Consider the following 48,195-nt stretch of genomic DNA (forward strand, 5'->3'; position numbering starts at 1 on the left):
CGTGACGCCAGCGCATCGACCCGCGCGCGGTCCACTGGCACCCCGGGCGCCCAGGCGGCGGCCTCGACCGGCGCCGTCGGCTCCGCGCGGAAGGCGAAGGCGCGCGCCAGCGGCACTGCCGGCAGGCGCCGCGCCGTCATCAAGCTGGTTTCGGCCGGCCCCATGAAAAGCACGCCGTCGCGGCGCGCGAAACGCCTAAGGATCGTGACCGCGCGTTCCTGCGTGGCGCTGTCGAAATAGATCAGCAAATTGCGGCAGAACACGAAATCGTAGGGCTGGACGTTGGGCAGCAACTGGGCATCGAACAGATTGCCGGCCAGAAACCGCACCCGCGCCTTGACCCCATCGGCCAGTTGATGGCCCTCGGCAGTCTCGGTGAAATAGCGGTCGCGGTACGCCAGGTTCTCGCCCCGGAACGAATTGCGGCCGTAGCGGGCACGCCGCGCGAATTCGACCATGCGCTCGCTGATGTCGACCGCATCGACCTGGAAGCGCGCCGCCGGCACACCGGCATCCAGCAACGCCATGGCGATGGAGTACGGCTCCTCGCCGCTCGAACAGGGCACGCTCAGCACGCGCAGCACGTGGGCATCGGCGCCCGGCGCGAACAGGCGTTCGCGCGCCAGCCTCGCCATCGCGGCCAGAGATTCCGGATAACGGAAGAACCAGGTTTCCGGCACGATCACCGCCTCGATCAACTGCTGCATCTCGGCCGGCGAGGTCTGCACCCGCATCAGGTAATCCTGCTCGTCGTCGACGCCCACCGCCTGCATGCGATGGCGCACCGCCCGCTCGACCGCGGCCGCGCCGATGGAACCGCTGTCCAGGCCCATCTTGCGCTTGAGCACCGCGCTGAAGTCGTCCACCATCATCATGGCCGGGCGCCTCCCGCGGCGGCCGGCTCGGCCGCGAACAGCAGCGCGCGCACCGGCTCGGGCAACAGGTCGGCCACCTTCACCGCCTGCACCATGCCGCGCGCATCGCTCAGCACCGGCCCGAGATAGCGGGCCTGCGGCGTATCCAGTCCCGCCGGTTGGAAAGCCGCCGGATCATAGTGCGCGGTCTCGGTGGCCTGCTCCAGCACCAGGCCCAGCTGGCGCTCGCGGTGCTCCTGCGCCGGTCGGTAACGCACCAGCGCCAGGCGCGTGCTGGTCACCCGGGCCGCCGCGCCGGCGCCAGCCAGCGCGCTCAGGTCGATGACCGGCACGGCCGCGCCCCGGCAATCGAACATGCCCGCCACCCAGGGCGGCGTGCCCGGCACCTGCTTGAACGCGCGCATGCCCAGCACTTCGATCACGTCACCGGCATCCAGCGCATAGCGGTCCGCGCCGATGCGGAACAGCAGATACAACCGGCGCCGGCCGGTGCCGCCGGACGCCGCCAGCGCAAGCGGGGCAAGATCGGTCATGGCGGGTCAGACCTTGAAGCGCGACACACCGCTGCGCAGGTCGTTGGCCACCAGCGTCAGATCCTCTATCGCCGCGCTCGACTGACGCAACGATTCCACCGTCTGCTGGGCCGCGTCGCTGAGCTGCTGCAGCGCCTGGTTGATCTGCTCGGCGCCGGTGGCCTGCGCCTGCATGCCTTCGTTGACCATCTGCACGCGCGGCGCCAACGTCTGCACCTGCTGGATGATCTGCGACAGCTGGTCGCCCACCTGCTGCATGTCGGCCATGCCGCGCCGCACCTCTTCCGAGAACTTGTCCATGCCCATGACGCCGGCCGACACCGACGACTGGATCTCGCGCACCATCTGCTCGATGTCGTAGGTGGCGACAGCGGTCTGGTCGGCCAGGCGGCGGATTTCGGTCGCCACCACCACGAAGCCGCGGCCATACTCGCCGGCCTTCTCGGCTTCGATGGCCGCGTTCAGCGACAGCAGGTTGGTCTGGTCGGCCACCTTGGTAATGGTGGTGACCACTTGCGTGATGTTGCCGGCCTTCTCGTTCAGGATGGCGAGCTTGGCGTTGACCGAGCCGGCCGCGCCCACCACATTGCGCATCGTGTCTTCCATGCGCGCCAGGCCGACCTGGCCGTTGCCGGCCAGCGATGCGGTCTGCTCGGCCGCGCCCGACACTTCCGTCATGGTGCGCACCAGTTCGCGCGAGGTCGCCGAGATCTCGCGCGAGGTCGCGCCGATCTCGGTGGTGGTGGCCGCCACTTCCGACGCGGTGGCCTGCTGCTGCTTGGAAGTGGCCGCGATTTCGGTCACCGAGGTCGCCACCTGCACCGCCGAGCGCTGGGTCTTGGCGACCAGGCCGGTCAGCTCGTCGACCATGCCGTTGAAGCCGGTCTCGATGGCATTGAACTCGTCCTTGCGCGCCAGCGTCAGGCGGCGCGACAGGTCGCCGCCGCCAGTGGCTTCCAGCGTCTTCACAATGCTGCTCATGGGATTGACGATGGCGCGCATCAGCAGCACGCCGCAGATGATCGCCGCCACGATCGCCAGCCCCAGCGACACCAGCATGGCGACCTCGGCCTTGTCGACCGCCTTCTGGATATCGATGGCCGACTCGTCGGCCAACTGTTTGTTGGCTGCCACCATGTCGGCCAGCACGTCGCGCCCGGCATAGAAAGCCGGCCGCAGCTCGGACTTGATCTTGGCCTGGACCCGCAGCGGATCGGACAGCATCGCCGGATCCAGAATCTCGGCACGGATATGCATGTACGCCTGCAGCGTCTTCTCGAATTCCGCGAACATGCGCTGGTCTTCGGGGCGCACGATGGTGCGGCGATATTGCTCGATGTCGTCCATCAGGCGCTGATCGTTCTTGGGCAGCGCCGCCAGGCCGGCCTGGCGCTCCTGCTCGGAGTCACTGTGAAACGCGTCCTGCACCACGACGAAGCCGGCAAACCAGGAACCGCGGATCGCCGTGCTGTAGTAGATACCTGGCACCGCGTCGGTATTGATTGCCTTGGCTTCGGCCTCGACCTGCAGCAGCCGCTGGTAATCGACCACCACCATCAGGGCCATGATGGCCAGGATCACCAGAAAACTGGCGATGATGCGCTCACGTAGTGTCAGATTCTTCATACCGGGGCCCTTGTGCAGTATCGGCTCGCCAACGCCCTTGCCAGCGCCGTTGACGTTTTCGGCGGCCGTCCCGGGCCGCCCGTCGCCCATCGTTGACAGAATGTGGGAATAGTCAGCGATTATTGCAAAGGCGCGCCCGCTCAGCTACGGAAAATCAGGGAAACCCTCCCCTTTCCGGCCGCTTCCGTCGGAAAAACGCAAAGCCTACTTACAAGAAACTTGTCTTTTGGTGTGACAACGCGTACGAAAGCCCGCAAGCCTGCGGGCATTTCCTGGCGGCGGCGGACGGCGCCACGCCGGCGCCGGCAAGCCGGACACGAAAACCGCTGCGCCTGGAGGCCTGTCGACGCAGGCAGGAGCCGGTCACCCCCCTTGCTGGCGCCACAACCCTTGCGGCGGCCGGGCTTGCACCCAGTCGCGTATCCGCTCGTGCGCGTGCGCCAATTGCAGCACCGCCAGATCGCCCCGCGGCGGGCCGATCAACTGCATGCCCATCGGCAGGCCGGCCGCGCCAAACCCCACCGGCACGCTGACCACCGGGCAGCCGGCCAGGGTCCAGGGCGTCACGGTTTCCATCCAGCGGTGGTAAGTGTCCATGGGCCGTCCGGCAATCTCCTTGGGCCAGTCCAGCCGGGCATCGAACGGAAACACCTGCGCCGACGGCACCGCCAGGTAATCGACCTCCTCGAACATGCGCAACACGGTCTGGTACCAGGCGCTGCGCTCCTCGGCGGCCTGATAGACCTGGCGCGCCGTCATGCCGTCCAGCCCCTCGACCTCCCAGATCAGTGCCGGCTTGACCAATTTTCGGGTCTCGGGATCGCGCACCAGATCGTGATATTGGCCGCCCACCATCAAGTGGCGGTGGGCCAGCCAGATGCGCCACAGCCGCTCGCCCGCGAACGGCACGCGGTAATCGTCGACCCGGCAACCCGCCGCCTGCAGGTCCGCCAGCGCCTGCGCGCACAGCTCCAGGATGCCCGGCTCCATCGGCAGATAGCCATTCCAGTCGCCCAGCCAGCCAATGCGCTTGCCGCGCAGGTCCGCATCCAGCGGCTGCGCGAAAACGGCCGGATCATCGCCCAGCGACAGCGGCGCGCGCGCATCGTGCCCGGCGATGACCGACAGCATGCACGCCATGTCGCGCGGCGAACGGCCCATCGGGCCTTCGTACGACAGTTGCTTGAGGAACACCTCGCTGGACGGCCCGCTGGGCACCCGTCCGGCCGACGGCCGCATGCCATAGACGTTGCAGAACGCCGCCGGATTGCGCAGCGAACCGCCGAAGTCGCTGCCGTCGGCCACCGGCAGCATGCGCGCCGCCAGGGCAGCGGCCGCGCCGCCGCTGCTGCCGCCCGCGCTCTTGGACGCATCGTAGGGATTGACGGTGGTGCCGTAGACCGGGTTGTAGGTATGCGATCCGAGACCGAACTCGGGCACGTTGCTGCGCCCGACAAAAATCGCGCCGGCCGCCCGCATCCGCTCGACCAGGATGGAATCCTGCGGACTCACGTAGTCCTTGTACACCAGCGATCCCATCGACGTGACCATGCCGCGCACGGCAGTCAGATCCTTGGGCGCCTGCGGCATGCCGTGCAGCCAGCCCAGCCATTGCCCGGCCGCCAACTGCGCATCGCGCTCATCGGCCTCGCGCAGCAGTTCATCCCGCTCACGCCGCGCCACCAGCGCATTGAGCGCCGGGTTGACCGCGTCGATCTGGTCCAGGTAGGCCGTCATGACCTCGCGGCATGACAGCCGCCGCTGGCGGATCGCGTCCGACAGCGCATGCGCGGGCATGGCGACGATATCGTTCAGGCGGCCGGTGGCCGCCGGCGTGGCTGCATTCATGGTGTTGTCTCCGCTTTTTTCCTGGCAGGCCGACGATACTACGCCAATGCCGCACCCGCCGCGCGGTCCGGCCCGAAGCGGTCGGGCCGGGCAAGCCATCGGGCCGCCCCGCCCCCTACGCCCCGCCCGCTTTCAGGCCGGCGGACGCGCGAACACCAACAGGGTCGATGTGGCCGACGCCAGCAGGCGGCCCTGGGCATCGGTCAGCTTGGCCTCGGCATACGCCACCCGCTGCCCGAACGACAACACCCGGCCCTCGGCGCGCAACCGGCCGCTGTGGCGCGTGATGGCCTTGTGATAGGCCACCTTCAATTCCAGCGTGGTGTAGGCCTGCTCGGCCGACAGCCGCGAATGCACCGCACAACCGCAGGCTGAATCGAGCAACGTCGCGGCGTAACCACCGTGCACGGTGCCGATGGGGTTGTAGGCATGCGGGCCCGGCGTGCCCGCGAACACCGCCAGGCCCTCCTCGGCCTCGACGAAATCGAAATCCAGCGACACCAGGATGCCCGGCTTGCGCCCCGAGGCCAGCAGCGCGCGCAATTGCGCCAGGCCATCGAGACCGGCGCCGGTCTGGTCGACCAGGCTGGGTTCGCGTTGCGGGGCAGCGGCGGCGCCACCCGCCAGGGTCGAATCGGAAGTCATGCGGGAAGCTCCGGGATGGGGGAATGACGATGCTTGAATATGACGATTATCATATATCAATCCCTCCCCCACGGTTTCAACGCGCCGGCGCGCCCGCGCCGATCAGGTCGATCAGGCCATCGGACAGCGTGCCGCGCCAGCTCAGGTAGTCGTGCCCCCCTGCCACCTCCCGATGGGTGACGACATAGCCTTTGGCCTGCAAGACATCGCGCAGATGGCGGTTGGTCTCGAAGATGCCCGGCTGGCCGGCGCGCCCCGTCTCGAACTGGCCCGCCACCAGATAAAAGCGGATCGGCAGCCTGCGCACTGCCGCGTATTGGCGCGTCAGCCACTGGTCTTCGCCGCTTGGCTGGCCCCACCAATACGAGCCCGACTGGCTCAGCACATTGCCGAACACTTCCGGGTGGCGCAGCGCCGCATACGACGACGCCAGCCCGCCATAGCTGGAACCACCGATCACGGTGCGCGCGGCGGGCGCCGCGATGCCCTGACGCGCGGCCCAGGGCATCAATTCGCGCGCCAGGAAGTCGGCGAAATCCGGATTCGGCGGCAGCTCGAGGCCACGCGATTCGGCGGTGGGATTGGAGATCAGCAGCGCCGCCGTGGGGGGAATCACGCCGGCCGCGATCATGTTGTCCAGGATGATGGGCGTCGGCACCCGGTTAAGGTACGGGCCGGCATCGAACAACACCAGCACATGATTGTCGGCCCCACCCGGCCGCCAACCGGCCGGGCGATACAGCTGGATGTCACGGGTATTGCCGAGAATGGCGCTGGTGATCGGGCGCGTCTCGACCGTGCCCGGTGTCACGCCCGCGCGCGGCGCCACCCACGGCTCTGGCGGCGCATCGGCCAGTTCCAGCACCGAGGCGTACTGGAAGGCGTCCACCCCGCGTGCCGGATAGGGCTTGGGATTGAGCGGATCGGCCTGCGCCGTCGCCAAAATGGCGCGCCGCCGCGCCACGTCCGGGCCGGGCAACTCGGGCACGTCGGGCGCCAGCTTGTACGACAGGCGTGTCGAGCGCGGCAGCACGAAGCTCGCGTACCAGACATCGGACGCGCCCAGCCGCATCAGCATCGTATGGTCATGCCCGGGCCCGCCGAACAGCCGCACGTTGCGCTCGGCCCCGCGCCAGAGGAAGGTGACCCGGTCGTGCGTGGCGTCAACAGGTTCGACCAGCGGCGTGCCCCGTGCCGCCATGTCGCGCCAGAATGCCTCGGTATTGCCACCCTGTGTCAGTTCATGCGCCAGCGCCGCCAGGCGCGGACTGTCGATGGCGGGCGCCGGCGCGTGCTGCGCCTCCAGCGGCACGCGTTGGCTAAGCGTCCAGCGGTAGGCGCCCTGTCCGCTCGCGCGCACGGTATAGCGGCCGTCGGCGGGCGCCACCAGCATCAGCCCGCCGGCGGGCCGTTCGGCATCGCTCAGGCGCCGCAGGTGGCGTCCGTCGGCGTCCAGCAGGTCTATCGCCACGCCCGGCGCGGCTTCCCACTGGCCGGCCACGAACTCGCCCCTGGACAGGGCCAGCGCCGTGTCCACCGGCACGCCGGGCGCTACCCGGCCTTGCGCGCTTTGAGCCAGCACGGCGCCCGGCCCCGCGGCCAGCGCCAGGGCGAGCCAGCGGGCGCGCCACAGATTGTTTCTCTTGGAATGCATCTTGTTGTTCCCCACCCGCGGCCGCCCTGCGACGCGCGAGCGCCGGCGCGCGGACACGAATCGGTATGAGGGTTGCCAAAAACGAAATAAGTATCATTATTGCCCGAAAACAGACCGATCCGGTCGAGCCACCCCGCCAAGGACGCGGGAATGGCCGCGCCGCCCACGCGTCACCCCAACGTGTGCCGCGCCAGGTGGTCCACGAACACCCGCAGCTTGGGCGACGGGTGGCGGCTGGCCGGCCACAGCGCCCACATGGTGGCGTTGCCGCGCGTGCGTTCGTCCATCACCGTCACCAGCCGACCCGCGGCCAGCTCTTCCTTGATGGTGAAGTCCGGCAGGCAGACGATGCCCAGCCCGCCCAGCGCCAGGAAGATGCGGGTCTCGACGCTGTTGCAGACCAGCGTCAGCGGCAGTTCGGGCGCCGGTGCGCCAGCGGCGGTCTTCAAAGGCCACTGCTCCAGCTTGCCGGTGCTGGGATAGCGGTAATGCAGGCAGCAATGGCGCAACAGGTCGCTGGCGCGGCGCGGCGTGCCATGCCGCGCCAAGTAGTCGGGCGTGGCCGCCAGGATGCGGCGGAACTGTCCCAGGCGCCGGCGCTTCAGTCCGGAGTCCTGCATCTCGCCTGAACGCACCACCGCGTCGTACCCCTCGCCGATCACGTCGACCATCCGGTCGGTGAAATCCAGGTCCAGCCGCACCTGCGGATACTGCTGCATGAACGTGGCGATGGCCGGTTCGAACAGGCGGCTGTAGCGCGGCAGGCTGACGCGCAGCCGGCCGCTGGGCGTGCCGGCTGCCTCGGACAGTTCCAGCTCGGCGGCTTCCACTTCGCACAGGATGCGGCGACACCGTTCCAGGAATTTCTCGCCTTCCGGCGTCAAGGTGATGTGGCGCGTGCTGCGGTGAAACAACCGCACTTTCAGGTGCGCTTCCATCCGCGCCACGCTCTTGCCGACCGCCGACGGCGACACACCCAGCATCCGCCCCGCTTCCGCGAAGCTGCGGGTGTCCGCCACCAGCACGAAAACACCGATACCGCTGAGGCTGTCCATCGCCAAGCTTCCTTCAATGCGGACTTTCATGTCCGGAATATTCGGAATCCTAGCCTATTTTTCTTTTATTGATGGCTGCCTATTCTGCCGGCACTGCGTTCCCGGACGCTCGACGCGCGCCGACGCCATTGCCTTGTTTGCCGGGCCGAGCCGGCCACAGCCTCGTTTCACGTTATCGACATCGCTATCGACATGACCTCCCTGCCTGCTTCCCCCGCCCCCAACCGCTGGCTGCAACTGCTGGCCGCCTGTCTCACCGCCGTGCTCATTCCCCTGTGCTTCACGGGCCCCGCCGTGGTGCTGCCTGCGATCAGCCAAGCGCTGGGCGGCACGCCGGTGCAACTGAACTGGATCCTCAATGGCTACATCCTGGCCTACGGCAGCGTCATCATGGTGTCGGGCAGCCTCACCGATCTGTACGGCCCGCGCCGCGTCTGGCTGGGCGGACTGGCCTGGTTCTGCGTCTTCACCTTTCCCATCGCCTGGGCGCCGTCGGCCGGCTGGATCGACTTCCTGCGGCTGATGCAGGGCGTGGGCGGCGCGGCGGCCTTTGCCGCGGCCATGTCGTCGCTGGCGCCGCTGTTCCATGGCGCGGCCCGGGCCCGCGCCTTCAGTCTGCTGGGCACCACCTTCGGCATCGGCCTGTCGTTCGGGCCGCTGATTTCCGGCTGGCTGGTGCAGACGGCCGGCTGGCGCTGGGTCTTCCACGGCACCGGCCTGGTCGGCCTGCTCGGCCTGGCACTGGTGGCCGCCAGCGTTCGCGCCTCGACGGGCGCGGCCGGCGGCCGTTTCGACTGGCGCGGCGCGCTCAGCTTCACCGGCGCGCTGGGGCTGTTCACCTACGGCATGTTGCTGGCGCCCGAGAACGGCTGGCGCGACGCCGCCGTGGCCGGCTCGCTACTGGCGTCCGTGCTGCTGGGCGGTGCCTTCATCATCACCGAGACGCGCGCCTCGCATCCGATGCTGGACCTGTCGCTGTTTCGCAGCCCGCGCTTTGTCGGCGTGCAGGCCCTCGCCGCCTCGCCGGCCTTTCTCTTCATCGCGCTGATCGCCATCCTGCCCGGCCGCTTCATCGGCATCGACGGCCACAGCGCGCTGCGCGCCGGCCAACTGATGATGGGCCTGGCCACGCCGCTACTGGGGGTGCCGTTCCTGGCGGCGCTGCTGACGCGCCGCTTCAGCCCCGCCACGCTGTCCAGCACCGGACTGGTACTGGCCGCCGCCGGCCTGGCCTGGCTGGCGCACGACCTGGGCAGCGACGCCGACGGGCTGTGGCTGCCGATGAGCCTCATCGGTATCGGCATCGGCTTGCCCTGGGGTCTGATGGACGCGATGGCGGTCAGCGTGGCGCCGCCCGAGCGCGTCGGCATGGCCACCGGCATCTTCAACACCGTGCGCGTGTCGGCCGATGGCGTCGCCATCGCGACCATCAGCGCCCTGCTGGCCACACTGATCCACGCCCAGGTCGCGCTCGCCCTGCCGGACGCCGGCGCCCAGGCCCTGTTGCAGGCCGCCAACCGTGCGGCGCTGGGCCAGTTGGACGAGGCCGGCGCGCTGCTGCCCGGCGCCAACGGCCTGCTGCACCAGGCCTACGATGCGGCCTTCGGGCAGGTGCTGTACGCCCTGGCCGGATTCGCGTTGTTGCTGGCCTTGCTGGTCCATGCCTTGCTGGCCAGGCCCGAGATGGCCCCGATGGCGCGAGCGCGGCCCCAGCCGCATTGAATGGCCGCCAAGCGGGAGCCGGCGCCCGCGCGCATGGAGCGGCGGCAGTTTGCGCCAGATCAATCCGTCCTGCCGCCGTCGCGCCCTACTATTCGCGCTGCCGTGACATGCCGCCAGGAGATTTTTTTGTCCGAACCCGACATCTGCACCGAAACCGAGATCCGCGACCTGGTGCATGCGTTCTACGCCAAGGCGCGCGCCGACAATGCGCTGGGGCCGGTGTTCGCGTCCCAGGTACACGATTGGGACCAACACCTGGCGACCCTGTCGGACTTCTGGTCCGCGGTGCTGCTAGGCACCCGCCGTTTCACCGGCATGCCGATGCCCAAGCACGTGGCCATGCCGCACTTGAGCGCCGCGCTGTTCGAACGCTGGCTGGCGCTTTGGGGCGAGACCCTGGCGGCGCTACCCAATCGCGCCTTGGCCGATGCCGCCGGCGAAATGGCCAAGCGCATGGCGCGCAGCCTGTGGTATGGCTACCAGCTCAGCCGCGACCCGGCACAACAGCCGACCGAATTGCGCCCCACGACCTTCTAGGGCCAGGGCCTGCCCCGCGGGCGCCCGGCGGCGGCCCTAATCCACCCGCCACCAACTGGGCAGCAGGTTGCGCACCTTGGCGCGGCGGTAGCGGTCATCGATGAGATGCACCGTGCCCACGTCCTGCTCGGTGCGGATCACGCGGCCGGCGGCCTGCACCACCTTCTGCATGCCGGGATAGAGATAGGTGTAGTCGTAGCCCTGCGCCTCGCCATAGCGCCGCGCCATGGCGCGTTTGATGTTCTCGTTGATGGCATTGACCTGCGGCAATCCCAGGGTGGCGATGAAGGCGCCGATCAGGCGCTTGCCAGGCAGGTCCACCCCCTCAGAAAACGCACCGCCCAGCACCGCGAAGCCGACCCCCTGGCCGCTTTCGGTGAACCGCGCCAGGAACGCGGCGCGGCCGGGCTCGTCCATGCCCGGCGTCTGCAGCCAGATCGGCACTTGCGGATGGCGCAGCCGCATCAGCTCGGCGACCTGCCGCAGGTAGTCGAAGCTGCTCAGGAAGCCCAGGTAATTGCCCGGCCGGCGCGCGTATTCGGCCGCGATCAGGTCGGTGATGGGCGCCAGCGAACGCTCACGGTCGCGATAGCGGGTGGACACGTGGCCCACCACCCTCACTGCCAGTTGCTCGGCCTGGAACGGCGCGGCCACGTCGATCCAGGCCGTGTCCTGCGGCAGGCCCAGGGTGTCGCGGTAGAACTGCTGCGGGCTCAGCGTGCCGGAAAACAGCACCGTGGCATGGGCCGCCGCATGGCGCGCCGCCAGGTACGGGGCCGGCACCACATTGCGCACGCAGAGCGTGGAAGGCGGCGTCTTGGCCCCATGCCCCGCGCCCGCGGCCCGGGTCACGTCGAACAGCGCATGCGGGCCGAACTGCTCGGCCAGCCGCAGGAAATGCAGCGCTTCGAAGTAGAACGCCAGCACCGGATCGTCCTGGGCCAGCGGCGACTCGCCCAGGTAGTCGGTGATGGCGGCCACCGCCTTCTGCACCGCCGCCAGCACGCCGGCCGGCGCCTCGTCGTAGGCCTGGTAGGCCTCGGCCTGCTTCTTGTTGAGCGCCGTCCAGGAACGCTGCAGGCCGTCCAGCGGCTTTTTCAGCGGCTTGGGCGCGGCCTGCCGCGCCGCCGCCAGGCCCAGCGGGTTCAATTCGCCCGTATACATGCGACGGGCGCGATCAACCAGGTTGTGCGCCTCGTCCACCAGCACCGCCACCTTCCACTGGTGGGCCTGCGCCAGCGCGTGCAACATGGCGGTGGCGTCGTAGTAGTAGTTGTAGTCGCCTACCACCACATCGCTCCAGCGGATCAGCTCCTGCGAGAGGTAATACGGGCATACCTGGTGGGCCCGGGCCGTGGCGCGCACCGCCGGCGCGTCCAGCCGCGCCTGCGCCAGCGCCGCTTCGCGCGCTGCCGGCAAGCGGTCGTAGAAGCCCTGCGCCAACGGGCAGGAGTCGCCGTGGCAGGCTTTGTCCGGATGCTCGCAGGTCTTGTCGCGCGCCTGCAGGTCGAGCACCCGCAGGCGGGGCTGCGCGGGCTGGGCGTTCAGGCTGTCCAGCGCCGCCAGCGCCAGGCCCCGGCCCGAGCCCTTGGCGGCCAGGAAGAAGACCTTGTCCAGCCCGGTGCCCGGCGCCGCCTTGAGCAGCGGGAACAACGTGCCCAGCGTCTTGCCGATGCCGGTGGGCGCCTGCGCCATCAGGCAGCGGCCATCGCGCGCCGCGCGGTACACGGACACCGCCAGCTCGCGCTGCCCGCTGCGGAACTCCCCATGCGGGAACGCCAGCCGTTCCAGTGCCGCGTCGCGCGCCTGGCGATGCGCCAGCTCCGTGCGGGACCAGTCCAGAAAACGCGCGCATTGTTCCCGGAAAAAGGCCGCCAGCCAGGCGGCGTCGCGCGTTTCGGCCAGCACGGTTTCTTCTTCGGTGGCCACGTTGAAGTACACCAGCGCCACACGAATCTGCGACAGCCCGCGCGCCAGGCACAGCAGGTGCGCATAGACCCGCGCCTGGGCCCAGTGCGCGGCGCGGTGATTGTCGCGCACGCTGTCGAAGCGGCCGCGATAGGTCTTGATTTCCTCGAGCTGGTTGGCCACCGGGTCATAGCCGTCGGCGCGTCCCCGCACCAGCAGGTTGTCGTGCTGGCCGGTCAGCGCCACCTCGGTTTCATAGGCCGGGCCACGCCGGCCCGTCACGGCGGCGTGGCCGGCCATGCCCTCCAGGCCGCTGGGGGCGGGCGTGAAGCGCAGGTCCAGGTCGCCTTCGCGGGCCGTGAACTCGCACAGCGCCCGTACCGCCACCGTGTACGTCATACTCCTGGCCCCCGCCACCTGACATGGCAGACCCGCACCGGCATGCCATGCTCGGCGCAATAGTCCAGCCAGCGGATCTGGTTGTCCTGCAGCTTGTCGCCCGGCCCCTTGATCTCGATGAGTTCATAGCCGGGCGCCTGCGCCTGGAAGCGGATCAGATCGGGCAGACCCGAGCGGTTGGCCTTGACGTCGCGCAGCAGCCGCAAGAAGAACCGCTTCAGGTGCTGCGGCGGCAGATGAGCGAGCGCCTGTTCCAGCAGCGCTTCGTCCAGCGCCCCCCAGAAAACGAAAGGCGATTGCACGCCCTGCTTGTCGGCATAGCGGCGGCGGATGGTGTCGCGGTACTCGCCCGTGTCGAGTTGCGCCAGGCAGGCAGCGAACAGCGCCTCGCGGCGGGCATGGAAGTCGGGCGCGTCCAGGTCGGCCGGGCCGCGCTGGAACGGGTGAAAAAACGCGCCTGGCAAGGGCGCGAACACCGCCGGCCAGCACAACAGGCCGAACAGGGAATTGATCAGCGCGTTCTCGACGTAATGCACGGGCGCATCGTCGCAATGGAGATGGTCGCGGGCGGCCAATTCCACCGGCCTGGGCGGCTCGGGGCGATCCAGTTCCAGGTCGAACCGCAGCACCCGCGGCGGCGCCGGACGCGGCGCCGCCTGACCCGCCTTGCGGCGCAGGCGCGGCAGCATGCGCGCCAGCCGTTGGGATTCTTCCTCGCTTTCCGGCTCGGCTTCGGCCTGCAAGGCCAGCGCCAGCGCCTGATCGAAGCGCGCCATGCGCTCATACACCCGGATACGCCGATGACGCGCCCCGGGATACGCGCACAGGCCGTACACCTGTTCGGCCGCCTGCCAATCCTGCGCGCGTTCGCAGGCCTGACCCAGGCGCAGCAATACCTTGGCGCGACGCTTCTCCAGCCAGGCGTTGTCGCTGGCGCATTCGGCCACCGCGCGCAGCTGGGCCTCCACATCCAGGCCCTGGTCCAGTGCCTGCCGGCAGGCGTGCAGCGCCAGATAACGGTCGACATCGCCGCGCGCCTGGAAAGCCCGCGACGATGGCTCGAACGGCACGGCTTCATACTGGAAGACTCCCAGATCGGCCAGCACGAACGCTGACCAGTCCTGGTGCAGGTTTCCGAAGAACATCAGCCGGAACCGTTCGCATAGATCGGCGATCGCCACCCGCCATGCCGGGTCGGCGGGTACGCCGGCCGCCGCGCCCGATACCCAGCAGGCATGAGGCCGGGCCTCGGGATGGCGGGCGCGCAGCGCTTCGAGCAGATCCGCCTTGCGTCCCGCCCCCTTGGCCGCGGGGATGGCGAACAGCCGGTCCAGTTCGGGCCGCGTATGCAAGGCGAACAGCTCGTCCAGCGTCATCGGGGCATCGGCGTCCAGCCAACCCAGCGCCAGCAATGGCGCGGCGGCCTCGGCCGTGCCGGGGATTTCCTCGTACACCAGACGGCTGGCGCGGAACCAGGGCCCGCGCCGCATCAGCATGCGCACCAGCAACGCCCGCGATGCCTGCGGCAGGCCGGTGAAATCCGCCATGAAGCGGCGTTCACGATCGTCCAGCAGATCGGCATAGCGGTCGCCGACCCACGCCAGGGCGCGCTGGAAATTGTGCAGGTAGTAGTAGCGGTGCGCGGGCAACATCGACCGGAAAATGACTGGATATTTATCCAGCAATCATAGCAGGCCGCCGCACCATCCCGAACCCTCGGCTTACCCCTGCCCGTAGCGCACGATCTCGAACCCCTCGTCGTCCTGCGGTGCCACGAAATACGCCGTGATGGCGTCGTACTGCGCCTCGCTGGTGGTGAACGGATGCGTGCCGGATTGATTGCGGGCCCGCAACCGCGCCTTGCAGACCGCGTCGGGCAGATCCAGGAAATGCAGTTGGTGGCGGCACCCCGCCGCGTCGACCACCTGGCGCAGCCACGCCCGGCTGGCACGCGTGTTGGCGGGAAAATCCAGCACCACCGACAACCCCGCCCGGACCAGCGCGGCGACATGGCCGCCCATCGCCTGGCGCAGGCGGCCGGCACAGCGCGCATAATCCGCCACCTCGCGGATCTCGCCGGGGTACAGGGCCGCCAGCCAGGCATCCTCGCTGATCAGCACGGTGCGCGGTAGCGATGCCAGCCGCACCGCCAGGGTCGATTTGCCAGCGCCGATCTTGCCGCACAGCAAGTGCAGCACGGCGGCTGGGGACGATTCGGAATGTGATTGCATGGCATGCCTCGGAAAAAAACCAATCGGCGAGCCAACAAAAAACCCGCCGCTGGCGGGTTGATGTCGCGATGATCCGACGCGCGCTAACCCACCCTGTTGCCAATGGGGGGAATAATCGCGGCGGACGGACGCGGCAGGCGCTTCATGCGATGATAATGCCCGCCGCCCGCGCCGCCGTCAAACCGGCCGCCTTCCGCGTTGCCGATTTCCCGTGCCACCCCACCCAGGAACCCATGCCCGCCGCTCCCGTCACCCTGCGCCAGGCGACCGCCCGCGACGCCGACACCATCGCCGCCATGCACGCCGCCAGTTGGGCCGCCACTTATCGCGGCCTGCTGCCCGATGGCTTCCTTGACGCCGGCCTGGCCGACAATCGCCGGGTGCACTGGCAGGAGCAACTGCGCGGGAGCGATGCCGACGCGCAGGCGGTATTCATCGCCGAACAGGCCGGACAGCCGATCGGTTTCGTCTGCGCCAAGCAGGAACGCGACCATCCTGACGACGTCCTGCTGGACAACCTGCACGTACTGGCGCCGCATCAGGGCGCTGGCGCCGGCAAGCTGATGGTGGCGCGCGCCACCGACTGGGCCCGCGCCCGCGGCGCATCGCGGCTGTACCTGTACGCCCTGGAAGGCAACAACCGCGCCATCGCGTTCTACGAACGCCAGGGCTGGCGGCACACCGGCACCGAAAGTGACCAGATCGGCGGCATCGCCGTGCAGGCGCGTCGCTACGAGCGGCCGGTGTAGCGACACGCGCCCCGGATTGCGAGTAAGGTATGCCTGAGAGGCCTTCATCGTCCGGCACGCCGGCCCGTGCCACCTGCAGGAACCGCGCATCATGACTACCCTTCACCCGGCACTGCGCCCCCTCCTGGCCGCGATTGCCTGTGCATCGCTCGCCAGCTGCGCCAACCCGCCGGCCCGCGGCACGGATCTGGACTATCGCAGCCGCCCGCCCTCGGCCACGCAGGGCGCGACCAGCGCCCCGGGCCAACGCCTGAACATCCAGACCGGCGAGGGTGAACGCCTGAATCTGCCCTGGTTCATCCAGGACACGCAGAACCTGATCAATCGCCAGTGAGCCTGGCGGGGCGCATCAGCGCGCCGCGGGCCGGGCGGCCCGCGGCGGGCGATTACCGCGCCGGCGCCTTGGCCGCGCCCACTTCCTTGCGCACCTTGGCCACGTCCGAGGCGCTGACCGCCGCGCCCTGGTTACCCCAGCTGGCGCGCACGAAACTCACCACGTCGGCGACCTCTTTGTCCGTCAAGCGCCAGTCGAAGCCCGGCATCGCATACGCCGTGGGCGCCGCCGAGGTCCCCGGCATCTGCGCACCCTTGAGCACGATGTGGATCAACGACGCGGGATCGGCCGAGTTGACGGTCGAACTCAGCGCCAACTGCGGGAAGGTCTCCGCATAGCCCTTGCCGGTGCTGCGGTGGCAGGCCGCGCAGTTGTTCAGGAACGTCATCGCGCCATCGCTCGTATCCTTGCCGGTGCGCAGGGCCTGCGCCACGGTGTCGTTGTAGGCGAGCGCCTTGGTGGCGTCCTTGTTCACCGGCGGCAGGCTCTTCAGGTATACCGCGATGGCATTGACGTCGGCGTCGGTCAAATGCTGGGTGCTGTCCTGCACCACCTGCGCCATGCCGCCGAACGCGGCCGAGTGGCCGTTGCGCCCGGACTTCAGGAAGGCTGCAATGTCCTCCTTGCTCCAGGCGCCCAGGCCGTCCACCATGTCGCCGCGCAGGTTCTTGGCGACCCAGCCATCGACCACGCCACCGGACAGGAAGGCCGAACCGTCGGCGGCGGTCAACGCCTTTTCCTGCAGGGCGAAGCCGCGCGGGGTGTGGCAGGTGCTGCAATGGCCCAGGCCCTCGACCAGGTACTGGCCGCGCAGCAGCGCCTGCTTGTCGGCGTCGTTGGCGGCAGTGGCGGTGACCGGCGCGGTGGCGACGTCGGGCGCGAACATCCAGCGCCACACGCCCAGCGGCCAGCGCATCGACAGCGGCCAGGTGATGTCGGTGTCCTTGTTGGCCTGCTTGACCGGCGCGACGCCGTGCATGAAGTAGGCATACAGGGCCTTGACGTCCTCCGGCGAGACCTTGGCGTAGGACGTGTACGGCATCGCCGGATAGAGCGAATGACCGTCCTTGGCCACGCCATGGCGCACAGCGCGGTCGAAATCCTCCAACGTGTAGTTGCCGATGCCCGTGTCCTTGTCGGGCGTGATGTTGGTGGAATAGATGGTGCCCAGCGGCGAATCGATGCCCAGGCCGCCGGCAAAGGGCTTGCCGTCCTTGGCCGTATGGCAGGCGATGCAGTCGCCGGCGCGCGACAGATATTCGCCCTGCTTGATCAGCTGCGCATCGGCGCTGGCGGGCGTGCCGTCGGCGGCCCAGGCGGCGCCAGCGGCCAGGACGGAAAGCGCGGCAACAATGCTCTTCATCATCATTGTCGGCTCCTTATGCCTGCACCAGCGGGCCGGGGTTCTTCAGGTATTGCTCGCGGATCGCTTGCGCGGCCCAGTACGCCAGGGCTCCCACCAGGCCGGTCGGGTTGTAGCCCATGTTCTGGGGGAACACGCAGGCGCCCATCACGAACACGTTGGGCACGTCCCAGCTCTGCAGATACTTGTTGACCACGCTTTCCCTGGGGTTGGCGCCCATGATGGCGCCGCCGGTGTTGTGCGTGCTCTGGTAGACCCGCGTGTCGTAGTGCGAGCCCTTCTTGCGCACGGCCACGAAGTGCTTCTCGGGCTTCATGGCCTTGGCCACATCCTCCATGCGCTTGCCCATGTAGCCGAGCATATCGAATTCGTTGTCGTGCCAATCGAAGGTCATGCGCAACAGCGGCTGGCCGAAGCTGTCCTTGTAGGTCGGATCGAGCGACAGGTAGGCATCGCGGTACGACATGACCGAACCGGACATGCCGATCGTCATGTAGCGCTGATAGGCGTCCTGCACGCCGGCCTTCCAGGCCGTTCCCCAACTGGGCGTCCCCGGCGTGGTGGGCGTCTGCTTGATGGGACGGCCGCCGTAGCGCACGTGGCGGATGCTGGCGCCGCCGATGAACCCCAGCGGGCCATGATCGAACTGGTCGCCGTTCAGGTCGTCCATGCTCACGCCGCCGGCTCCCGTTCCCACGAACGGATTGAGCTGCGTGCCCTTGGGCAGCAGCACATTGATGGCGCCGTTCATCTGATAGGCGTAGTTCTTGCCGACCACTCCTTCATTGGTCTTGGGATCGTACGGCTTGCCGATGCCCGACAGCAGCAGCAGGCGCACATTGTGCATCTGATAGGCCGACAGGATCACCAGGTCGGCGGGCTGCTCGATCTCGCGGCCCTGGGCGTCGATATACGTCACGCCGACGGCCTTCTTGCCGGTCGAATCGAGGTTGACCTTGATCACGTGCGAATGGGTGCGCAGCTCGAAGTTGGGCTTTTTCAGCAGCACCGGCAGGATGGTGGTCTGCGGCGAAGCCTTCGAATACATGTAGCAGCCGTAGTTCTCGCAGAAGCCACAGAAATTACAGGGGCCCAGGCGCACGCCGTACGGGTTGGTGTACGGGCCGGAGGCATTGGCCGCGGGCGCCGGATACGGATGGAAGCCCACTTCACGCGCAGCCTTCTCGAACAATTGCGCGCCGTAGGTGGTGGTCAGCGGCGCCAGCGGATATTCCTTGCTGCGCTTGCCTTCCAGCGGGTTGCCGCCCTCGACGATCTGGCCGTTGAGGTTGCCGGCCTTGCCCGAAGTGCCGCATACGTATTCGAACTTGGTGAAAAAGGGCTCCAGTTCATCGTAGGTGACGCCGAAGTCCTGGATCGTCATGCCTTCGGGGATGAAACTCTTGCCGTAGCGCGTTTCGTAGCGGGTGCGCAGTTCCAGTTCCTCGGGCAGCACGCGGTAGTGCATGCCGTTCCAGTGAAAGCCCGCGCCCCCGACGCCCGTCCCCAGCAGGAACGAGCCATTCTGGCGATACGGCACGGCCACGTCGTCCACGCCGTGCCGTATCGTCACGGTCTCCTTGGACAGATCCTGGAACAGCTTGCCGCGCACCGAGTACGCCAGCTCATCCAGCACCTTGGGGTATTCCGCTTCCTTGGGGGTGTCCTGCATGGCGCCGCGCTCCAGCGCCAGCACCTGCAGCCCGGCCTCGGTCAACTCCTGGCCCAGGATCGCCCCGGTCCAGCCGAAGCCCACCAGCACCGCGTCGACTTTGTCTTTCTTGATCGCCATGGCTTATCCCCTTTCCCCGGAAATCGACACAGGTCCATAGGGATACTTGACGTTGGGCTGGTCGGCCCAGTCCATGAAGTCGCCGCGCGCGCCCGGGAATCCCACCATCTTCCAGCCCACCATGTTCTTGTTGCCGCCGTACATGGGATCGGCGAAGAAGCCTTCCTTGGTATTGCTGAGCAGGAAACTGAAGAAGGTCTTGGCGGGCACGGTATCGAATTCGATCTTGCCGGCCTGCAGATCCTTCAGGATCTGTTCCTGCAAGGGCTTATCCAACTCAGCGTAGAGCTTGCCATGGGTTTTCTTGCACCAGGCATCACAGGCCTGGATGCCGTGGCGGTAAACCTCGCGCGGGTTCTGGTTGATCTGGTAGCCCAGCTCGGGCGCCACGTCGGGATGGAACGGCCCCTGCATGTACCAGAGCTTGCCGTGGCCATACGGCGTTTCCATCTGGCGGTCGATGAACTCGGGCACGCCGGCCTCGATGGCGCCGGGGCCGTACTGGTCAGCGGGGATCAGGTGATCGACCGCAGCCACGATGAAGTTCCATTCGGGCGGGGTGAAGTAAGTGGGTTCGTAGGGTTTGGCGCCGCGCGCCGAACCGGTGTCGGCGGCGTTGGTACAGCCGGTGGCCGCTACGCCCACCGCCAGCGTCGACGCGGGCACGATGGCCAACGCCTGCAGAAACCGCCTGCGCGGCTTTGCATCTTCTGTCATAGACATCTCCGTGAAAGTTCCAAGTCGTCCTAGCGCACAGCCGAACATGCACCCCTGGAAACACGAACTGCCGGGCCGCGCCCTGGTGACAACGCGCTCTTCTTCGTTACAGAAAAACGGACCGATCCTTGAAAAGGGACACAAGGAAAGGTGGCCCCCATTATGCGCTTTTCAGACCAACTGATCTGCTCTACCGACCGGATCAGATCGATTTTCTTGACTTGGGATTTACTTTTGCATTAAGGACATTGTCAGAAGGAGCCATGCCCAGGTCGGGCCGGTATAGTGCGCAGGCGCGCTTGCGCCCGCCGCCGGCCCTCGCCGCCCTCGATAACAAACGTTACTCATGGAAACCATTCAATGACGGAACAAAGCAAGACCTGGCGCGCCACCACCCGCACTTGGTCGGTATCGAGTGACACGCCCGAAGCGCGCGACGCCGGCACCGGTCAGTTGATCGGCGTCAGCGAGCAGTGGCGCTACGAAAGCAGCGACGATGACGGCGATGGCCCTTTCTCGGTCGAGATCAATAACGGCGCGGTCACGGTGAACGGCCGCCACTACGGCAGCCTGGACGCAGTGCCGCGCGCCGAGCGCGAGCGCATCGAGGCGGTGCGCGACAGCCTGTCCGGCGACGGCCTGCTGAGCCTGTTGCGGCAGGCCGGCGTGGACACCCGCGTCCTGGGCGCAGCGGCCGTCCGCGACAACCCGGCCAAGCCCGACTTCGTCATCGAGACAGATATCCCCGACGTACGCGCAGCGGCCACGCCCGGCCAGTTGGCGCCGCCGCCCACGCCGGTGGATGCCGGCAGCGCCGCGCCGGGCGCCGTGCCGCAAAGCGGCGGCCTGCGCCGCATCGTGCTGATCGCCGTGGCGCTGGGCCTGGCCTGGGCGGCCTTGCGGCTGACCGGCGTGGTCTGAGCCGTCACCGGCGTGCGCGGGCACGCCGCGCCTGTTGCGTCATACCGCGCGGCCGGCGCCGCGGTTTCGCCACGCGATGACGAATCCGCCCGCGCCCAACACCGCGGCCACGGCGAACGTCAGCGTCATGCCTCGCGCCACCGCAGCGGGCGCGGCCATCGCCAGATCCGTCGCCCCCGCCCCGTGGGCGAACAGCGCGCCCAGGACCGACGCCCCGGTCACCAGCCCGAGATTGCGCGACAGGTTGAGCATGCCCGCCACCAGGCCACGCTGCTCGGCGCCGATACTGGCCATGACGCCGGTGTTGTTGGCGGCCTGGAACGAGGCATAGCCGACCGTCAGCAGCGCGATCGGCCCCACATAACCGGCTACGCCCAGCGTGGCGGGCGCGGCCGCCAACAGCCCCGCGCCCGCCGCTACGGCGGCCAATCCGGCGCGGCTGACGCGGCCCGCGCCGAGGCGGTCCACCAACCGCCCCGCCGGCACACCGCACAGCGCGCTGACCACCGGTCCCACCGACATCACCAGCCCGACCGCCGCCGCCCCCAGCCCCAACGCCTGTGTCAGATAGAACGGGCCGACCACGAAAGTGGCCATGATGACCGTCGACACCAGCGCATTGGTGGCCAATCCGGTGCGCAGGTCCGGGCGCCGCAGCAAGGCCGGACGCAGCAGCGGCGCCGTAGCCCGCGCCTCGACCCGCAGGAACAGCCAGCCCCCGGCGACCGCGGCCAGCAGCAGGCCGGCATTGAGCGCGCCGAAGCTTCCACGACCCAGCGTCATGGCCAGCGCATACGCCACCAGCGCCGCCGCCAGCATCACCGTGCCAACGACATCGAACGAGGCCGGCCGCGCCGCCCGCGGCCGATCGGCCGGCAGGTATCGGTACGCCAAGCCCATCGCCACCAGACCCAGCGGCAGGTTCAACAGAAAAATGGCGCGCCAGCCCGGCCCGGCGATCAAGGCTCCGCCCAGCGTCGGCCCGAGCGCCGTCCCCACCGCCGACATCGTGCCCAGCAATCCCATGGCGCTGCCGGCCCTGTCCTTGGGCAGCAGATCGCCAACGAAAGCCATCGTCAAGGCCATCATCACCGCCGCGCCCATCCCCTGCGCGACCCGCGCCGCCACCAGTTGCGTCAGCGTGGCGGCCATGCCGCAGGCGACCGACGCCAGCGTGAACACGGCGATCCCGGCCAGCAGCAGGCGCCGCCGACCCGCCATATCGCCCAGGCGCCCCGCCCCGACCACGCAGGAAGTGATCGCCAGCAGATACGCCAGCACGATCCATTGCACCTGCGAAAACGGCGCATGCAGCGCTTGCGCCAGGGTCGGCAGGCCGACATTGGCGCTGCTGGTGCCCAGCGAAGACAGCAGCATGGACAAGGCCAGGCCGGCCAACGCCCAGGCAGTATGGCGGCCGGCCAAGGCGGCAGGCGCGGGATTGCGTGGCGCTTGAGAAGCCGGCGCGGCATTCGGCGAGGATTGAGACATGATGATCCGTGATGAAGGGAAACAGGAGACAGCCGGCCGGCGATACGCGCCGGACCCGGACACCGGGCCGTTCAAGCCCGCAGCAATGCCAGCGTACGTCCGTCCCCGCCATGGCGGAAGACGCATGGTTTGCACTTTATTCGTGCATATGACGCCATCTCAGGCGGCCGCCGTGATAAGGTCGGCCGATGTCCCGCCCCGATCTGAACCTGCTGCTCACGCTCGACGTCCTGCTGACCGAAGGCAACGTCGCCCGCGCCGCGCGCCGGCTGCACTTGAGCCCGTCGGCCATGAGCCGGGCGCTGGCGCGCCTGCGTGAAACCACTGGCGACCCCCTGCTGGTGCGCGCCGGCCGTGGCCTGGTGCCCACGCCGCGCGCCCTGGAACTGCGCGAACAGGTCAGCCGCCTGGTGCAGGAAGCCCAGGACGTGCTGCGCCCGGCCGAACTGCTCGACCCCTCGCGCCTGACGCGCGGCTTCACGCTGCGCGCCAGCGATGGCTTCGTTGAATACTTCGGCCCGGCGCTGATCGCCCTCGTCCGCGATGAGGCGCCGGGCGTGCGGCTGCGCTTTATGCAAAAGCCCGATAAAGACAGCAAGCCGCTGCGCGAGGGCAGCGTTGACCTGGAAATCGGCGTGGTCGGCGCCGCCAGCAGCCCGGAGATCCGCACCCGCGCCCTGTTTCGCGACCGCTTCATCGGCGTCGTGCGCGCCGGCCATCCCCTGGCCAAGGGCCGGATGAGCGCGGCGCGCTACGCCGCCGGCCAGCACGCGCTGGTCTCGCGCCGTGGCCTGGACAAGGGCCCCATTGACGATGCGCTGCAAGCGCTCGGCCTGACACGCCAGATCGCCGTCATCGTCGCCGGCTTTTCCGACGCGATCGCCCTGGCGCGCGGTTCCGACCTGATCGCCAGCGTGCCCGAGCGCCATACCGCCAACCTGCGTGCCGGCATGCACAGCTTCACACTGCCGGTGCCGGTGCCCCTCGTCACTGTCTCGATGCTGTGGCATCCGCGCATGGATGCCGACCCGGCGCACCGCTGGCTGCGCGATTGCGTATGGCGGATATGCGCGCCAGGAACCGCTACCATAGGGGTTTAACTGTCATCACCGCACGCTGCCGTTTCACCATGCCTGCCTTGAAATTCCGTTCCCCCACCCCCGCCGACACCGACCGCTGCTTCGACATCGAAAGCACCGCCTACGAGGGCGACGAAGCCGCCACCCACGCCAAGATCGCCACCCGCATCGCCGACTATCCGCAAGGTTTCCTGTTGCTGGAAGAAGACGGCGCCATCGTCGGCTTCATCAACAGCGGCTGCGCCCACGAAGTGGTCATGGCGGACGAAGCCTTCAAGGAACTGGTGGGCCATGACCCGGCCGCGCCCAACGTGGTGATCATGTCGGTGGTGGTCGATCCGGCCCACCAGGGCAAGGGCCATGCCGCGCGGCTGATGCGCCGCTTCGTCGACGACTGCCGCCGCCAGGGCAAGCAGACCATCCACCTGATGTGCAAGGAACGCCACGTCGCGCTGTACGGCAAGCTCGGCTATCGTTACGTGCGGCCGTCGCCGTCCGACCATGGCGGCATGGCCTGGCATGAGATGGTGATGGATCTGTAGAGCAGGAAGAGCGGCCGGGCCAGGCCGCATCCGGCTTCGCGCCGCGCCTAGTCGATCTTGCCGAACACGCGCGCCAGCACGCGCTGCGCATCGGGGACGCCATCCGGGCCATCGGGCTGCGTCTGCACGTCGCGCATCAACGCCAGCAGTTGCTTCTTGCCGTGCAACAGCCGGCTCTCCAGCGATTCGATCTCGCTCACCTTGCGCCGCAGCGCCCGCAGCAGCGCATCGCGGTCCCATATCTTGCCATCGTCGGGCAGCAGCACCCGGATTTCATCCAGACTGAAGCCGACCTGCTGCGCGGTCGTGATCAGTTCCAGTGCCGAGATGGTCTCGGGCGGATAGGTGCGGTAGCCGTTGGGCCGCCGTGCCACGGCCCTCAACAATCCGGCGCTCTCGTAGAAGCGGATACGCGACGCGGTCAGCCCGGTGCGTTTGGCCAATTCGCCGATATTCACATTCTTGTCCTCTTCATCACATCACCGGCAGGAGCCGCGGCCCCAGGCCCGAGCGGACCGGACACCCGCGCCCGCGAGCGGCCGGGCCGCCGGACAGGGCCTTGCAGGTCTCGCCGGCCCGGTCCGCTGCCGTTACCGCCGCGGGCTTACTTGGCGGGCGTGGCGGCCGGCGGCAGCTTGTTGGGCGGCAGCGCCGGGCCGGCAGGCAGCGGCGCCGCGCCGTCCGGCTTCACGAATGTCAGCGTCGACACGTAGCCGATGCCGTCGTACGACTCGGGGCCGTTGGCGCCCTGGCGCTCGCCCGGCGTGCGGTCGATGTGCATGGCGCGCAGCACGTATTGACCCTTCCAGGGCAGGTCGAACGAGGCCTTGCCCTGCGCATCCGTGTAGGCCACTTTTTCCCAACCCGACTGCACCATGGCGACCAGCTTGGCCTTGGCCAGCGGCTGCCCCTTGAGCACCACCTGGAATTCGGCGGACTTGCCGGTGGGCACGATGTCCATGGTGAGCTTGGGTTGCGCCGCGACGCTTGCGTCGGCGACATAGCGCGCGCTCATCTGGAACCAGGCGTTGATGGGCTCGCCGCCGCCATGCTTGAACTTGCGCAGCGGCAGCGCCTTTTCTTCCGCCAGCAGGCTTTCGTTGTGCGCCGCCTTGGCCGACAACGTGAAGCCATCGGCCACCTTGGCCACCGTCAGCGGCGATTCCCCCTTGGGGGAAACCAGTCGGGCCGACAGCTTGGTGAACGTGTCGAGATAGCCCGGCGACGCTTCGCGCAGATTCTCGGCGAATTCGCCGAACCGGATGATGGCGGACTTGCCGGCCGGCTGCTCGATCCAGACCTGGTGCGCCTGCGCGGTGGCGGAAAGGCACAGCGCGGCGATCGCGATGGACAGGGTCTTCTTCATTGAATGCTCCAGAGGGTGAAAGACGGGGAAGAACAGGCCCCGCCGGAAGGCGCGAGCCCTCCCTGGCTGGAAAACCGGCGGCGCGCCCTGATGATCAAAGACGCTTGCGCATGTACGGCCAAAAATCCTGGCATTCGAAGACAACCCAAAATAACAACGAGAATCGCTCTGGATTATGTGGATGGCCCCGCCGATGTCAAGAATGCGGCCGGTCACGTCCGGCGCGTCTGGCCCGCTTGCGGGGCGCCGCGCGGCATGCCGTTTTCACTGTGCCGACAGCGTCTGACGGGGCGCTCCAAACGCGCGCGCGCCGGCCTGGAATGCCGCCGCAAAATCGGACTGCGCCTCAGCGGCCGGTTCTCAATGCCGCCGTTCGCGCTTGCAACCCATGCGGGGACGAAAATGCAAGGTTTCGGGAAAACCATTTGCGCAACGCCGGCTTCCTCACGCTCGCGGGCCCGGCGATCAGGGCGGCGCGCCGGCTGTCGGCGTTGCCGCGCCACGGGCGGCCTCCTCCTCTTCCAGTTGCCGCAACACGTGTTGCGCCGTCGCCTGTGCCGTTCCGCCCGCGTCCACCGACTGCCAGGACGACGCCACCGGCGAGCGCGCCAACTGCCGCTGCACGACGTCTTCATCGGCATCGGATGGGTCATTCACGCGGGCCTTGACGCGCGCCATCAAGGTCGCGGCTGGCGCTTGCAGCCAGAAGCCGGCAAAGCCCGCCCGCGCCTGCGTGGCGGCCTGCGCGATGCGCTCGCGGTCGGCCGGGCGGTCAAACACCGCGTCGGCAATCACACAACAACCCGCGGCCAGCAATTCGCGGGCGCGTCCGGCCTGCGCCGCATAGACCTGTTCGGACACCTCCAGGCCGTAGGCCCGGGCCGGCAGCCGCGCCTGCGCCTCGACGCCATGCAGCGCCTTGCGGATGCGGTCGCTGGACAATACCCGGGCGCCCGGCGGCGCGCCGACCGCCGACGCGATCGCCGCGGCCAGCACCGACTTGCCCGAACCGCTCAGGCCGCCCACCGCGACCAGCCGCGCCGCGCGCGGCGCCAGGCACGCCAGCCCGGTGTCCAGGTAGCGCAGGGCCTGCGCTTGCAGCCGCGCGCGCGCCGGCGCCGTCGTGGCGGCGGTGGCCTGAGTGGCGATGACGTGGGCGCGGATTGCCGCGCGCAGCGCCATGAAGGCCGGCATCAGCGGCAGGCCGTCTTCGTCGTCGCGCCGGTCCAGGTAATGGTTGAGCACCCGGTTGGCCTGCGGCGCCAGCCCGCGGCACCACAGGTCCATCAGCAGGAAAGCCAGGTCGTACAGCACATCGATAGTGGCCAGCGCCGTGTCGAACTCCAGGCAGTCGAACAAGGTGGGTTCGCCGTCAATCAGGCAGATATTGGCCAGGTGCAGGTCACCGTGGCAATGGCGCACTTTGCCGGCCTGTGCCCGTGCCTGCAACAACGGCGCGTGACGCGCCAGTTCGCGCCGCAGCGCCGCCTCCAGCGCGGCGGTCTTGGCGGGGGGCAGCGCTGGCAGCCCGGCGAACACCTGCGCATTGGTGGCGATCACGCCCGCCAGCCGCGCCCCGCTATCCACCGCCCGCGCCACCTGCGCGCGGTCATGGAAATCGGCGATCACGCACGCCAGGCGCTCGGCCAGTTGCGGTGACAGGCCGTCGCGGGTCACCACTGTGTCCAATAGCGCATCGTCGGCGAAGCGCCGCATTTCCACCACCGCGTCAACCAGCTCGCCCGGTCCATCGAACGACAATTCACCATCTTCCTGGCGGGTGATGCGCCGCACCGCCAGGTACAGCGCGGGCGCGGTGCGGCGGTTCAAGGCCAGCTCGCGTTCGCAGGCCTGCAGGCGGAGCGCCGGGGTGGACAGATCGATATAGGGCAACCGGATCGCGCGCTTGAGCTTGCAGGCGCGCGATCCGGCCAGCACGATGGTCGACAGATGCGTGCGCACCGTGGCGATGTCGGCCGCCGGCACGCCCTGGACTCGCGGGCAGGTCAGGAAAGCCAGTGTGGCGGACTGGTTGTCGGCGGTCATGCGTTCTCCCGGCAGTGAGAAAAACCTTGGCCCCGTGATTATCCCGCGGATGGCCGGCGGGCCCACCATTTCTCCAGCTCCGCCGCCCACACCACGACCGACGCCAGCGCCAGCAGCGTCGTCCACTCGGCCAATGACACGGGGCCCAATTGCAGGAGGCCGCCGAGTCCGGGCATGTACATCGCCGCGATATGCAGGCCCTGGGCCGCGGCGATGCCGACCAGCAGCAGCGGATTGGACCAGAATCCCGCACGAAACAGCGAGCGGCGCTCGGAGCGGCAGTTCAGCACCTGAAAGTTCTCGAACAGCACAAACAGCAACAGCAGGAGATTACGGGCGTGTTGCTCGGTGTAGCCCTGGGCGAGCAGCCAATAGAACGTCAAGAAGCCGCCGCCGCCCATGACCACGACGGCGAACCAGACCTTGCGCATCACGGCCCGGTCGAAGATCGGCTCGGCCGGCTTTCTCGGCGGTCGCGCCAATTCGTCGCCATCACCGCGCTCGGCCGCCAGCGCCACGTCCTGGATGCCATTTGTCACCAGGTTCAGCCACAACAACTGGGTCGGCAGCAGCGGCATGGGCAGGCCGAGCGGAATGGCCAGCAGGAACAGCGCAACCTCGGCCGCGCCGGTCGAGACCAGCATGATGACCACCTTGCGGATGTTGCCGTAGGCGATCCTGCCTTCCTTGATGCCACGGACGATCGACGCGAAATTATCATCGGTAATGACGATGTCGGCGCTTTCCTTGGCCAGTTCAGTGCCTTTGCCACCCATGGCCACACCCACGTGAGCGTGCTTGAGCGCCGGCGCATCGTTGACGCCGTCTCCGGTGACGGCCACAAAGTGGCCCAGCCGCGCCAACGCCAGAACGATCGCCAGCTTCTGCACGGGCTTCACCCGGGCATAGATACGGGCAAGACGGACCAGGCGGTCCAATTCACCCACGCCGGCGGCCTCGGCGCGGCGCACCTGGTCGCCGGTCACCACCTGTTCCGGGGCGAATAGCATCCCCGCCTGCCGGCCGATCGCCGTCGCGGTGACCGGATCGTCGCCGGTCACCACGCAGACCTCGATGCCGGCCTGGTAACACTGTTGGATGGCCGCGGGCACCTCGGCCCGCAGGGGGTCCTTCATGCCCGCGAAGCCCAGGAACGTCAACGCCGACAGCGATGCGTGGTCGTACTTCCCATCGCTTCGCCGGGCGACGGTGCCGCTCGCGAACGCCAGGACGCGCAGGCCCTGCGCGGCCAGCGCGTCCTTCATGCGCAACAGGGCAGCGCGGTCCAGCGCCCCCGCCGCCAGCGGGTCCTGGCTGCGCGAACACATTGCGAGCAGCGCATCCGCGGCGCCCTTCACGAATACATGGATGGCACCCTCGTGCTCATGAAAGGACGCCGCATACGCGCGGTCCGGCTCGTACGGAACCCGCGCCATCAGGGGATAGGCCTGCGACAGACCGTCGCCCGTCACGCCCAGTTCGCGCGCCATGCGCAACAGCGCGAGATCCACGCTATCGCCACTACCCTCCCATTGGCCCCGCACCACGGCCAAGCGCGCCTCATTGGGCAGGACGGCGGCCGCGAGCAGGGCCTGGAGCCATCCGTCGCCAGGCTGCGCGGCGGCGTCCCACCGACCGCAATCGCAGGTCAGTGTCGAACCCTCGGCAAGCGCAAGCGTCGTGACCACCAGTTCGTTGCGTGTCAAGGTACCGGTCTTGTCGGTCGCGATCACGGTGCACGACCCCAACGCTTCCACCGCCGGCATGCGCCGCACGATGACGTGGGATCGGGCCATGCGGCGCATGCCAATCGCCAGCGTCACGGAGATCGCCACCGGCAGTCCCTCCGGAATCGCGCTGACGGCCAGGCCGACGGCCATCATGAACAGCGCCTCGGCGGGCATGCCGCGCACGGCGCCCACCACCGCCAGCAGCGCCACCGCGCCGACGATCGCAATGGCGATACGGCCCGAGAATTGCTCCATGCGGATGACCAAGGGCGGCTGCGTCACCGACTTGCCGCGCAATTGGTCGGCGATCGCGCCCAATTCGGTGGCAACGCCGGTCGCGGTGACCACCCCGCGCCCGCGTCCGCGCACCACCAGCGTGCCGGCGAACAAGCGCGAAGCGGCCTCGCTCGCGCCTGCCTGCGCTCCCGCGACGACATGCTTGCCGACAGGCAGCGACTCGCCCGTCAACAGGGACTCATCGCATTGCAGATCGGCCGAGCCGGCCAGCGCCAGGTCGGCCGGCACCCGCGCGCCGGCTTCCAGCAGCACGACATCCCCCGGCACCAGCTCCACCGCCGGGATTTCCTGCTGCCGGTCATCGCGGATCACGACGGCCTTGGGCTCCTCCAGCCTGCGCAGCGCCGCCGAAGCCTGGTTGGCGGAATGTTCCTGCAACGTGCCGATGATGCCATTGGCCAACAGCACGAGGCCGATGAAACCGGCATCGCTGAGATCGCCCAGCGCGACCGCCGTCAACGCCGCGGCCAGCAGCATGTAGATGAGCGGGCTGCGGAATTGCCGCAGGAACACCATCATCACGCCCGGCACCGGCATGCCGGGCAGCGCATTGGGTCCGTAGTGGTCCAGGCGCCTGCGGGCCTCGGCGGTCGTCAGGCCCGCCACGCCGGGACCATCAGGCCGGACACCGCCCTGGGGCGATGCGTCGTCCCGGGCGGTCGAAACCCGCATCGTCCGCAAGCCGCTTCAATTGCCGGCGGCCGGGGCGCCCGCGCGGCCGCCCTGCATCATCTGATGCCACATGAACTGCTGCATCAGCGACTGCTGCATGCCCATGTACTGGTCCATCATGTATTGGTGTTCCTTCAACTGGCGGTCGGTCATGCCAGAATAAAAACGCCGCATGTTCCCCCGGTTCTCCGGTCCGCCATTGCGCATGCCACTACCGGGACCATTGCCCGGGCCACTACCCGGGCCATTGCCCATCATCGGGCCGCCACGGCGCGGTCCGTACAAGCAACAGCCGCCCTCTTCCGCGCCGCGGATCGACTGCATCAGCTGCATCGTGCCTTGCATGGTTTCCCAGTGCTCCTGCAGCAAGCGCTGGCGCGCTTCGGGGTCCTGGGTCTTGCGCAGCGCGTCCATCTGATCCTGCATTTTCCGCATATTGGCTTCGGCCGCGCTCATCTGCTTGTCGAACTCAGCGACGTTATCCTTATTCTGGCTTGCGCGCGCCGGCGGCGAATCCGGGCCTGGCTTGGCCGGCTGGGCCCACAGCGGACCGGCGTTCAACGCCAGGGCGGCCAGCGCCGCTGCGATCGTGATTTTTTTCATGGTGATTCTTCCAGGGAGCATGACGGGGAATAACCCGCAACGCCACGCGGCCGAAGGTGAATCGTCGGTTCAGCATCGGCCACGCGAGCGGCGCGGCACCGTATTCACTCTACCCCCCGGGTCAATGCGCTTATTGACTAAACGCAATGTCGAGGCGACACGCCCAGTAGCCCCCCCCAACGCCGCTGCCGCATCCGCGGGCGGCCCCGACGACAACGCACAGCCTTGACTCAGATCAACTGCGGGCGACCCTGCCCATGTTCGAATCAATTGCATTAAGCGCCGAGCCGCACGTTACATCCCAATCGTAACGGATACAGGAAAGCAGGCATGTTGAAACCGATCGAACCTCTTCCGCCAAGCATGGGGCAGGTCTCTCGCGATACCCCGCTCGCGGGACAGTTGACAGCGGTCCACGGCTCGATCATCGACATCCGGTTCGCCCCGCAGGCGCTGCCGGCCATCAACGAAGGCATCGTCATTGAACACGATGACGGGCAGCCGCTACTTGCGGAAGTGCATCAGCACCTGGACGGCGCGACCGTGCGCGCGGTCGTGTTGGGTAACAGCACCGGCCTGCGCCGCGGCGCCACCGCGCGGGCGCTGGGCTCCCCGATCCGGGTACCGGTCGGCGATGCCGTGCTCGGGCGTTTGCTGAACGCCGTCGGCGAGCCCGCCGATCGCGCCCAGCCGCTGCCCGACGATACCCCCTACCGCCCCATACATGCGTCGGCGCCGGCACTGGATCGGGTCGGTCCGGCCCAGGAGATCTTCCATACCGGCATCAAGGTCATCGACCTGCTCGCCCCGCTCACCAAGGGCGGGAAAGCCGCCATGTTCGGCGGCGCCGGGGTCGGCAAGACGGTGCTCATCATGGAATTGATCCGCACCACGGTCCAGCGTCACGCCGGCATCTCGGTGTTCGCCGGTATCGGCGAACGCTCCCGCGAAGGGCATGAACTGCTGCTGGAACTGAAAGCCTCGGGCGTCCTGGCGCGCACCGCCCTCGTGTTCGGGCAGATGAACGAACCGCCGGGGCCGCGTTGGCGCGCCGGGCTGACGGCGCTGACCATTGCCGAGCATTTTCGAGACGAAAAGCACGAAAACGTGTTGCTGCTGATCGACAACGTCTACCGCCTGGTACAGGCCGGCGGCGAGGTTTCCGGACTGCTCGGGCGCCTGCCGTCGCGCGTCGGCTACCAACCCACGCTCGCCAGCGAAATCGCCGAACTGGAAGAACGCATCACATCGGTCGCCGGCGCGGCGATTACGTCGATCCAGGCCGTCTATGTACCGGCCGACGACTTCACCGACCCCGCGGTCGCCGAGATCTTCAGCCACCTGGACGCGTCGATTGTCCTGTCGCGCGACATGGCCAGCGAGGCCATGTATCCAGCGGTCGATCCCCTGGCGTCGACGTCGACCCTGCTCGATCCGCGCCTGGTCGGCGAGCGGCATTACCACGTGGCCCAAGCGGTGCGGAAAACCATCGCGCACTACCGCGAGCTGCAGGAGATCATTGCGCTGCTCGGCGTCGAAGAACTCAGCGCCGTGGATCGCCAGGCCGTCCAGCGCGCCCGGCGGCTCATGCGGTTCTTGACGCAGCCCTTCATGGTGACCGTCGCCTTTACCGGCAAGGAAGGCCGAACCGTCGAGGTTGCCGATACCCTGGAAGGATGCTGCGCCATCCTGGACGGCGAAGCGGACGCCTGGGCCGAAAGCTCGCTCTATATGATCGGCGGCATCGAGGAAGCCCGGGCACGCGAACGTGCCGCCGCCAAGGTGGGCGCATGAAGCCCGCCGACGGCATGCACCTGACCGTCGCCACGCCGCTGGCGATTATCGCCAACGTCGACACTGTCGCGCACCTGCGGGCGGAGGACGACACAGGCGCGTTCGGCATTCTGCGCGGCCACGCCGACTTCATCACGGCGCTGGCGGTCTCCGTGCTGAGCTGGCGCGAGCTGGACGGAACCGAGCATCACATTGCGGTTCGCGGCGGCATGTTGTCGGTGAGCGGCGGAAATACGATCACCGTCGCCACCCGCGAAGCTGTCGCGCGCGACGATCTGCGGCAACTCGAAACCGAAGTGCTGGCGAGCTTCCACCGCCGCAACGAAGCGGAGATCACCGCGCGCACCGACGCGCAGCGCCTCTATCTCGCGGCCATCCGGCAGATCTACCGTCTTTCGGGCGATTCCCCCCCCGACCGCTTGCCGCGCCTGGGCCGCGCGGCGGCGCCCGCCGGACTCGAATCATGACGACGCCCGACAACCACGAGCGGCTCAGGCAGGCGGTGCGCACGCGCCGCGAACGCCGCGAACGCTGGCAGCGCGAGGGCGAACGCTCGCTGGGGCAGAACATCGCCATGATCGGCGCGCTCGGCTGGACTATTGTCGCGCCAACGCTGCTCGGCATTCTTGCCGGCCGTTGGCTCGACCGGATCTGCAACAGTGGCGTGTTCTGGACATTGGGCCTGCTCGTGGCGGGCCTGGCCGCGGGCTGCGCCCTTGCCTGGAAAAGGATGCACAGCGAATGACCCTGGCGAACCTGATTTCCCATCCGGCAGTTGCCGTCGCGATGGCCTTGGCGGGCCTGGCAGTCGGGCTGGCGTACTTCGCGGCGCTCAGGCGCGGCGTGGCGCTCATGGTGGGCGGCAAAGGCTGGCTGGCCCCGCTCGCGCTGACGTTGGCGCGCCTCGGCGCGGCCGCCGGCTTCCTGTTCTTCGCGGCGCACCAGGGCGCCGTGCCGTTATTGGCCGCCCTTGCCGGGTTTCTGGCGGCGCGCGCGCTGATACTGCGTCCGCACAGGAGGGCCGACTGATGCAGGCCTCACCGCTGACAAGCACACTGCTTTTTCATATCGGCCCCGTGGCCATCACCCGCCCGGTGGTAACGACATGGGTCATCATGGCGGTACTGGCGCTCGCCTGTCGCTTCACCACCCGCCACCTGGCCCTGCAACCCAACGGCCGGCAGGCGGTTCTGGAGAGCATTGTCATGGGCATCGCCGGGCAGATCGAGGACGTCACGCGCAAGGACGCCCGGCCATTCCTGCCCCTGGTGGGCACGCTGTTCATCTTCCTGGTGGCCGCCAACCTCTCGGGCGTGCTGCCTGGCGTGCAAGCCCCCACCAGCAAAATCGAGACGCCCGCGGCGCTTGCGCTCATCGTGTTCTTCTCGGTTCACTATTTCGGGATACGGGCGCGCGGCCTTCGCGGCTACCTCGCCAGCTTTGCCCAACCCAGGCTGATCATGCTGCCGCTGAATGTGCTTTCCGAGATAACGCGCACCTTTTCACTGATGGTGCGGCTGTTCGGCAACGTCATGAGCGGCGAGTTCGTGATTGGCCTGGTCGTGGCGCTGGCGGGCCTGTTCGTGCCGATTCCGCTGATGGCGCTGGAGATCCTGGTCAGCCTGGTCCAGGCATACATCTTCACCGTGCTCGCAACCGTTTTCATCGGCGCCGCCGTCGGCGACGCCACGAAAGCATAAGGAGATTCAATGGACCCCAAGCTTATATCCATCATCGGCGCGGTCATCGCGGTCTCGATCGGATCGATCGGGCCGGCGTTGGCCGAGGGCCGCTCGGTGGCGGCCGCCATGGACGCCATCGCGCGCCAGCCCGAGGCGGCCGGAACGATCTCGCGCACGCTGTTCGTCGGCCTGGCCATGATCGAAACCATGGCCATCTATTGCCTGGTGGTGGCGCTGTTGCTGCTCTTTGCCAATCCATACACCCATTGAATGATGCAACTCGACTGGTGGACCATCGTTCTGCAGACCATCAACTTCGGCATCCTGGTCTGGTTGCTGCACCGGTTTCTCTACAAGCCGGTGCTCTCGCTGATCGACGCGCGCAAGGCACAGGCGAGCCAGCAACTCGATGCCGCGCGCGAGATCGAAGCGAAAGCGCAAGCGCAACTGGGCGCCGTCGAAGCCGAGCGCGCCGGCATCAACGCCGAACGCGAAGCGGCGCTCAAGGCCGCCGCGACACAGGCCCAGGAATTGGCCGAGACACGCCGGGCACAGGCCGAGCGCGAGGCGCAGGCGCTGATCGACGCCACGCGCCAGACCTTGACGGCCGAGCGCGCCGAGGCGCTGAACGAGGCGCGCCGGCTCGCGCTCGATCTGGGCGCCGATTTTGCCCAGAAATTGCTCGCCGAAATGCCGGCGCAGTATCGCGCGCAGGCCTGGATCGAACACATCGAGACGCACCTGAACGCCCTGCCCAGCGCCGAACGCGATGCCCTGGCCTGCCAGATCGCCGGCGACACCGTGCTCAAGGTCGTCACCGCCTGCGCATTGCCCGCCGCGGCCGCCGAGCAATGGAAGGCGCGCCTGCGCCTGGCGCTGAACCTGTCGGGCGCCATGACATTCGAGGTCGACCCGGCCTTGATCGCGGGGGCCGAATTGCACTTTCCAACCGCGATCCTGCGCTTTTCCTGGCAAAGCGTGCTCCTGGCCGCACGAACCGAGGCTGGCGCCGATGACCCGCCTCGTGGATGAACTCAGAGACTGGGCCCAACAGCGCCGACAAACCCTGGCGGCGCTGCGGCTCACGCCGCAGCTCGAGCATGTCGGCCGCGTCCTGCAGGTTGGCGACGGCGTGGCGATGGTCGCCGGGTTGCCACAAGCCCGACTCGATGAGTTGCTGATTTTCCAGGGCGGCGTGCGCGGGCTCGCCGTCGATCTCGGCGAAGAGGCCATCGGCTGCGTCCTGCTCGGCAGCACCGACGGCATTCACGCCGGCAGCATTGTCTTCGGCACCGGCGAAGTGGCGCGCGTTCCAGTCGGCGAACGTTTGCTGGGACGCGTGGTCGACGCGCTCGGCGTGCCGCTCGACGGCAAGGACGCACCGGAGGCCACCCAGCTCGCGCCGGTGGAGCAAGCCGCTCCGATCATTATCGACCGGGCGCTGGTGACCAAGCCGCTGGCGACCGGCCTGCTGGTCATCGATGCGATGATCCCGCTTGGCCGAGGCCAGCGCGAACTCATTATCGGCGACCGCGAAACCGGCAAGACCGCAATCGCGATCGACGCCATCATCAACCAGAAATCCAGCGACACCATCTGCGTCTACGCCGCGATCGGCCAGAAAGCCTCGTCGGTGGCGCGCGCCATCGACGCGGTCCGCGTGCATGGCGCGCCGCAACGCTGCATCTTTGTGATCGGCCAAGCCGATGCCGCGCCGGGCTTGCAGTGGCTGACGCCCTACTCGGCCTGCGCCATGGCGGAGTATTTCATGATGCGCGGGCGCGACGTGCTGCTCGTGCTCGACGACCTGACCAAACACGCCGCCTGTTACCGCCAAGTCTCGCTGCTGCTGCGGCGTCCGCCCGGACGGGAAGCCTATCCTGGAGACATCTTCTACATTCACTCGCGATTGCTGGAGCGGGCGGCGAAGCTGGCGCCCGAGCGTGGCGGCGGCTCGCTGACGGCCTTGCCCATCGCCGAGACGCAGGCCGGCAACCTCAGCGCCTACATTCCCACCAACCTGATCTCGATCACGGACGGCCAAGTCTATCTCGACCCGCGCCTCTTCTACGAAAACCAGAAACCGGCGGTCGATGTCGGCAAGAGCGTATCGCGCGTCGGCGGCAAGGCCCAGGCGCCTGTCCTCAAAGCCCTCTCGGAAAGCCTGCGGCTGGAGTATGCGCAGTTCCTGGAATTGGAGGTGTTCACGCGCTTCGGGTCCATGGTGGACGCGCGCACCCGCAAGCTGATCGAACATGGGCGGCGCATCCGCGCCGTGCTGGCGCAGCAGCAGTTCGCGCCGCTGTCGCTGGGTGAGCAGGTCGCGCTGCTATGCGCCGTGGCCGACGGGGTTCTCGATCCCGTGCCCCTGGATCGCATCGGCGCTTTTCGCGCTGGTCTTGCGGGATGGCTCAAGAATCAGTGCCCCGAGGTGCTGGCACTCGGCGACGACGCCAAGCCGTTGCCCGACGCCCTGCGCGCGCGCCTGACCGCGAGCCTGGCCGGACTGGCGCAAACCCTGGGCGCGGCCAGCGCGGCAGAGGAGCCGGCGTGACACGCCTCGCGCAAATCCAGAGCCACTTGGCCGGCATGGGAGAACTGCGCGACATCATGGGCGCGATGCGTTCACTTGCCGGCGTGCGCGTGCAGGAATCCCAGCATGCGCTTCCCGGCATTCGCCGCTACGCCCAGTCCATGGCCGACGCCATCGATGGCGTGCTGCTGCTCATGCCGGTCGACGTCGCGGCGCCGCGCCACGGGCCCGGTTGCCGCGTGCTGGTTCTGTGCACGTCCGAACATGGTTTCGTCGGCGGCTTTAACGAACACCTCCTGGAGGCTGGCATAGCCGCGCTCGAACCCACCGACCTGCTGTTCATGCTGGGCAGCCGTGGCGCCGCGCTTGCCTTCGAGCGTGGCCGCGCCATCGCCTGGAGCATGCCGATGGCGACCCGCCTGAGCGGCGCCCCCGATGCCATCAACCGCCTGACCAACGAGCTCTACGCCCGCATCGCCCGCGGCGAGGTCGCGCGCGTCGAAGTCATGTTCGGCCGCTATCGCCAGGGCGCCGCAACCGCCATCGAGCGCCATCCGCTGCTACCGCTGGACGCCCCCCGGCGCGCGGCCGCCCCGGCGCCCCAGGCGCCTCTGCATAATCTGGCGCCGCGCCCGCTGCTGGAAAAGCTGATCGCCGAGTACGTCTTCGCGCGGCTCATGGAGGCCGCGGTGGAGTCCATCGTCAGCGAAAACGCCGCCCGCTTCGCCGCCATGGAATCCGCGCACGACAATGTCGAGAAAAAGCTCGCCGGATTGCAGAAAGACGCGCGGCAAGCGCGCCAAACCGAAATCACGTCCGAATTGCTGGATCTGATCACGGGCGCCGAAGCGCTGACAAAAAAACACGGCGCGGCCGAATCCGGCCTCTCTTGTCAAGGCGAATCGCATGCGCCCCAGACGCGGCCGCCTGGCGCAACGCCGATCAGCGCCCCGCGCCAATCTGCAGCAACGTGAATTCGCGCCGCATATACCGATTCATCACCTGCGCCAGGATCGGATTCCCGGCGTTTCCAGCCGTCGGCGATACCAGGCTGACCACCGCCGCGCACAGCTTGCCGGCTTCGACCGTGCGCCCGGAGAACTTGGCCTGCACCGCGCCGGCCATGCTCTCTTTCCAGGCCGCGTCGATGCCATCCACGGCCTGCCGGGCGGTGGCGCAATCCGCATACGACAGGGACATCACCACCGCCGGCGTCTTGTCGATCTGCACATCCGCAAGCAGGCCGCCGAAATAAGGCGGAATACCGCGCGCATTCGCAGCGGCCGCCGCCTGGAAGTTCTCCTTCGCCGTGTCGGCATCCGCGCGCGGCGACAACAAGACCTTCGCCGGATCGACCGCCGACAACCCCAATACCGGCGAGATAACCACCGCCTGCACGATCCGGCCGCGGTCGGCGGGCACCGCCTGCTTCAAGCCCGCCAGTGACGCGGCGACCACCTCGCTATCGGCGACCGACGGCGTCGGCTGCGACAAGAACTTCATGCCGTCGGGGGCCGGCGCCTGAACCAATGCCGCGCCCAGCGGCATGACAAAGCTGGCTTTCCCCATCATGCCGCGCCACGGATCGCGCGGATTGGCCTTTTTCAGGTCCATCTTGTGGGCCTCACCGTTGGCCAGCACCCCGGCGACACCCCCGGCATCGACCGCGGCGAAATCGCCCTGTTTGAGACGGTCGACGAACTGGCCCACGGCTTGCGGGTCCTTCAGCCCCCAATACGTGATGCTGGCGGGCGGCCGGCCGAACGCGGCGAAATACGACAGCGTGTCGAACGGCACCTTGGCATTCGTCGACCACTGCTCCAGGCCATGACCGATGGCTTCGAGCGGGCTGATCCACTGCGCCATGCTCAGCCGGCGCATCCCGTCGGCCGACGGGCCGGATGGCTCCAGCCCACGCCAGGCCTGCACGTCGATGAAAAAGACCTGCATCGCGTCCGGGACGGTGAGCGCCTGCTGAGGAATCTGCTTGAAGGCTTGTTGCAGGGTTTCGGTGCTGTCCTGGGCGGCGGCCGTGGCGGCAAATCCAGCCATCAAACACAGGGCAAGAGCCTTTACGCGCATTCGGTTTCTCCGTCTTCTTGGTTTATTTCAGCGTGGGGGATGCCTGCCTTGCGCTTTTAGCCAGCATTCGCGCCGCTTCAGCATGAATGGGGGGACGCGGCAGGCCCGGAGATGGTATCGCAATGTCTGGCGTGTGCCGGCGGGCAACCCTTGCGTTCTGTACCGAGTCATGAGCCGATGTAAGTGCCATCGGCCTGCCTGCGACGCGGGAAGGGTTTATTGCGCGATCGCGGCCGCGGCGGCGGGCTGGCGGGCCAGTTCGATGAAGGCCCGCACGTAGTCGATGGCGGTGTCGGCCTCGCGCGCGCCCAGGAAGATCTGCTTGGCGATGCCGCGCGCGCCCAGCCGCACCGGCACCACGTCCATCCTGGCCGCGTACTCCTGGACCAGCCAGCGCGGCAAGGCGGCCACGCCCCGGCCGCTGGCCACCATCTGGACCATGATGTCAGTGGTCTCGATGGCCTTGTGCCGCCTGGGCGTGACCCCGGCCGGCAACAGGAACTGGTTGTAGATGTCCAGGCGCTCGATGTCCACGGGGTAGCTGATCAGCACTTCCTGAGTCAGTTGCTGCGGTTTCACATAGCCGGCCGACGCCAGGGGATGGCCCTTGGCCACCACCAGCACCTGCTCGTAATCGAACACCGGCTCGAACTTCAGCCCCGGCTTGAACAGCGGGTCGGGCGTGACCAGCAGGTCGATCTCGTAGCCGAAGAGCGCGCCGATCCCGCCAAACTGGAACTTCTGCTTGACGTCCACATCGACGTCGGGCCAGGCCGCGAGATAAGGCGACACCACCTTGAGCAGCCACTGATAACAGGGGTGGCATTCCATGCCGATGCGCAACGCGCCGCGCTCGCCCTGCGCGAACTGGCCCAGCCGTTCTTCGGCCAGGTCCAGTTGCGGCAGCACGCGGTTCGCCACCGCCAGCAGGTATTGACCGGCCTGCGTCAGGCGCAGGCTGCGGCCTTCGCGCAGCCAGACGGCGGTGCCCAGTTGCTGTTCCAGCTTCTTCATGCTGTGGCTCAGGGCCGACTGGGTCAGGTTCAGCACGACCGCGGCGGCCGTCAGCGACCCCTGCTTTTCGACCTGCTGGACGATGCTGAGGTGGATGCGCTCAAGCATTCAGATGATTTCCGCTCATGGATTTGTGAAATAAAACCATTTTACTTCATCAGTACCCGCCACTAGTATGCGCTGCCGTCGTCTGCGCACGCGGCGCCGCGCAAATCCCTCTCCATGAAGCAAAAATGACACGCCCACTCCGTCTAGTAGCCGTTTCCGGCGGACTGCAACGCCCCTCCAAATCCGCGGCCCTGGCACAGCACCTGCTGGACCTGATCGCCGACGAAGTCCCGTGCGAACAACGCCTGGTCGAACTGGGTCAACTCGCCCCGCAATTGGCGGGCGCGACCTGGCGCTCGCATCTGCCGGACGCGGTGGAGCGGGAACTGGGCGCGGTCGAACAGGCCGACGTGCTGGTGGTGGCCACCCCGGTCTTTCGCGGCACCTACACGGGCCTGTTCAAGCACTTCTTCGACTTCATTCACCAGGACGCCCTGATCGACAAGCCCGTGCTGCTGGCGGCCACCGGCGGCAGCGAGCGCCACGCCCTGATGATCGACCATCAATTGCGGCCGCTGTTCAGCTTCTTCCAGGCGCGCACCTTGCCGCTGGGCGTCTACGCCACCGACAAGGATTTCGCCGACTACCGGCTGCAGGACAAGGCCCTGATCGAACGGGCTTGCCTCGCGGTGCAACGGGCGCTGCCGCTGGTCGAACTGACCCGCCGTCCGCGCCCCGCCGCCGTGGAGGAAGCGGTCGCGGCCTGCGCCTGACGCCAGTCCGGAACGCGGACCCGGCGGCCCTTCACGTCCGGCATGCGCCCTGTGGGCGCCTCAACGGCTTCACTTTTCGCGCCATGCGCCCGAACCGGGCCGGCTTTCATTTTCCGCGGACTTTTTCGCACTATCAGCGTATCCAATCACCATGAGCAAAGCGTTCACCTTCACCGTCAAAAGCATCCCTTTTGATGAGAACTATCGTCCTTCGGACAACACGCGCATCACCACCAATTTCGCCAACCTGGCCCGGGGCGAGAGCCGCCAGGAGAATCTGCGCAACACCCTGCGGATGATCGACAAGCGCTTCAACAATCTGGCGCACTGGGACAACCCCAAGGGCGACCGCTACGCCGTCGAACTCGAGATCATCACCGTTGAAATGCATATCGGCGCGGCCGGCGATGTCTTTCCGCTGATCGAGATCCTGAAGACCAACATCGTCGACAAGGCCAACAACGAACGCATCGAGGGCATTGTCGGCAACAATTTCTCGTCCTACGTGCGCGACTACGACTTCAGCGTGCTCCTGCCGGAACACAACAACAACCGCCCCACGTTCAGCACGCCCGACAATTTCGGCGAACTGCACGGCAAGCTGTTCAAGCACTTCGTGAAATCAAGCGCCTACCAGGAACGCTTCAGCAAGCCGCCGGTCATCTGCATCAGCGCCTCCAGCAGCAAAACCTACGAGCGCACCGAAAACCACCACCCCATCCTGGGCGTCGAATATCGGCAGAGCGAATTTTCTTCGACCGACCAGTACTTCGAAAAAATGGGGCTGCGGGTGCGCTACTTCATGCCCGCCGGCAGCGCCGCGCCGCTGGCCTTCTATTTCCAGGGCGACCTGCTGGGTCACTACACCAATCTGGAGCTGATCAGCATCATCAGCACGATGGAAACCTTCCAGAAGATCTACCGCCCCGAGATCTACAACGCCAACTCCGCGGCGGGCCCGTTCTATCAGCCGAGCCTGAAGAACCAGGACTATTCCTTGACGCAGATTGTCTATGACCGCGAAGAGCGCAGCCAACTGGCCGTCAAGCAAGGCAAGTTCACCGAAGAACACTTCATCAAGCCATACAAGCACGTGCTCGACAGCTGGGCCGCCAGCTACGCGCACTAACCCAACACACACGAGACGACAGACCATGAAAAAACTCCTGCCCACCTCCACCGCCGGCAGCCTGCCCAAACCGTCCTGGCTGGCCCAGCCCGAAAAGCTCTGGTCGCCCTGGAAACTGCAAGACCAGGAACTGATCGAAGGCAAACAGGACGCGCTGCGCCTGGCGCTGCAGGAACAGCAGCACGCCGGCATCGACATCGTCAGCGATGGCGAACAGACCCGCCAGCACTTCGTCACCACCTTCATCGAGCACTTGGATGGCGTCGACTTCGAGAAACGCGAAACCGTCCGCATCCGCGACCGCTATGACGCGAGCGTGCCGACCGTGGTGGGCGCCGTGAGCCGCCAGAAACCGGTCTTCGTCGAAGACGCCAAGTTCCTGCGCCAGCAGACCCAGCAGCCGATCAAGTGGGCCCTGCCCGGCCCCATGACGATGATCGACACGCTCTACGACGCCCACTACAAGAGCCGCGAAAAGCTGGCCTGGGAATTCGCCAAGATCCTCAACCAGGAAGCCCGCGAACTGGAAGCCGCCGGCGTCGACATCATCCAGTTCGACGAGCCGGCCTTCAACGTCTTCTTCGACGAAGTGAACGACTGGGGCATCGCCACCCTGGAACGGGCCATCGAAGGGCTGAAGTGCGAAACCGCCGTGCATATTTGCTATGGCTACGGCATCAAGGCCAACACCGACTGGAAAAAGACGCTGGGATCCGAGTGGCGCCAGTACGAAGAGTCCTTCCCCAAGCTGCAGCAGTCCAACATCGACATCATCTCGCTGGAATGCCACAACTCGCATGTGCCGATCGACCTGATCGAACTGATTCGCGGCAAGAAGGTGATGGTCGGCGCCATTGACGTGGCCAGCAATACCGTTGAAACGCCGGAAGAAGTGGCCAATACGCTGCGCAAGGCGCTCAAGTTTGTCGATGCCGACAAGCTCTATCCCTGCACCAACTGCGGCATGGCGCCGCTGTCGCGCGCCATTGCGCACGGCAAGCTGCTGGCGCTGAGCGAAGGCGCGGAAATCGTCCGGAAGGAATTGGCGGGGTGATGGCGAGGCTGTAGGTATGCGGAGACACGATTGAATCGGTAGCTAGATTGCCCCTCCAACTCCATAGAAAAGGCGCTTCGGCGCCTTTTTTCATTTACCGCGGAACCTCCGCGGCGTTATTCCCTCGCGATGTTCAACAGAAAACGCTGACCGCCTGGAAGCGTACCGAGGCAAGCCTGCCTCTAGCGAGTAGGAATACCTGCTCGTCGCTCCATCTACAACATCCAGCAGTTGAACTCACAGGCGTTGAAAGTCGACAGCTATAAAATCGGTTGGCGCGGCGCGTGGGATACGGTGCAGGCCAGCCTCACGGCCTATCAGAACAATTCGGACGTGACGCAGTTCTACGACGCGAAGGATCGGGCGCTGCGGCTGTTCAACCAGAAGGAGCGTGTGAGCGGAGTCGAGGCGAGTCTGGACGTCAATGTCGCTCGCGCTTGGAAGAACGGTGGCGGTGCGTTATGGGTTGGAATGGTGACGGCTCCCCGCCGAAACGCACTTGCCCCTCTTGGGCACATATCTCGCAGCTTAGGACTCGGCATATCCGTACACCGGTTATGGCTCCTGTGGCTTGCGTGTCGTCGCGCAACGCCAGGCGATAGGTGGCCCCGGACGCGCGCCCCCACCAGATCTTGCGTAATGTATGTCCGCTTCGTGCGGGAAAAGTCACTGCTCCGTGCCGTCCTGCTGTCCCATGGCGCCGTAGGCATTGCAATACCTCACGAATTGAACGAAGCTTGAAATCGCTGTGGTATTTTCTGGCTAATCCCACTTCGTGCGGATCAACATGGAGAAATTGAATGCGCTGCTTGTCACTGGGTCTTGGTTTGCTGCTTTTTTCATGTGTTGCCCAAGCTGAAATGATACGGAACGATGCCATTGGCAATGACCCACAAAAAGAGAAACTCTGCGCATCCCGCACCAAAGGCCAGACGGTGCCATTTGAAATTGACTCCCGCTACCTCAAGAGCGCGCGCTCATTCAATCCAGATGCAACTTTCATCGCAATAGATGGAATCAGTCCGCAACTGGTGCAGTGTCATCTTCGCGAAGGCACCGGGAAGTACGAGCCCGCCTCATATAGTCCTGAGGCCAACTATTGGCGTTTAATTCGTCCCAAACAGTTCAAGCCGGGAATAAATACTGATAAAGGCAAGGCAATGGCGGCCAAGGTTTGCGTTGATGCTGCACCCGCGAAGATCAACCGTCCAAATTTCGACCATAGCGTTTACTCCAATGTTGTGGAGATTAGTATTGGCGGCCCCCGCTATCGTCCGGGCGCCTCAATCGCAGGAACGAAAGCTGAGCGATACGACATTGCGGTAGAGGGGACTTCTTTCTACAAGTCTTCAGGCCCAGACCTTGCCGCAGTCACGTTCACTTGCTTGCTTTCGCCCATGCTGGCTATCAAAGGAATCCAGTTTAAATAGTGGGAAGCGTCGTTGATGCCCCCTGCCTGAAGGCAGGGGAATCCTCCTGCTAGCGATGCGCGTCCGCAGCAACGAATGCTCCACGCTGCGTTGATACGGCGAATACGGCTATTGTCGGCAATCTGCTCTCCTGATCCAGGCTAATTCGCAGTCAGGTTCAAGGTCAGGCCGGGTCGTCCTCCGTCGCCAGGCGCGGTAAATGAAAAAAGGCGCCGAAGCGCCTTTTTTTATTTACCGTTCGCCAAGCGAAGCGGCGTTATTCCCACTCAATCGTCGCAGGCGGCTTGCTCGACACGTCATAAACCACCCGATTAATCCCCCGCACCTCATTAATAATCCGCGAGGAAATCCGAGCCAGCAACGGATGCGGCAGCGGCGCCCAATCGGCCGTCATGAAGTCAAACGTCTGCACAGCCCGCAGCGCCACGACATATTCGTAGGTGCGACCATCGCCCATCACCCCCACCGACTTCACCGGCAGGAACACGGCGAACGCCTGCGAGGTCAGCTCGTACCAGGTCAGGCCGCTGGCCTCGTCCTTGGTGTTGCGCAGTTCTTCGATGAAGATCGCGTCCGCGCGGCGCAGCAGCTCGGCGTATTCATGCTTGACTTCGCCCAGGATGCGCACGCCCAGGCCCGGGCCCGGGAACGGGTGGCGGTAGACCATCTGCGGCGGCAGGCCCAGGGCCACGCCCAGTTCGCGGACTTCGTCCTTGAACAGTTCGCGCAGGGGTTCCAGCAGCTTCAGGTTCAGCGTGTCGGGCAGGCCGCCGACGTTGTGGTGCGACTTGATCGAGGTGGCCTTGCCGGTCTTGGCGCCGGCCGATTCGATGACGTCGGGGTAGATGGTGCCCTGGGCCAGCCACTTGGCGCTTTTCTGCTTGCCGGCTTGTTCCTGGAACACTTCCACGAATTCGCGGCCGATGATCTTGCGCTTGGCTTCGGGGTCGGCCACGCCGGACAGCTTGCCCATGAATTGGGCGGTGGCGTCGACGTGGATGATCTTGACGCCCATGTTCTCGGCGAAGGTCTGCATGACCTGCTTGCCTTCGTCCAGGCGCAACAGGCCGTGGTCGACGAACACGCACGTCAATTGATCGCCGATGGCCTTGTGGATCAGGGCCGCGGCCACCGACGAGTCGACGCCGCCGGACAGGCCGAGGATGACTTCGTCTTCACCGACCTGCTCGCGGATGCGGGCGACGGCTTCGGCGACGTAGTCGGGCATGTTCCAGTCGCCCTGGCATTCGCAGATCTCGTTGACGAAGCGGGCCAGCATGGCCTTGCCCTGCACGGTGTGCGTGACTTCGGGGTGGAACTGCACGGCGTAGAAGCGGCGATCTTCGTCGGCCATGCCGGCGATGGGGCAGGACGGCGTGGAGGCCATCAGCTTGAAGCCCGGCGGCAGCTCGGTGACCTTGTCACCGTGGCTCATCCAGACCTTGAGCATGCCGTGGCCGTCGTCCGTGGTGAAGTCTGCCAGGCCTTCCAGCAGCTTGGTGTGGCCGTGGGCGCGGACTTCGGCGTAGCCGAATTCGCGGTGGTCGGAGAAGCTGACCACGCCGCCCAGCTGTTGCGCCATGGACTGCATGCCATAACAGATGCCCAGCACGGGCACGCCCAGCTCGAACACGGCGTGCGGCACGCGCATGGAGCCTTCTTCGTAGGCCGATGCATGGCTGCCCGACAGGATGATGCCCTTCAGGCCCTGCGCCATCTGGTCGCGGATGAAAGCGTCGTCGACGTCGCCGGGATGCACTTCGGAGTAGACGCCGGCTTCGCGCACGCGGCGGGCGATCAGTTGGGTGACTTGCGAACCGTAGTCGAGAATGAGGATGCGCTGGTGCATGGAGACTCTACCGGTAATGAATGAAACCGCAGTAAATAAAACCGCACCGGCAGACCCGCTGACTGATTCTGCGGTTCTGCCGGTGCGTGATGCCTGACATTGTAGTTGACTGTACGGGGATCAGTCGGCGCGGTAGTTGGGCGCTTCCTTGGTGATCTGTACGTCGTGCACGTGGGATTCGCGGACACCGGCGGAGGTGATTTCCACGAATTCGGCCTTGGTGCGCATGTCGTCGATGGTGGCGGCGCCGCAGTAGCCCATGGAGGCGCGGATGCCGCCGACCAGTTGGTAGATGATGGCGAGCACGCTGCCCTTGTAGGGGACGCGGCCTTCGATGCCTTCGGGGACCAGCTTGTCGGCGTTGTTGGCCGGGTCCTGGAAGTAGCGGTCGGCCGAACCTTCGGTCATGGCGCCCAGGCTGCCCATGCCGCGGTACGACTTGTACGAGCGGCCCTGGAACAGCACCACTTCGCCCGGCGCTTCTTCGGTGCCGGCGAACATGCCGCCCATCATGCAGGAGAACGCGCCGGCGGCCAGGGCCTTGGCGACGTCGCCCGAGTAGCGGATGCCGCCGTCGGCGATCAGCGGCACGCCCGTGCCTTCCAGCGCCTTGGCGACTTCGGAGATCGCGTGGATCTGCGGCACGCCGACACCGGCCACGATGCGGGTGGTGCAGATCGAGCCGGGGCCGATACCGACCTTGACGCCGTCGGCGCCATGCTCGACCAGCGCGCGCGCGGCGGCGGCAGTGGCGATGTTGCCGCCGATGACTTCGACCTTGGGGTAGTTCTGCTTGACCCAGCGCACGCCTTCCAGCACGCCCTTGGAGTGGCCGTGGGCGGTGTCGACGATCAGCACGTCGACGCCGGCGGCGACCAGCTTTTCGACGCGCTCTTCGGTGTTGCCGCCGACGCCGACCGCGGCGCCGACACGCAACTGGCCCTGGGCATCCTTGCTGGCCAGCGGGTGCTCGGTGTTCTTGACGATGTCCTTGACGGTGGCCAGGCCGCGCAGCTCGAAACCGTCGTTGACGATGAGCACGCGTTCCAGGCGATGCTTGTGCATCAGGGCCTGCGCTTCATCCAGCGTGGCGCCTTCCTTCATGGTGACCAGGCGTTCCTGCGGCGTCATGATGTTGCGCAGGGGCTGGTCCAGGTTCTCTTCGAAGCGCAGGTCGCGGTTGGTGACGATGCCGACCAGCTTGCGCCCTTCCACCACCGGCAGGCCCGAGATGCCATGCTGGCGCTGCAACGCGATGGCGTCGCGCACTTTCATCTGGGGGGTGACGGTGACCGGATCGATCACGATGCCGAATTCGTGGCGCTTGACGCGGGCGACTTCACGGGCCTGGGCGTCGGCGGACAGATTCTTGTGGATGATCCCGATGCCACCTTCCTGGGCCATGGCGATCGCCAGGCGGGATTCGGTGACCGTGTCCATGGCGGCGGACACGAGCGGGATGTTCAGGGAGATGTTGCGGGTCAGGCGCGTGGCCAGGGAGGTGTCGCGCGGCAACACCTCGGAATACGCAGGCACCAACAACACATCGTCGAAGGTGAGCGCTTTGTGAACGAGACGCATGGGTAACTCCGGGCGCAAAGCAAGATTATACGCCGCTGACGTGTTTTGACTAGGTGTTGACCCTAGGTCGCGGCGGAATTTTTGCGACTTTTTTCAATCGGCGTCGCATGCTTGCACTATTTTTACCCGGATTATATTGACAAGTCCTTTGGCGCCCCGCACAATGCCAGATATCAAATTTATCCGGATAAATAACCCCATATCCCTCATGACACTGCCCGCCCTTCCCCATACCGCTTTTGAAGGCCACCGCCTGCTGGCGCGCGGCGCGCTCGCCGAGGTCGCCCTGGCCGTCAAGCAGGCGCAGGCCGCGCCGGACCGCGGCGCGATTCTGGTGTTCGATGACCTGACCGGCAGACAGATGGACCTGGATCTGCGCGGTGGCGACGCCGACATCCGCAAGCGCTATCAGGCGCCCCCCGACGCCACCCCGGCGCCCGCGGACGCGGCCGACACCGCGGACACCGCCGGCGCCGCGCCGCGCGGCCGCG

The 48,195-nt window shown here is 67.0% G+C and carries 44 protein-coding genes; 21 read left to right on the forward strand and 23 right to left on the reverse strand.

Features of this window, described 5'->3' with window-relative positions; all coding sequences use genetic code 11:
• The 7 genes from HV701_RS22855 to HV701_RS22885 form a co-directional block, all read right to left on the reverse strand.
• The coding region (locus HV701_RS22855; RefSeq protein ID WP_175135290.1) for a CheR family methyltransferase at positions 1–875 on the reverse strand (875 nt) is incomplete at its 3' end.
• Positions 872–1,408, reverse strand: coding sequence for a chemotaxis protein CheW (locus HV701_RS22860; RefSeq protein WP_175135291.1), 537 nt, complete (start codon positions 1,406–1,408; stop codon positions 872–874). The genes HV701_RS22860 and HV701_RS22855, both read right to left, overlap by 4 nt.
• Positions 1,409–1,414: 6 nt before the next feature.
• Positions 1,415–3,034 (reverse strand): methyl-accepting chemotaxis protein, encoded by a 1,620-nt coding sequence (locus tag HV701_RS22865; protein WP_175135292.1) that lies wholly within the window; start codon positions 3,032–3,034, stop codon positions 1,415–1,417.
• A gap of 363 nt (positions 3,035–3,397) precedes the next feature.
• The gene (locus HV701_RS22870; RefSeq protein WP_175135293.1) at positions 3,398–4,882 is read right to left on the reverse strand and encodes an amidase; all 1,485 of its coding nucleotides are present in this window, start codon (positions 4,880–4,882) and stop codon (positions 3,398–3,400) included.
• Between the two features lie 132 nt (positions 4,883–5,014).
• Complete coding sequence (locus HV701_RS22875; protein WP_175135294.1) at positions 5,015–5,527, reverse strand: PaaI family thioesterase; 513 nt, start codon at positions 5,525–5,527, stop codon at positions 5,015–5,017.
• Between the two features lie 76 nt (positions 5,528–5,603).
• Entirely contained in the window at positions 5,604–7,181 is a 1,578-nt protein-coding gene (locus HV701_RS22880) for an enterochelin esterase domain-containing protein (protein WP_175135295.1), read from the reverse strand.
• 170 nt (positions 7,182–7,351) lie between these two features.
• Positions 7,352–8,236, reverse strand: coding sequence for a LysR family transcriptional regulator (locus HV701_RS22885; RefSeq protein ID WP_175135296.1), 885 nt, complete (start codon positions 8,234–8,236; stop codon positions 7,352–7,354).
• 192 nt (positions 8,237–8,428) lie between these two features.
• On the opposite strand from HV701_RS22885, the gene HV701_RS22890 reads away from it, so the two are divergent.
• Together HV701_RS22890 and HV701_RS22895 are read left to right on the forward strand one after the other, a co-directional pair.
• Positions 8,429–9,958, forward strand: coding sequence for an MFS transporter (locus tag HV701_RS22890; protein ID WP_175135297.1), 1,530 nt, complete (start codon positions 8,429–8,431; stop codon positions 9,956–9,958).
• A gap of 126 nt (positions 9,959–10,084) precedes the next feature.
• Complete coding sequence (locus HV701_RS22895; protein WP_175135298.1) at positions 10,085–10,495, forward strand: group III truncated hemoglobin; 411 nt, start codon at positions 10,085–10,087, stop codon at positions 10,493–10,495.
• A gap of 36 nt (positions 10,496–10,531) precedes the next feature.
• Here the strand turns inward: HV701_RS22895 and HV701_RS22900 are convergent, their stop codons facing one another.
• The 3 genes from HV701_RS22900 to HV701_RS22910 all read right to left on the reverse strand — a co-directional run bounded on the left by HV701_RS22900 (position 10,532) and on the right by HV701_RS22910 (position 15,033).
• A complete protein-coding gene (locus HV701_RS22900) occupies positions 10,532–12,802 on the reverse strand; it encodes an ATP-dependent DNA helicase (protein ID WP_175135299.1) in 2,271 nt (756 codons plus the stop codon).
• Positions 12,799–14,454, reverse strand: coding sequence for a VRR-NUC domain-containing protein (locus tag HV701_RS22905; protein WP_175135300.1), 1,656 nt, complete (start codon positions 14,452–14,454; stop codon positions 12,799–12,801). The genes HV701_RS22900 and HV701_RS22905 overlap by 4 nt, the downstream gene beginning before the upstream one ends.
• A 69-nt stretch (positions 14,455–14,523) precedes the next feature.
• Positions 14,524–15,033, reverse strand: coding sequence for a P-loop nucleotide/nucleoside kinase family protein (locus tag HV701_RS22910; protein ID WP_175135301.1), 510 nt, complete (start codon positions 15,031–15,033; stop codon positions 14,524–14,526).
• A gap of 155 nt (positions 15,034–15,188) precedes the next feature.
• Between HV701_RS22910 and HV701_RS22915 the strand changes: the two genes are divergently transcribed.
• Positions 15,189–15,782: a GNAT family N-acetyltransferase gene (locus tag HV701_RS22915; RefSeq protein WP_420867826.1), complete on the forward strand. Its 594-nt coding sequence runs from the start codon at positions 15,189–15,191 to the stop codon at positions 15,780–15,782.
• 91 nt (positions 15,783–15,873) lie between these two features.
• Positions 15,874–16,116: a hypothetical protein gene (locus tag HV701_RS22920; protein ID WP_175135302.1), complete on the forward strand. Its 243-nt coding sequence runs from the start codon at positions 15,874–15,876 to the stop codon at positions 16,114–16,116.
• 52 nt (positions 16,117–16,168) lie between these two features.
• Here the strand turns inward: HV701_RS22920 and HV701_RS22925 are convergent, their stop codons facing one another.
• From HV701_RS22925 to HV701_RS22935, 3 genes are read right to left on the reverse strand one after another with little or no spacing between them, the layout of a single operon-like run.
• Complete coding sequence (locus HV701_RS22925) at positions 16,169–17,485, reverse strand: c-type cytochrome (protein ID WP_175135303.1); 1,317 nt, start codon at positions 17,483–17,485, stop codon at positions 16,169–16,171.
• 10 nt (positions 17,486–17,495) lie between these two features.
• Positions 17,496–19,271: a GMC family oxidoreductase gene (locus HV701_RS22930; protein WP_175135304.1), complete on the reverse strand. Its 1,776-nt coding sequence runs from the start codon at positions 19,269–19,271 to the stop codon at positions 17,496–17,498.
• A 3-nt stretch (positions 19,272–19,274) separates the two neighbouring features.
• On the reverse strand, positions 19,275–19,988 hold the full coding sequence (locus HV701_RS22935) for a gluconate 2-dehydrogenase subunit 3 family protein (protein ID WP_175135305.1): 714 nt from the start codon (positions 19,986–19,988) through the stop codon (positions 19,275–19,277).
• A 360-nt stretch (positions 19,989–20,348) separates the two neighbouring features.
• On the opposite strand from HV701_RS22935, the gene HV701_RS22940 reads away from it, so the two are divergent.
• The gene (locus HV701_RS22940) at positions 20,349–20,909 is read left to right on the forward strand and encodes a hypothetical protein (RefSeq protein ID WP_175135306.1); all 561 of its coding nucleotides are present in this window, start codon (positions 20,349–20,351) and stop codon (positions 20,907–20,909) included.
• Positions 20,910–20,948: 39 nt separating this feature from the next.
• Here the strand turns inward: HV701_RS22940 and HV701_RS22945 are convergent, their stop codons facing one another.
• Positions 20,949–22,400, reverse strand: coding sequence for an MFS transporter (locus tag HV701_RS22945; RefSeq protein WP_175135307.1), 1,452 nt, complete (start codon positions 22,398–22,400; stop codon positions 20,949–20,951).
• A 188-nt stretch (positions 22,401–22,588) separates the two neighbouring features.
• Here HV701_RS22945 and HV701_RS22950 point away from each other — a divergent pair, with 188 nt between their 5' ends.
• On the forward strand, positions 22,589–23,500 hold the full coding sequence (locus HV701_RS22950) for a LysR family transcriptional regulator (protein WP_175135308.1): 912 nt from the start codon (positions 22,589–22,591) through the stop codon (positions 23,498–23,500).
• 29 nt (positions 23,501–23,529) lie between these two features.
• Positions 23,530–24,021: a GNAT family N-acetyltransferase gene (locus tag HV701_RS22955; protein WP_175135309.1), complete on the forward strand. Its 492-nt coding sequence runs from the start codon at positions 23,530–23,532 to the stop codon at positions 24,019–24,021.
• 47 nt (positions 24,022–24,068) lie between these two features.
• Here HV701_RS22955 and HV701_RS22960 read toward each other — a convergent pair whose 3' ends face one another.
• From HV701_RS22960 to HV701_RS22980, 5 genes are all read right to left on the reverse strand, one after another.
• A complete protein-coding gene (locus HV701_RS22960; protein ID WP_175135310.1) occupies positions 24,069–24,479 on the reverse strand; it encodes a MerR family transcriptional regulator in 411 nt (136 codons plus the stop codon).
• A 146-nt stretch (positions 24,480–24,625) separates the two neighbouring features.
• On the reverse strand, positions 24,626–25,387 hold the full coding sequence (locus HV701_RS22965; protein ID WP_175135311.1) for a DUF4198 domain-containing protein: 762 nt from the start codon (positions 25,385–25,387) through the stop codon (positions 24,626–24,628).
• Between the two features lie 465 nt (positions 25,388–25,852).
• Positions 25,853–27,433 carry a bifunctional aminoglycoside phosphotransferase/ATP-binding protein gene (locus HV701_RS22970; RefSeq protein ID WP_175135312.1) on the reverse strand — a complete coding sequence of 527 codons (1,581 nt, stop codon included), beginning with the start codon at positions 27,431–27,433 and terminating at the stop codon, positions 25,853–25,855.
• A gap of 38 nt (positions 27,434–27,471) precedes the next feature.
• The gene (locus HV701_RS22975) at positions 27,472–30,132 is read right to left on the reverse strand and encodes a cation-translocating P-type ATPase (protein ID WP_175135313.1); all 2,661 of its coding nucleotides are present in this window, start codon (positions 30,130–30,132) and stop codon (positions 27,472–27,474) included.
• 15 nt (positions 30,133–30,147) lie between these two features.
• Complete coding sequence (locus HV701_RS22980) at positions 30,148–30,735, reverse strand: hypothetical protein (protein ID WP_175135314.1); 588 nt, start codon at positions 30,733–30,735, stop codon at positions 30,148–30,150.
• 363 nt (positions 30,736–31,098) lie between these two features.
• Here HV701_RS22980 and atpD point away from each other — a divergent pair, with 363 nt between their 5' ends.
• From atpD to HV701_RS23025, 9 genes are read left to right on the forward strand one after another with little or no spacing between them, the layout of a single operon-like run.
• Positions 31,099–32,529 (forward strand): F0F1 ATP synthase subunit beta, encoded by a 1,431-nt coding sequence (atpD, locus tag HV701_RS22985; protein ID WP_175135332.1) that lies wholly within the window; start codon positions 31,099–31,101, stop codon positions 32,527–32,529.
• On the forward strand, positions 32,526–32,996 hold the full coding sequence (locus HV701_RS22990) for a F0F1 ATP synthase subunit epsilon (protein ID WP_217467982.1): 471 nt from the start codon (positions 32,526–32,528) through the stop codon (positions 32,994–32,996). Before atpD ends, HV701_RS22990 begins: the two co-directional genes overlap by 4 nt.
• Complete coding sequence (locus HV701_RS22995) at positions 32,993–33,274, forward strand: AtpZ/AtpI family protein (RefSeq protein WP_175135315.1); 282 nt, start codon at positions 32,993–32,995, stop codon at positions 33,272–33,274. The genes HV701_RS22990 and HV701_RS22995 overlap by 4 nt, the downstream gene beginning before the upstream one ends.
• On the forward strand, positions 33,271–33,558 hold the full coding sequence (locus tag HV701_RS23000; protein WP_175135316.1) for an N-ATPase subunit AtpR: 288 nt from the start codon (positions 33,271–33,273) through the stop codon (positions 33,556–33,558). The genes HV701_RS22995 and HV701_RS23000 overlap by 4 nt, the downstream gene beginning before the upstream one ends.
• Positions 33,558–34,229: a F0F1 ATP synthase subunit A gene (locus HV701_RS23005; RefSeq protein ID WP_175135317.1), complete on the forward strand. Its 672-nt coding sequence runs from the start codon at positions 33,558–33,560 to the stop codon at positions 34,227–34,229. Before HV701_RS23000 ends, HV701_RS23005 begins: the two co-directional genes overlap by 1 nt.
• 9 nt (positions 34,230–34,238) lie before the next feature.
• Entirely contained in the window at positions 34,239–34,481 is a 243-nt protein-coding gene (locus tag HV701_RS23010) for a F0F1 ATP synthase subunit C (protein ID WP_175135318.1), read from the forward strand.
• Entirely contained in the window at positions 34,482–35,243 is a 762-nt protein-coding gene (locus tag HV701_RS23015) for a F0F1 ATP synthase subunit B family protein (protein WP_175135319.1), read from the forward strand.
• On the forward strand, positions 35,224–36,765 hold the full coding sequence (locus HV701_RS23020) for a F0F1 ATP synthase subunit alpha (protein WP_175135320.1): 1,542 nt from the start codon (positions 35,224–35,226) through the stop codon (positions 36,763–36,765). The genes HV701_RS23015 and HV701_RS23020 overlap by 20 nt, the downstream gene beginning before the upstream one ends.
• Positions 36,762–37,718, forward strand: a complete 957-nt coding sequence (locus tag HV701_RS23025) for a F0F1 ATP synthase subunit gamma (protein ID WP_175135321.1) — start codon at positions 36,762–36,764, stop codon at positions 37,716–37,718. Before HV701_RS23020 ends, HV701_RS23025 begins: the two co-directional genes overlap by 4 nt.
• Here HV701_RS23025 and HV701_RS23030 read toward each other — a convergent pair.
• Both HV701_RS23030 and HV701_RS23035 read right to left on the reverse strand, forming a co-directional pair.
• Complete coding sequence (locus tag HV701_RS23030; protein ID WP_175135322.1) at positions 37,687–38,826, reverse strand: hypothetical protein; 1,140 nt, start codon at positions 38,824–38,826, stop codon at positions 37,687–37,689. The genes HV701_RS23025 and HV701_RS23030 overlap by 32 nt on opposite strands.
• A gap of 216 nt (positions 38,827–39,042) precedes the next feature.
• Positions 39,043–39,948 carry a LysR family transcriptional regulator gene (locus HV701_RS23035; RefSeq protein WP_175135323.1) on the reverse strand — a complete coding sequence of 302 codons (906 nt, stop codon included), beginning with the start codon at positions 39,946–39,948 and terminating at the stop codon, positions 39,043–39,045.
• Between the two features lie 125 nt (positions 39,949–40,073).
• Here HV701_RS23035 and msuE point away from each other — a divergent pair, with 125 nt between their 5' ends.
• From msuE to HV701_RS23055, 4 genes are all read left to right on the forward strand, one after another.
• Positions 40,074–40,661, forward strand: a complete 588-nt coding sequence (gene msuE / locus HV701_RS23040) for an FMN reductase (RefSeq protein ID WP_175135324.1) — start codon at positions 40,074–40,076, stop codon at positions 40,659–40,661.
• A 151-nt stretch (positions 40,662–40,812) separates the two neighbouring features.
• A complete protein-coding gene (locus HV701_RS23045) occupies positions 40,813–41,790 on the forward strand; it encodes a DUF1852 domain-containing protein (RefSeq protein ID WP_175135325.1) in 978 nt (325 codons plus the stop codon).
• Between the two features lie 25 nt (positions 41,791–41,815).
• Complete coding sequence (locus tag HV701_RS23050) at positions 41,816–42,844, forward strand: methionine synthase (protein WP_175135326.1); 1,029 nt, start codon at positions 41,816–41,818, stop codon at positions 42,842–42,844.
• 800 nt (positions 42,845–43,644) lie between these two features.
• Complete coding sequence (locus HV701_RS23055; protein WP_175135327.1) at positions 43,645–44,274, forward strand: hypothetical protein; 630 nt, start codon at positions 43,645–43,647, stop codon at positions 44,272–44,274.
• Positions 44,275–44,530: 256 nt separating this feature from the next.
• Here HV701_RS23055 and guaA read toward each other — a convergent pair whose 3' ends face one another.
• Both guaA and guaB read right to left on the reverse strand, forming a co-directional pair.
• Positions 44,531–46,123: a glutamine-hydrolyzing GMP synthase gene (gene guaA, locus HV701_RS23060; protein WP_175135328.1), complete on the reverse strand. Its 1,593-nt coding sequence runs from the start codon at positions 46,121–46,123 to the stop codon at positions 44,531–44,533.
• Between the two features lie 120 nt (positions 46,124–46,243).
• A complete protein-coding gene (guaB, locus tag HV701_RS23065) occupies positions 46,244–47,704 on the reverse strand; it encodes an IMP dehydrogenase (protein ID WP_175135329.1) in 1,461 nt (486 codons plus the stop codon).
• Between the two features lie 208 nt (positions 47,705–47,912).
• On the opposite strand from guaB, the gene HV701_RS23070 reads away from it, so the two are divergent.
• Positions 47,913–48,195, forward strand: a 283-nt coding sequence (locus HV701_RS23070; RefSeq protein WP_175135330.1) for a DUF2239 family protein, incomplete at its 3' end; no start/stop codon positions are given.

This window comes from Achromobacter pulmonis, assembly GCF_902859765.1.
GTDB classification, from domain to species: Bacteria; Pseudomonadota; Gammaproteobacteria; order Burkholderiales; family Burkholderiaceae_B; genus Achromobacter; species Achromobacter pulmonis.

What these genes read in the sequence shown, in the direction of transcription:
- HV701_RS23055 (WP_175135327.1), top strand. Translation starts at nt 43,645, where the DNA reads ATGCGCTGCTTGTCACTGGGTCTTGGTTTGCTGCTTTTTTCATGTGTT.
- HV701_RS22860 (WP_175135291.1), bottom strand. Translation starts at nt 1,408, where the DNA reads ATGACCGATCTTGCCCCGCTTGCGCTGGCGGCGTCCGGCGGCACCGGC.
- HV701_RS23005 (WP_175135317.1), top strand. Translation starts at nt 33,558, where the DNA reads ATGCAGGCCTCACCGCTGACAAGCACACTGCTTTTTCATATCGGCCCC.
- HV701_RS22930 (WP_175135304.1), bottom strand. Translation starts at nt 19,271, where the DNA reads ATGGCGATCAAGAAAGACAAAGTCGACGCGGTGCTGGTGGGCTTCGGC.
- atpD (WP_175135332.1), top strand. Translation starts at nt 31,099, where the DNA reads ATGGGGCAGGTCTCTCGCGATACCCCGCTCGCGGGACAGTTGACAGCG.
- HV701_RS22900 (WP_175135299.1), bottom strand. Translation starts at nt 12,802, where the DNA reads ATGACGTACACGGTGGCGGTACGGGCGCTGTGCGAGTTCACGGCCCGC.
- HV701_RS22890 (WP_175135297.1), top strand. Translation starts at nt 8,429, where the DNA reads ATGACCTCCCTGCCTGCTTCCCCCGCCCCCAACCGCTGGCTGCAACTG.
- guaB (WP_175135329.1), bottom strand. Translation starts at nt 47,704, where the DNA reads ATGCGTCTCGTTCACAAAGCGCTCACCTTCGACGATGTGTTGTTGGTG.
- HV701_RS22905 (WP_175135300.1), bottom strand. Translation starts at nt 14,454, where the DNA reads ATGTTGCCCGCGCACCGCTACTACTACCTGCACAATTTCCAGCGCGCC.
- HV701_RS22940 (WP_175135306.1), top strand. Translation starts at nt 20,349, where the DNA reads ATGACGGAACAAAGCAAGACCTGGCGCGCCACCACCCGCACTTGGTCG.
- HV701_RS22990 (WP_217467982.1), top strand. Translation starts at nt 32,526, where the DNA reads ATGAAGCCCGCCGACGGCATGCACCTGACCGTCGCCACGCCGCTGGCG.
- HV701_RS23015 (WP_175135319.1), top strand. Translation starts at nt 34,482, where the DNA reads ATGATGCAACTCGACTGGTGGACCATCGTTCTGCAGACCATCAACTTC.
- HV701_RS23035 (WP_175135323.1), bottom strand. Translation starts at nt 39,948, where the DNA reads ATGCTTGAGCGCATCCACCTCAGCATCGTCCAGCAGGTCGAAAAGCAG.
- HV701_RS23020 (WP_175135320.1), top strand. Translation starts at nt 35,224, where the DNA reads ATGACCCGCCTCGTGGATGAACTCAGAGACTGGGCCCAACAGCGCCGA.
- HV701_RS23030 (WP_175135322.1), bottom strand. Translation starts at nt 38,826, where the DNA reads ATGCGCGTAAAGGCTCTTGCCCTGTGTTTGATGGCTGGATTTGCCGCC.
- HV701_RS22880 (WP_175135295.1), bottom strand. Translation starts at nt 7,181, where the DNA reads ATGCATTCCAAGAGAAACAATCTGTGGCGCGCCCGCTGGCTCGCCCTG.
- HV701_RS22955 (WP_175135309.1), top strand. Translation starts at nt 23,530, where the DNA reads ATGCCTGCCTTGAAATTCCGTTCCCCCACCCCCGCCGACACCGACCGC.
- HV701_RS23000 (WP_175135316.1), top strand. Translation starts at nt 33,271, where the DNA reads ATGACCCTGGCGAACCTGATTTCCCATCCGGCAGTTGCCGTCGCGATG.
- guaA (WP_175135328.1), bottom strand. Translation starts at nt 46,123, where the DNA reads ATGCACCAGCGCATCCTCATTCTCGACTACGGTTCGCAAGTCACCCAA.
- HV701_RS22875 (WP_175135294.1), bottom strand. Translation starts at nt 5,527, where the DNA reads ATGACTTCCGATTCGACCCTGGCGGGTGGCGCCGCCGCTGCCCCGCAA.
- HV701_RS22885 (WP_175135296.1), bottom strand. Translation starts at nt 8,236, where the DNA reads ATGGACAGCCTCAGCGGTATCGGTGTTTTCGTGCTGGTGGCGGACACC.
- msuE (WP_175135324.1), top strand. Translation starts at nt 40,074, where the DNA reads ATGACACGCCCACTCCGTCTAGTAGCCGTTTCCGGCGGACTGCAACGC.
- HV701_RS22935 (WP_175135305.1), bottom strand. Translation starts at nt 19,988, where the DNA reads ATGACAGAAGATGCAAAGCCGCGCAGGCGGTTTCTGCAGGCGTTGGCC.
- HV701_RS22980 (WP_175135314.1), bottom strand. Translation starts at nt 30,735, where the DNA reads ATGAAAAAAATCACGATCGCAGCGGCGCTGGCCGCCCTGGCGTTGAAC.
- HV701_RS22945 (WP_175135307.1), bottom strand. Translation starts at nt 22,400, where the DNA reads ATGTCTCAATCCTCGCCGAATGCCGCGCCGGCTTCTCAAGCGCCACGC.
- HV701_RS22870 (WP_175135293.1), bottom strand. Translation starts at nt 4,882, where the DNA reads ATGAATGCAGCCACGCCGGCGGCCACCGGCCGCCTGAACGATATCGTC.
- HV701_RS22865 (WP_175135292.1), bottom strand. Translation starts at nt 3,034, where the DNA reads ATGAAGAATCTGACACTACGTGAGCGCATCATCGCCAGTTTTCTGGTG.
- HV701_RS22915 (WP_420867826.1), top strand. Translation starts at nt 15,189, where the DNA reads ATGCCCGCCGCCCGCGCCGCCGTCAAACCGGCCGCCTTCCGCGTTGCC.
- HV701_RS22950 (WP_175135308.1), top strand. Translation starts at nt 22,589, where the DNA reads ATGTCCCGCCCCGATCTGAACCTGCTGCTCACGCTCGACGTCCTGCTG.
- HV701_RS22910 (WP_175135301.1), bottom strand. Translation starts at nt 15,033, where the DNA reads ATGCAATCACATTCCGAATCGTCCCCAGCCGCCGTGCTGCACTTGCTG.
- HV701_RS22995 (WP_175135315.1), top strand. Translation starts at nt 32,993, where the DNA reads ATGACGACGCCCGACAACCACGAGCGGCTCAGGCAGGCGGTGCGCACG.
- HV701_RS22920 (WP_175135302.1), top strand. Translation starts at nt 15,874, where the DNA reads ATGACTACCCTTCACCCGGCACTGCGCCCCCTCCTGGCCGCGATTGCC.
- HV701_RS22975 (WP_175135313.1), bottom strand. Translation starts at nt 30,132, where the DNA reads ATGCGGGTTTCGACCGCCCGGGACGACGCATCGCCCCAGGGCGGTGTC.
- HV701_RS23010 (WP_175135318.1), top strand. Translation starts at nt 34,239, where the DNA reads ATGGACCCCAAGCTTATATCCATCATCGGCGCGGTCATCGCGGTCTCG.
- HV701_RS22970 (WP_175135312.1), bottom strand. Translation starts at nt 27,433, where the DNA reads ATGACCGCCGACAACCAGTCCGCCACACTGGCTTTCCTGACCTGCCCG.
- HV701_RS22925 (WP_175135303.1), bottom strand. Translation starts at nt 17,485, where the DNA reads ATGATGATGAAGAGCATTGTTGCCGCGCTTTCCGTCCTGGCCGCTGGC.
- HV701_RS22965 (WP_175135311.1), bottom strand. Translation starts at nt 25,387, where the DNA reads ATGAAGAAGACCCTGTCCATCGCGATCGCCGCGCTGTGCCTTTCCGCC.
- HV701_RS23050 (WP_175135326.1), top strand. Translation starts at nt 41,816, where the DNA reads ATGAAAAAACTCCTGCCCACCTCCACCGCCGGCAGCCTGCCCAAACCG.
- HV701_RS23045 (WP_175135325.1), top strand. Translation starts at nt 40,813, where the DNA reads ATGAGCAAAGCGTTCACCTTCACCGTCAAAAGCATCCCTTTTGATGAG.